Origin of the sequence: Kitasatospora sp. NPDC053057 (assembly GCF_044546945.1) — a bacterium.
GTDB lineage: Bacteria > Actinomycetota > Actinomycetes > Streptomycetales > Streptomycetaceae > Kitasatospora.
The window spans coordinates 111,285-158,214 of the sequence record NZ_JBITZP010000016.1; the positions used below are offsets into that span (position 1 = coordinate 111,285).

30 protein-coding genes and 1 pseudogene (1 of these 31 running past the window's edge) are annotated in these 46,930 nt (G+C 72.0%); 13 read left to right on the forward strand and 18 right to left on the reverse strand.

What is annotated here, in order from left to right; genetic code table 11:
- From dnaE to ACIG5E_RS18905, 5 genes are all read left to right on the forward strand, one after another.
- On the forward strand, positions 1–121 hold the 3' portion of the coding sequence (gene dnaE, locus ACIG5E_RS18885) for a DNA polymerase III subunit alpha (RefSeq protein ID WP_396534587.1). 3,470 nt of this gene lie to the left of the window's left edge; only the last 121 of its 3,591 coding nucleotides appear in the window; its start codon lies off the left edge, out of view; the stop codon is at positions 119–121.
- 223 nt (positions 122–344) lie between these two features.
- A complete protein-coding gene (locus ACIG5E_RS18890) occupies positions 345–1,130 on the forward strand; it encodes a class I SAM-dependent methyltransferase (protein ID WP_396534589.1) in 786 nt (261 codons plus the stop codon).
- Between the two features lie 267 nt (positions 1,131–1,397).
- On the forward strand, positions 1,398–2,960 hold the full coding sequence (locus ACIG5E_RS18895) for a Y4yA family PLP-dependent enzyme (RefSeq protein WP_396534591.1): 1,563 nt from the start codon (positions 1,398–1,400) through the stop codon (positions 2,958–2,960).
- A complete protein-coding gene (locus ACIG5E_RS18900; protein WP_396534593.1) occupies positions 2,957–4,312 on the forward strand; it encodes a pyridoxal-phosphate dependent enzyme in 1,356 nt (451 codons plus the stop codon). The genes ACIG5E_RS18895 and ACIG5E_RS18900 overlap by 4 nt, the downstream gene beginning before the upstream one ends.
- 12 nt (positions 4,313–4,324) lie before the next feature.
- Positions 4,325–5,557, forward strand: a complete 1,233-nt coding sequence (locus tag ACIG5E_RS18905) for an aminotransferase class V-fold PLP-dependent enzyme (RefSeq protein WP_396534595.1) — start codon at positions 4,325–4,327, stop codon at positions 5,555–5,557.
- Between the two features lie 146 nt (positions 5,558–5,703).
- On the opposite strand, the gene ACIG5E_RS18910 is transcribed toward ACIG5E_RS18905, so the two are convergent.
- On the reverse strand, positions 5,704–6,216 hold the full coding sequence (locus ACIG5E_RS18910) for a hypothetical protein (RefSeq protein WP_396534597.1): 513 nt from the start codon (positions 6,214–6,216) through the stop codon (positions 5,704–5,706).
- Between the two features lie 160 nt (positions 6,217–6,376).
- Between ACIG5E_RS18910 and ACIG5E_RS18915 the strand changes: the two genes are divergently transcribed.
- Positions 6,377–7,360, forward strand: coding sequence for an aldo/keto reductase (locus tag ACIG5E_RS18915; protein WP_396534599.1), 984 nt, complete (start codon positions 6,377–6,379; stop codon positions 7,358–7,360).
- A 10-nt stretch (positions 7,361–7,370) separates the two neighbouring features.
- Here ACIG5E_RS18915 and ACIG5E_RS18920 read toward each other — a convergent pair.
- The 4 genes and pseudogenes from ACIG5E_RS18920 to ACIG5E_RS18935 all read right to left on the reverse strand — a co-directional run.
- Positions 7,371–7,523, reverse strand: a pseudogene (locus tag ACIG5E_RS18920) (helix-turn-helix domain-containing protein); the annotation flags it as partial.
- 21 nt (positions 7,524–7,544) lie between these two features.
- On the reverse strand, positions 7,545–10,298 hold the full coding sequence (locus ACIG5E_RS18925) for an alkaline phosphatase family protein (RefSeq protein ID WP_396534601.1): 2,754 nt from the start codon (positions 10,296–10,298) through the stop codon (positions 7,545–7,547).
- A gap of 69 nt (positions 10,299–10,367) precedes the next feature.
- A complete protein-coding gene (locus ACIG5E_RS18930; protein WP_396534603.1) occupies positions 10,368–11,747 on the reverse strand; it encodes an ABC transporter permease in 1,380 nt (459 codons plus the stop codon).
- Positions 11,744–12,736, reverse strand: a complete 993-nt coding sequence (locus tag ACIG5E_RS18935; RefSeq protein WP_396534605.1) for an ABC transporter ATP-binding protein — start codon at positions 12,734–12,736, stop codon at positions 11,744–11,746. Before ACIG5E_RS18935 ends, ACIG5E_RS18930 begins: the two co-directional genes overlap by 4 nt.
- A 132-nt stretch (positions 12,737–12,868) precedes the next feature.
- On the opposite strand from ACIG5E_RS18935, the gene ACIG5E_RS18940 reads away from it, so the two are divergent.
- Positions 12,869–13,054, forward strand: coding sequence for a hypothetical protein (locus ACIG5E_RS18940; RefSeq protein ID WP_396534607.1), 186 nt, complete (start codon positions 12,869–12,871; stop codon positions 13,052–13,054).
- A gap of 16 nt (positions 13,055–13,070) precedes the next feature.
- Here the strand turns inward: ACIG5E_RS18940 and ACIG5E_RS18945 are convergent, their stop codons facing one another.
- From ACIG5E_RS18945 to ACIG5E_RS18975, 7 genes are all read right to left on the reverse strand, one after another.
- A complete protein-coding gene (locus ACIG5E_RS18945; RefSeq protein ID WP_396534609.1) occupies positions 13,071–13,856 on the reverse strand; it encodes a MerR family transcriptional regulator in 786 nt (261 codons plus the stop codon).
- A gap of 338 nt (positions 13,857–14,194) precedes the next feature.
- Entirely contained in the window at positions 14,195–14,653 is a 459-nt protein-coding gene (locus ACIG5E_RS18950; RefSeq protein ID WP_396534611.1) for a hypothetical protein, read from the reverse strand.
- Between the two features lie 134 nt (positions 14,654–14,787).
- Positions 14,788–16,671 (reverse strand): putative Ig domain-containing protein, encoded by a 1,884-nt coding sequence (locus tag ACIG5E_RS18955; protein ID WP_396534613.1) that lies wholly within the window; start codon positions 16,669–16,671, stop codon positions 14,788–14,790.
- Between the two features lie 519 nt (positions 16,672–17,190).
- Complete coding sequence (locus ACIG5E_RS18960; RefSeq protein ID WP_396534615.1) at positions 17,191–18,003, reverse strand: ABC transporter permease; 813 nt, start codon at positions 18,001–18,003, stop codon at positions 17,191–17,193.
- A gap of 62 nt (positions 18,004–18,065) precedes the next feature.
- Complete coding sequence (locus ACIG5E_RS18965; protein ID WP_396534617.1) at positions 18,066–18,965, reverse strand: ABC transporter permease; 900 nt, start codon at positions 18,963–18,965, stop codon at positions 18,066–18,068.
- On the reverse strand, positions 18,965–20,167 hold the full coding sequence (locus tag ACIG5E_RS18970) for an ABC transporter substrate-binding protein (RefSeq protein ID WP_396534619.1): 1,203 nt from the start codon (positions 20,165–20,167) through the stop codon (positions 18,965–18,967). Before ACIG5E_RS18970 ends, ACIG5E_RS18965 begins: the two co-directional genes overlap by 1 nt.
- A 37-nt stretch (positions 20,168–20,204) precedes the next feature.
- Positions 20,205–21,275 (reverse strand): ABC transporter ATP-binding protein, encoded by a 1,071-nt coding sequence (locus tag ACIG5E_RS18975; RefSeq protein WP_396534621.1) that lies wholly within the window; start codon positions 21,273–21,275, stop codon positions 20,205–20,207.
- A 442-nt stretch (positions 21,276–21,717) separates the two neighbouring features.
- Between ACIG5E_RS18975 and ACIG5E_RS18980 the strand changes: the two genes are divergently transcribed.
- Together ACIG5E_RS18980 and ACIG5E_RS18985 are read left to right on the forward strand one after the other, a co-directional pair.
- Complete coding sequence (locus tag ACIG5E_RS18980; protein WP_396534623.1) at positions 21,718–22,440, forward strand: ABC transporter ATP-binding protein; 723 nt, start codon at positions 21,718–21,720, stop codon at positions 22,438–22,440.
- Positions 22,434–24,890, forward strand: coding sequence for an FtsX-like permease family protein (locus tag ACIG5E_RS18985; RefSeq protein WP_396534625.1), 2,457 nt, complete (start codon positions 22,434–22,436; stop codon positions 24,888–24,890). The genes ACIG5E_RS18980 and ACIG5E_RS18985 overlap by 7 nt, the downstream gene beginning before the upstream one ends.
- A gap of 47 nt (positions 24,891–24,937) precedes the next feature.
- Here ACIG5E_RS18985 and ACIG5E_RS18990 read toward each other — a convergent pair whose 3' ends face one another.
- Entirely contained in the window at positions 24,938–26,560 is a 1,623-nt protein-coding gene (locus tag ACIG5E_RS18990; RefSeq protein WP_396534627.1) for a carbohydrate binding domain-containing protein, read from the reverse strand.
- Between the two features lie 309 nt (positions 26,561–26,869).
- On the opposite strand from ACIG5E_RS18990, the gene ACIG5E_RS18995 reads away from it, so the two are divergent.
- Positions 26,870–27,556: a hypothetical protein gene (locus ACIG5E_RS18995; RefSeq protein WP_396534629.1), complete on the forward strand. Its 687-nt coding sequence runs from the start codon at positions 26,870–26,872 to the stop codon at positions 27,554–27,556.
- Between the two features lie 129 nt (positions 27,557–27,685).
- Here the strand turns inward: ACIG5E_RS18995 and ACIG5E_RS19000 are convergent, their stop codons facing one another.
- Positions 27,686–28,837: a citrate synthase/methylcitrate synthase gene (locus ACIG5E_RS19000; RefSeq protein ID WP_396534631.1), complete on the reverse strand. Its 1,152-nt coding sequence runs from the start codon at positions 28,835–28,837 to the stop codon at positions 27,686–27,688.
- 143 nt (positions 28,838–28,980) lie between these two features.
- On the opposite strand from ACIG5E_RS19000, the gene ACIG5E_RS19005 reads away from it, so the two are divergent.
- Both ACIG5E_RS19005 and ACIG5E_RS19010 read left to right on the forward strand, forming a co-directional pair.
- Positions 28,981–30,261 (forward strand): citrate synthase, encoded by a 1,281-nt coding sequence (locus tag ACIG5E_RS19005; protein WP_396534633.1) that lies wholly within the window; start codon positions 28,981–28,983, stop codon positions 30,259–30,261.
- 193 nt (positions 30,262–30,454) lie between these two features.
- A complete protein-coding gene (locus ACIG5E_RS19010; RefSeq protein ID WP_396534674.1) occupies positions 30,455–31,465 on the forward strand; it encodes a zinc-binding alcohol dehydrogenase family protein in 1,011 nt (336 codons plus the stop codon).
- A gap of 20 nt (positions 31,466–31,485) precedes the next feature.
- On the opposite strand, the gene ACIG5E_RS19015 is transcribed toward ACIG5E_RS19010, so the two are convergent.
- The 4 genes from ACIG5E_RS19015 to ACIG5E_RS19030 form a co-directional block, all read right to left on the reverse strand.
- Positions 31,486–32,211 carry a hypothetical protein gene (locus ACIG5E_RS19015; RefSeq protein ID WP_396534635.1) on the reverse strand — a complete coding sequence of 242 codons (726 nt, stop codon included), beginning with the start codon at positions 32,209–32,211 and terminating at the stop codon, positions 31,486–31,488.
- Between the two features lie 85 nt (positions 32,212–32,296).
- Positions 32,297–34,054 (reverse strand): serine/threonine-protein kinase, encoded by a 1,758-nt coding sequence (locus ACIG5E_RS19020; protein WP_396534637.1) that lies wholly within the window; start codon positions 34,052–34,054, stop codon positions 32,297–32,299.
- A gap of 182 nt (positions 34,055–34,236) precedes the next feature.
- The gene (locus ACIG5E_RS19025) at positions 34,237–34,563 is read right to left on the reverse strand and encodes a hypothetical protein (RefSeq protein ID WP_396534639.1); all 327 of its coding nucleotides are present in this window, start codon (positions 34,561–34,563) and stop codon (positions 34,237–34,239) included.
- Positions 34,564–34,628: 65 nt separating this feature from the next.
- Positions 34,629–42,245: a polymorphic toxin-type HINT domain-containing protein gene (locus ACIG5E_RS19030; RefSeq protein WP_396534641.1), complete on the reverse strand. Its 7,617-nt coding sequence runs from the start codon at positions 42,243–42,245 to the stop codon at positions 34,629–34,631.
- A 429-nt stretch (positions 42,246–42,674) separates the two neighbouring features.
- On the opposite strand from ACIG5E_RS19030, the gene ACIG5E_RS19035 reads away from it, so the two are divergent.
- Complete coding sequence (locus ACIG5E_RS19035; RefSeq protein WP_396534643.1) at positions 42,675–46,808, forward strand: LamG-like jellyroll fold domain-containing protein; 4,134 nt, start codon at positions 42,675–42,677, stop codon at positions 46,806–46,808.
- Positions 46,809–46,930 lie beyond the last annotated feature (122 nt).

The following is a 46,930-nucleotide window of genomic DNA, read 5'->3' on the forward strand; positions in this document are numbered from 1 at the left end:
GCTCGGCTTCCTGGTGAACCCCGACAACGGCCTCGCCTCGGACGTCAAGACCCTCCTCGGCAACCGCGCCTGGACGGGCGCGGCCGTGCGCGCGGCCGCCGACCAGTCCGCCGGCAGGTAGGCCAGCAGATAGGCCGACGGGGCGGGGCGCACCAGCGCCCCGCCCCGGTCCTTTCCGGCGCCTCACGGATCCCCACCCCGGCCCTTTCGGGGACCTCACGGCCCCTCCTCACTCACTAGATGAAAACGGATATCATTACGTCACGGGCAGTGAATCGCGCCAGTCGGTTCCGTTGCCAATCCATACGGACATGACACACATTGGCTCCGAACGGGGACTTCGAATGCGCACGGACACAGCGGGAGTCGGCATGCCGGTGGACGCGACCCTGGCCGGAGCCTGGGTGGAGCGCTGGGAGCGCCAGCAGGAGCGGTACGCGGTGGAGCGCGAGGAGCGGTTCACCGTCATCGTCGACGTGGTGGAACAGGTCGTCGGCCACCGCGAGTGCCCGCTGATCGCGGACCTCGGCAGCGGCCCCGGCTCGCTGTCCGCGCGCGTCGCCGACCGGCTGCCGCACGCCGAGGTCATCGCCGTCGACATCGACCCCCTGCTGCTCGCCCTCGGCCAAGCCGGACACCCCCGGATCACCCGCTGGGTGGAGACCCTGATCGGCCGCCCGGGCTGGATCACGGACCTCGGGCTCGACCGCCCGCTGGACGCCGTACTGTCCTCCACCGCGCTGCACTACCCGCCGCCGGAGGCGCTGCTCGGGATCTACCGCGACCTCGCGGGCGTGCTGCGGCCCGGCGCCGTGCTCGTCAACGGCGACCACCTCATCCCCGAGGAGCCGTCCCTCGCGGAACTCGCGCTGGCGATCGGCCGGCGGCGCTCCCAGCGCCAGGGCGTCGGCACCGCCGAGGACTGGTCGCAGTGGTGGGCCGCCGCCCGCCGGATCCCCGAGTTCGCCGAGCTGCTGGCGGCCCGGGAGCGGCAACTGCCCCCCAGCGAGGGCGACGGCAACGGCCTGTCCGCCGCCCAGCACGCCGAACTGCTGCGCATGGCGGGCTTCCGCCAGGCCGGGTCGGTGTGGCAGTACGGCACCAGCTCCGTCCTGGTGGCCCTGCGCTGACCCCCGCCCGCCGCTCGGGCCGCGTCCGGCATTTCGGCCAACTCGCTTCTGTCACAAGTGGATTGTTTCCTTTCGCATAGGCACAGTCTTTGCGATGGCGTGACAGAAAGTCCTGTTGCTTCAACATGGAAACAGTTAGCGTTTCCCTCGGTCGCCGACGCCCAGCGCGGTGGGATCCGCACCAGGCGTCCGACCGCACGCGCGCCGGACCGGCGCGCGGACGAACGGCGACGCGGGGCCGACACGGGGCAGCCTGTCGGCGGCTGCGTGCCCCTCAAGCCGACCTCCGACGGGAAGCAGAACACCGTGCGGCCCTCACCGCTGTATCTGGAACCACGGCTGGAGCCCCTGCTCCGGTCCCTCCTGGAGACAACCGACTTCCTGCACACGCTCGTCGACGCGCTCGGGTCTCCGCTCAACCTGCTCCTGCCCGAACAGATCGCCGACAACCTGGCCCGGTTCCGGTCCGTCTACCGCAAGCACCACCTCACCGGCCGGATCTACTTCGCCCACAAGGCCAACCGCTCCAGCGCCCTCGTCCGACGGCTCGCCGCCACCGACGCCGGACTCGACGTCGCCTCCCTCGGTGAACTCCAGCACGCCCTCGGAGCCGGCTGCACACCCGACCGGATCATGGCCACCGGCCCCAAGAGCCGCGAGTTCCTCTGGCTGGCCGCCCGCACCGGCGCCACCGTCCACCTCGACTCCCGGGGCGAACTCGACGACCTGGCCGACCTGGTGCGCAAGCACTCCCTCCCCCGCGTGCCCGTCATGCCGCGACTGTCGGGCTTCCCCTCGCCGGGCACCACCGTCCTCACCCGGCCCAGCCGCTTCGGCTCCCCGGTGAGCGAACTCGACGACCTGCTCGACACGCTCGAACGCCACCAGGACGCCGTCGAACTCACCGGCGTCGCCTACCACTTGGACACCACCGGAATGGCGGAGAAGGCCGTCGCCCTGGAGGCCTGCATCCGGGTCATGGACGACTGCCACCGCCGGGGCCTGCGCCCCCGCACCATCGACATCGGTGGCGGCTTCGGCGTCAACTACCTCGCCGACGCCGCCCAGTGGGAGCAGTACACCACCGAACTGACCAACGCCGTGCTGGGCCGGCGGCCCGCACTCACCTGGCAGGGCCACGGCTACGGGCTGCGCAACGAATCCGGCACCCTGCGCGGCGCCCTGGGCCTGTACCCCGCACACCGCCCGGTGGCCGCCGAGGCGTACCTGGACGAACTGCTCTCCCACCGGGCACCCACCCTCGGACGGCCGCTCGCCACCCTGCTGCTGGAGAACCTGTACGAGCTGGCCGTCGAACCCGGCCGGGCCCTGGTCGACCAGTGCGGGGCCACCCTCGCCCGCGTCCTGGAGGTCCGGCACACCCCGGACGGCACCTGCCTGGTACGGCTGGAGATGAACGCCCGGGACGCCAGCCTGGAGGACCACGGGGTGCTGATGGACCCGGTGCTGATCCCCCGCTCCGGCGCCCCGGCCGCCTCGGCGCCGGCCACCACGGCGCCGTCGGCCTCGGCCCTGCCGGACGGCCCGGTGGGCGTCCACCTGCTCGGCAACCTGTGCCTGGAGGCGGACCTGATCACCCGCCGGCTGGTCCACCTGCCCCGGCTCCCCGCCCCCGGCGACCTGCTCGCCTTCGCGAACACCGCGGGCTACCTGATGGACTTCAACGCCGGCCGGCCGCTCCAGCAGCCCGTCGCGCGCAAGGTCGCCGCCTACCGGCAGGACGGCGCCTGGCACTGGCGCCTCGACGAGCAGTACTGGCCCCTCGACACCACGGGGGCCGCGACTCACCAGGGGGACGGACGGGCATGAGGTACGACAGCATCACCGACGCGATCGGCGACACCCCGCTGGTCCGGATCGACCCGGAGGTGACCGGCCTGCGCAACATCGACCTGTACGCCAAGCTGGAGCTGCTCAACCCCTTCGGCTCGGTCAAGGACCGCGCCGCCTGGAACATGACCCGCGAGGCGCTCCCGGCCGCCGTCGAACGCGGCGACACCATCGTGGAACTGTCCAGCGGCAACACGGCCAAGGCGCTCGCGCTGATCGCGGGCATGCACGGGCTGCCGTTCAAGAGCGTCACCAACCGGATGAAGGTCCCCGAGATCAAGGACCTCCTGCTGCTGCTCGGCGCGCAGATCGAGGAACTGCCCGGCCGCGCCGAGTGCCTCGACCCGACCGACACCGACGACCCGCTCACCCGCATCCACCGGATGCTCTCCGAGGCGGACTCGGGCTATCTCCACACCGACCAGTACTTCAGCCGGCTCAACCTCGACGCCCACCTCACCGGCACCGGGCCGGAGATCGTCCGCGACCTCGACGGCCGCGCCCCGGACGTCTTCATCGCCTGCGTCGGCACCGCCGGCTCCTCCACCGGCGTGGCGACCGTGCTGCGCGGCCACAACCCGGCGGTCGAGGTGGTCGGACTGGTCGCCCACAAGTCCGACTTCATCCCCGGCATCCGCACCATCGACGAGGTCCACGAGGTCGGGCTGTTCGACCCCGGCACCTACGACACCATCCAGTCGGTGACCGCCGACCAGGCCATCGACGGCATGCTCACCCTGATCCGCCGCTGCGGCCTGCTGGCCGGCCCGACCGGCGGCGGCGCCTACTACGGCGCGCTGCGCCACCTCCGCGCCCTGGACGCCGAACTGACCGGGCTGAACGAACTGAACGAACCCGGAGAGCCGGCCGAGCGGCGGACGGCCGTCTTCATCGTCTGCGACCGGGTGGAGAGCTACCTCGGCTACCTCCGCGACCGCCGCCCGGAGCTGTTCAACCAGCCCCCGCGGCCGAACTCGGTGGCGACCCTGACCGAAGCCGAACTCGCCGCCGCCCGGGTCGTCGACGTGGACACGGCCCGCAAGTGGATCACCGAGGACCGCCCGCTGGTGATCGACCTGCGCGGCCCGTTCGCCTACGCGGCCCTGCACATCGAGGGCTCGGTCAACATCGTCGACGAACTGTTCGACGAACTCCTGCACGGCGGCCTGCCGTTCGGCACCCGGCAGCCCGTCCTGCTGACCTGTCCGGTCGGCGAGAAGTCGGCGCGGTACGCGGCACTGCTCACCCGGATGGGACACCAGGACGCCCGCAGCCTGGCGGGCGGCATCATCGGCTGGCGCGACGCGGGCGCACCGCTGGTCCGGGACTGAGCGGAGGCCGCCATGAGCACTCACGAAGAACTCGAAGGAACCGAAGAACTCGCGGATCTCGCGGAACTCTCAGAACTCGACGGCTGGCACCGAGAGTTGCGGGCCCAGTTCCCGATCGTCACCGGCGCCCCCGAGCAGGCCTACCTGGACAGCGCGGCCACCTCGCAGAAGCCGCAAGCGGTGCTCGACACCGTCCACCGCTACCTGACCACCGCCAACGCCAACGCCGGACGCGGCACGTACACCTGGGCCAACGCCACCACCGCGCTGGTCGAGCGCACCCGCACCCGGGTCGCCGAATTCCTCGGCGACCCGGCACCCGGACACCCCTCCGGCGTCCACTTCGTCAGCGGCACCACCGAGGGCCTGCGCACGGTGGCCCGGGACTGGCTCCCCCGGCACCTACGAGACGGCGACGAGATCATCGTGCCCTTCGCCGACCACCAGGCGAACGCCCTGCCCTGGCTGGAGGCGCAGCAGCTGCTCGCCGAGCGTGGCGTGCGCATCCGGGTGCGCGAACTCCCGTACGACCCGGCCTCGCACGACTACGACCACCGGGCGCTGCCCGAACTCGTCACCGAGCGCACGGCGTTCGTCGCCGCCACCCACGTCCACCACGTGTACGGCGGGAACATGAACGTCCACCGGATCCGGGCCGCCGTCGGCCCTGCCGTCCCGATCTGCCTGGACGCGGCGCAGAGCGTCGGCCACCTGCCGGTGGACGTCGGCGCCCTCGACGTCGACTTCGTGGTCTTCTCCGGCCACAAGGCACTCGCCCTGCCCGGCACCGGCGCGGTCTGGGCCCGCAACACCCGCGGCCCCGAGTTCCGCCCCGGCGGCTGGAGCGGCACCCCCAACACCTGCGGGATCGCCAGCCTGGAAGCCGCCCTGGACTGGCTCGACGCCGCCGGCACGGACCGCGTCCAACGCTGGACCACCGCCCTGGCCGCCCGCCTCACCGAAGGCCTGCGCACCTCCGACACCTACCACGTCCTCGGCTGCCAACAGAGCCTGGCCGCCGACTCCCCGGTGCAACGGCGCGAGGGGATCGTCACCTTCCGGCACCGCGGGATCTCCTCCAACGACCTCGGCTTCATCCTCGCCAGCCACGGCCTGATGGTCCGCGCCGACGGCCACTGCCAGGGCCGCGCCGGCGAGACCGAGACCTCGGTCCGGGTCAGCCTGCACGCCTACAACTCCCCCGACGAGATCGACCGCCTGCTCGCTGTCCTGGCCACGCTGTAGGGCCCGCCCACCGACACGGCGGTGGTGGCAGCGGGCCGTGATCCGGGAAGCTGACGGCATGCCGAACGATCACGCTGACGCCGACCCGGACGGGACCGGGGATGCCTGCCACCGCCGCCCGGCCATAGCCGGCAGCGCATCCTCGATCAGTGGCTCAGCCTGTGTCGGAGGTAGCCGGGATGGGCCGCGTCGATCTCGATGTGGTTCTCGTCGAGACCGTTGGAGATCCGCAGGCAATCGCCATCGAAGACGAACTCCACCGCCACCGTTCCGGCCGCCATGTCGGGGCCCGGCGGCCGCCACTCCAGGAGCTGAACCTCACGCAGCTGCCGACCGACGAACGGCTCCAGGCGCTCGTCGTCGCGGGACCACTCCGGCGAGCGCTCGTACCACTCCCAACCGGCGATGGTCGCCCCGGTGTCGATCGTGCTCCAGCCGATCGACAGCTCGTCGAGCTTCGAATGGCAGACCTCGACCCGGAGACCGTCGAAGTCCAGCACCACCGGACAGTCCGCGAACCACTCCCCGTCCTCGGCGAAGCGCACCACGGCGAACCCCGTCAGCCGCCTGTCGGCGAGTGCCGCGAGGCGCGAGCCGTGCGCCTGCCGAACCGCCTCGATCCCAACCAGGAAGGACGGCTCGAAACCAGAGATCCCCATGTCCACGGCACCAGAGTCTCCTCTGCCGCAGCCCGAAGACCAAACGCTTAAAGCTGCTGGGCATGAAGATGAACGGTTTCCTGCCCGTCGCTGCCGGGCCCGCTTCATGGTGAGCATGCCGGTGCGGGCGTCGGTCGGTGCGTCATGAGAGGCTCGCGCCATGGAACAGCGTGTACTCGGCCGCACCGGCCGTCCCGTCTCGATCGTCGGACTCGGCACCTGGCAGCTCGGTGCTGACTGGGGAGACGTCCGGGAGGAGGACGCCCTGGCCGTGCTGGAGGCCTCCGTGGAGGCGGGTGTCACGCTCTTCGACACCGCCGACGTCTACGGCGACGGCCGCAGCGAGCGGCTGATCGGCCGCTTCCTGAAGGAGCGCCCGGACGCGGAGGTGTTCGTCGCCACCAAGTTCGGCCGCCGGGTCGAGCAGCGGCCGGAGCACTACCACCTCGCCAACTTCCGCGCCTGGGCGGACCGTTCACGGGCGAACCTGGGCGTGGAGCGGCTGGACCTGGTGCAGCTGCACTGCCCGCCGACGCCGGTCTACTCCTCGGACGAGGTGTTCGACGCCCTGGACACCCTGGTGGCGGAGGAGCGGATCGCCGCCTACGGGGTGAGCGTGGAGTCCTGCGCGCAGGCGCTGACCGCGATCGCACGCCCGGGCGTCGCGAGCGTGCAGATCATCCTGAACGCGTTCCGGCTCAAGCCGCTGGAGCGCGTGCTGCCCGCCGCCGAGGCGGCCGGGGTCGCGATCCTGGCGCGGGTACCGCTCGCCTCGGGCCTGCTCTCGGGCCGTTACAGCGAGCAGACCGTCTTCGCCCCGGACGACCACCGCACCTACAACCGTCACGGCGAGGCCTTCGACCAGGGCGAGACCTTCTCCGGCGTGGACTTCGCGACGGGCGTCGAGGCGGCACGGGAGTTCGCCGCGCTCGCACCCGAGGGCGCGACCCCGGCGCAGACCGCGCTGCGGTGGGTCGTCCAGCAGCCGGGGGTGACGACGGTGATCCCCGGTGCCCGCAACGTGGCGCAGGCACGGTCCAATGCCGCGGCTGCCGCACTGGCGCCGCTGCCGCCGGCTGTGCTCGACGCCGTCCGGGAGCTGTACGACCGCCGCATCCGGCCGCAGGTGCACGACCGCTGGTAGCCAAAGCCCGGACCGTGGTGACGGCGACGTCGGCCTCGGCGGCCACCTCGCGGATGCCCACCGCGTCGTAGCCGCGGTCCAGGAAGAGCCGCAGGGCGGTGTCGGCGGAAGCGGAGGGAGCGGGCCCCGGACCGGCCTGGGCGGCGGTCCGGGGACCGTTCACGGGTCCTCAGGAAGGGGAGGGTCAGCCGTCGTTCTCGGCGGAGGGGATGTAGGCGCCGGGGACGTCGTTCGGGGCGTGGATCTCGTCCTCGCCCGGGTAGGGGGTGGTCCAGTTGTGGGTCTGGTACCAGGTCAGGTGGTTCATCTGGGCCGGGTTCGCGCGGTCCGGGGCGGCGTTGGGGCCGGTCAGGTGCTGCTTGGACTTCCAGGCGTCCCACTGGGCCGCCACGCCCTGCTCGGCCGCCGGCGGGGCGGCGGTCACCGGCGCCGCCGCCGCGGTGCGGTCCTGGGCACCGCCGGGCACGTCGACGCCGCAGGAGGGCGGGGTCTTCAGGCCGTCGGTCAGCGAGGTCCGGTTGGGCACCGCGGTGAACGGCGTGTAGTCCGGCTTGTCGGTGAAGGCCGTGGCCATCGGGCTGGCCGCGCTGTCCTTCTGGTTCATCGGGTGGATCCCGAGGATCTGCTCGATGGTGCGGACCATGGTGATCTGCGAGTAGTAGCGGCTGTCGACGGCGCCGTGCTGCGCCCAGGGGCTGATGATCTGGATCGGGGCTCGGTGGCCGTCGACGTGGTCCAGGCCGGCCTGGGAGTCGTCCTCGACCACGAAGATCGCGGAGTCCTTCCAGTACTCGCTGTGCGAGATCTCCTGGACGATCTTGCCGACCGCCAGGTCGTTGTCGGCGACCTGCGCGGCCGGGCCGGCCGGGCCGCCGGTGTGGTCGCTGGACAGCCACAGCATGTTGAGGGCCGCCGGGCCGTTCTGCTCGAAGTCCTGCTTCCAGATCTGGTAGCGGTACTGGTCCGGCACGTCGAGGTCGAACTTGGGGAAGCCGGGCACCGACACGTCGTTGAGCGACGGGATCGGCGAGGAGGAGTTGAGCGGGTAGGCGGTGTCGTCGCCGGTCGCGTCCATGTTCTTGGCGTCGCAGTACAGGTTCTGCCAGTTCGCACCGTCGGGCTTGGTCAGGAACTGGTGGAACTCGCCGAAGTCGCGCACGTCCTGGCCGGCCGCCTGCGCGCCCGTCCAGAGGAAGCCCGAGCGCTGGTGGCCGAGGGCGTCGTCCTCGGTGTCGTAGCTGCGCTCGTACTCGCCCGCCGAGGACTCGGTGTACTCCGGGTTGTCCGCCTGCATCAGCCAGTTGTGGCCCTCGGCGGAGTTGGTGCCGATGTCGTAGGTGTTGTCGTAGAGCCCGAACTGCCGGGCCAGCGCCTGCTGGTTGGGTGTCACGTTGGCGCCGAACTGGGCCAGCTTCGGGTCGCCGTTGCCCTTGCCGATGTCGCCGAAGACCTGGTCGTAGGTCCGGTTCTCCTTGACGATCATGAAGACGTGCTTGATCGTCGACGGGTCGCCGATCCGGGCCGGCACCGCGACGGGCTTCGCCTTGCGCCGGTCGGCCGTCTGGACCGCGTTCTTGGTCCAGCCGTTCTGCTTGAAGACCTTGTCGGTCTGGGAGCGGATCTCCTTGTCGCCCGGCAGGGTGAACTGGGTCAGGCTGGAGGTGGTGTCGTGGGTGTTGTGGGCGCCGGTGGAGTTGGGGCGCCGGGCGTCGATGCCGCGGGTGTTGGAGACGACCACCTTCGAGCCGACGGTGGTGACCTCGGCCGGCAAGTAGTCGGTGGGCAGCAGGCCGACGTAGCTCACCGGCTCCTGGGCGCTGGTGAAGCGGTAGACGGCCACCGCGTTGGCGCGGCCGAGGGTGACCAGCAGGCGGCCGTCGTCGGTGAGCGTCACCGCCGTCGGCTCGTAGCCCACCGAGGCCTCCGGCCACGGCTTGGTGGAGATCCGCTGCACGACCTTGTCGTGCTTGGTGTCGATGACCGACACCTGGTCGGAGGAGGTGTCGGCGACGAAGACCGTCCCGTTCTTGGCGTACACCGCGGTCGGGTGCAGGCCGACGTCGATCGAGCCGACGGCGGCGGCCGGGTCGGAGAGGTCGATCACGCTGATGGTGCCCGAGGTCGCGGCGCCGGTGTCCGGGTCGGCCGGGACCTGGGTGCCGTAGGAGTTGAGGGTGTCGTCGTCGGAGGTGGCGGGGCGCCCGCCCTCGTTGCTGACGTACAGCTTCTGCCCGACCTGCACGATGCCGCGCGGCGCGTTGCCCACCGTCCAGCTCTGCCCGAGCGCACCGGTGGCCGTGTTGATCGCGACCACCCGGTTCTGCCCGTTGACCGCGGCGTACAGCGTCGAGCCGTCGGCGGAGAACACCGCGCCGGAGGCCAGCGCGTGCTTGTCGCCGTCGGCCGGGATCGCCACCTTCACCGGGTCGGCCAGGGAGCCGTCGGCCTTGACGGTGAACCGGGTGTAGCCGTCGAGCTGGCCCAGCCACAGCTGCTTGCCGTCCGGCGAGTAGACCGGGGCCTCCTGGCCGACCGAGCCGTCGGTCAGGTGCAGGTCGGCCGTCTTGGCCTTGCCGGCGCGCTGCTGCACCTGGCCGGTCTTCAGGTCCACCACGACCAGCGAGGCGTCGCCGTCGGCGAGCGAGGCGGCCAGGTGGGTGCCGTCCGGGCTGACCCGGGAGCCCATGATCTTGCCGTTGTTGATGACCAGCCGGTCGCCGTACGGGGCTAGGTACTGGTCGCTCGATATCACCTGGCCGTCGGCGGTGACCTGGCCGACCTGGTCGGTGCCGAACTGGTGGGTGGCCGCGAAAGCGGTGCCCGTGGCCACGGCCACCGCCGTGATGCACGCCGTGGCCAGGGTGGCCCGGCGACCCGCACGCCGGCCGGGGAGCACGGAGTACTCCTTCTGGACACGTCGACGACGCGTTACCTGCATGGCGTCAGCCCTTCGTTGTGAGTGCGTGGAAATGCGTTGGTGCGTCGGGAGGTTCAGTGCCGGGCCCGGTCACCCCGTCGCGGCGGCGAGCAGGTCGATCTGGCCGTCGAACTGCCACAGCGGGTTCGGCGCGTCGCCGGTCGCGGTGTGCACCAGGAAGTAGCCGTTCACTTCCTTCGGGCCGTCACCGTCCGCCATCACCCGCCCGTCCGAGGCGACGTCCAGCTGGTAGATCGCCGTGCCCGGCGCGGCCGTACCGGGCAGGTGCCAGGTGACCGTGCAGCGCCAGTCGTTGCCCGGGCCCTCCGGGTCGACCTGGCCGTCGCCCCGGCCGCAGTCCGCCGTGACCCGCAGGTCGGCCTCGGTGACGGCGGGGCGGTGCAGCTGCTCGGTCTGCAGCCGGTACAGGTGCGCGAACACGGTGGCGACCGTGCGCTGCACCTTCGCCTGGGTGATCCCCGACCCGGTCGAGGGCGTGGCCACGGCGACCGCCCCGCAGGTCAGCGCGAGCAGCCCGGCCAGCGGGGCCACCCCGAGGACGAGCGCCCGGCGTCCGCCGCCGTCCTCGCTGCCGTTGGTGAAGTCCCGCCGGAGGAACAGCAGATAGGCCGCGGTGGTCGCCACCACCGCCCAGACCAGGCTCACCGCGACGGCGATCAGCGGCTCCTCAAGGCGCACCGGGTCGGCGAACAGCCCGTTCCAGGAGACGAAGGCGTAGCCAGGCAGTGCGAGGCGCAGTGCCACCGGCAGCGGCAGTATCTGGGCCAGCTGCATCGCGACCGCGGACAGCGCGGGGACGAGCAGTCCCATCGGGGAGCGGCCCAGGATGACGGATCCGAGCAGTCCGAGCGCCGCCAGCGCCAGGGTGGGCGCCAGCGCGCAGGCCCAGGCCAGCAGGACGCTCGCGGCCGCGTCGGACGGTGCCAGCTGGTGCCCGTCGACGCCGACCAGCGGCTGGTTGCCGACCGCCGCCAGCCCGCCCACCGTGCCGGAGGCCACCAGCCCGGCCACCAGCAGCGCGAGCACGGTCGCGCTCGCCAGGGTCTTCGCCAGGAAGATCCGCCGCGGCGAGCGGACCGCCATCAGCAGGTGCCGCCACGTTCCGAGCCGGTCCTCGGCGGCGAACACGTCGCCCGCGACCACGGAGGTCAGCAGCGGCAGCGCCCACGAGCCGGCGAAGCCCAGCACCACCAGCGGGCCGGCCCAGCCGGTGGCGTGCATCCAGCGGCCGAACAGGGTGTCGGAGGGCAGTGTCCCCTGCTGGGCCACCGCCGCCACGAACAGCCCGGGCAGCGCCCAACAGGCCAGCACCAGCAGCCGGATCCGCCACTGCGAGACGAGCTTGACCAGCTCGAAGCGGTACACCCGGCCCACCGGCACCCGGCGCGCCCCGACTGCGGCGGCGGGGCCGGCTCCGGCCACCGCCTTTCCGGCCGTGACCGTGCTCATCGCCCGCCCTCCTGCTGTTCCTCGGTGAGGTGCTTCCCGGTGAGGTGCTCCTCGGGCCGGTGCTCCTCGGTGAGGGCGAGGTACGCGGCCTCCAGCGGCGACACCACGGGCGCGACCTCGCGCACCCATACGCCCTCCTGCACCAACGCGGCCACCAACTGCTCGACGGCGGGCCCGGAGGCGCGCACCACCAGCGCCTCCGCGCCTCGCCACGCCCCGGCCCCGTCCACGACCCGCACCCCCGCGGCCTCGGCGGCCACCCGGTGGGCGGCCTGGGGGTCGGAGGTGAGCAGGCGGTGGTCGAGCTCGCGGGTCTCGGCCGCCAGGCCGCCCAGCGGGCCGGAGAAGCGCACCCGCCCGGTCGCGAGGATCGTCACCTCGGAGCAGAGCGCCTCCAGGTCGTCCATCCGGTGGCTGGACAGCACGATCGTCACGCCGTCGTCGGCGAGCCGCCGCAGCGCCCCGTGGACGTGCTGCTTGCCCGCCGGGTCCAGGCCGTTGGAGGGCTCGTCGAGCACCAGCAGCCGCGGCTCGGTGAGCAGCGCGGCGGCCAGTCCGAGGCGCTGGCGCATGCCCAGCGAGAAGCCCCGCACCCGGTCGTCGGCGACGTCGGTCAGCCCGACCTCGGCCAGCACCTCGTCGATCCGCCGGGCCCCGGTGTCCTGCCCGCGCAGCGCCGCCAGCGCGGCCAGGTTCTTGCGCGCGGTCAGCGACGGGTACAGGCCGGGGCCGTCGACGAATCCGGCCACCCCGTCCGGCGCCGCGAGCGCCCGTCCGACCGGTCTGCCCAGCACCTCCAGCTCGCCGCCGTCGGCGACGGCCAGCCCGAGAAGCAGCCCGAGCAGCGTGGTCTTCCCGGCGCCGTTCGGCCCGGCCAGCCCGTGGATCCTCCCGGGCACCAGCTCCAGCCCGACCTCGTCGAGCGCCACGACGTCACCGAAGCACTTCGTCAATCCACGTGCCCGTACGGCAGGTTGCGTGTCTTCCATGGCTCCTTCTCGCAGTCCCCCAGGGAACGTAGGGGGTTGACGGGACGGAGTCAGGATCGCCCGGTTGAACACCGATGAAACAGCTGACGGTCGGCTTCTCCTGGGGCCGGGCGGGCGGGGGCAGACACAGCCATGGCAGTCAGCTACACCGGAATGGTCCTCGTCGCGGGCGAGGGCCATGACGGCGGGCACGTCGCCTCCAGCGACGGCAACCTCACCGGCAGCGCCGTCCTCAATGCGGACTGCTACGCCGGCGAACGCCCCCCGCCTTCCACCAACTCGCCGTCCGCCAGCGGCAGCCAGCGGCCGGCCGTGTGAGGCCCGAGGCTCCGGTTCAGCGGCGTGGCAGGCGTGGGCCCGGCACACCGGAGGAGCGGAGGCGGGCCTCGGTCAGCGCGGTCAGCCGGGCCGAGACCGGCGCCTGCTCCTCCCGGTGCCGGTCGATCAGCCGGTACTGGGTGGCGGCCCTGCTCCAGGCCTCCAGGCTGCCGGGATCCCCCAGCAGCCCGGGGTTGGCGAGGTAGCGGTCGGCCATGGCGGTGGCGAGTTCCTCGATCCTCGGGTCGTCCGGATCCCAGTTCTCGGCCTCCCAGCCGCGCTTGGCCAGGGCGATGAACTCGGGGTCGTCGAGCTGGTGTTCCAGCTGGCTCAGGAAGCCGTCGAAGCCGTCCGGCACCAGCACCCGGGCCAGCACCAGCGCCTCGCGCTGCGCGGCGACGTAGTCCGGGTCGAAGCCGAGGACGGGCATCCGGTCGAGGATCGCGCAGGCGCGGTCGGGCAACAGGGCCCGGTCGCCCTCGGCGAGCCGGTGCAGCGTGTCGCGGCGCGCGGCCAGCTCTGCGATCCGTTCGGCCAGCCGCCGCTCGACGTCGGCGAGGGCGGCGGCGAACTGCTCGGCGTCGGCGTCGAGCAGGGGCCCGATCTCGGCGAGCGGCACCCCGGCGGTGGCCAGGGTCCGGACCTGCACCAGCCGCAGCAGCTCGTCCGAGCCGTACCGCCGGTAGCCGGAGCCGTCGCGCCGTGGTTCGTCGACCAAACCGTGCTCGTGGTAGTGCCGCACCGTCTTCACCGAGACGCCGAGGAATGCCGCCGCCTGGCCGATCGTGACTCCGCTCATCATCCGCTCAGCCTCTCGCAAGTTCTGGCCAGGCGGCCACCCGCTCCACGGCCGGGAGCCGCCCGGCCGTGCCGCCGACGGCGCCGGATCGGCCTACCCGCCGCAGAACACCTCGGCGCCGAGCCGCCGTTGGGCGTCGAACACCCCGAGGCCGTAGCCGACCCGGGCCTCCGGCGTGCATCTCGGTGTTGGAGTGGCTCCAGGACAGGGTGGTGGACATGGCGCTCCTGGAGTCCGTCGGGCCCGGATCGGCGTCCGGCTGCTGCGACGAACCTCCACCCTGTCCCAGGGGCGGGCTCAAGCGTGTTCCGGCTCACAGTCCGGAGCACCGCGGGTTGCTCTCAGCCCGTGACCTCGATCGTGACGTCGTAACTGCGCTGGTCCGGCGAGCAGTTGACGGCCTCGCCGCAGGAGGTGCGGGAGGCGGTGAGGTGCGCCGTGCCCGCCGTCCTGGCGGCGAAGGAGGTGGTGACGGTGCCGCAGCCGCCACCCGGGCGGCAGGAGGGGGACGGCGCGGTGGTCGGGGCGCCCGCCGGGGCGAGGACGTCGGTGGCTGAGCTGGTGGCGGCGGACCAGTACGTGCCGTGGAGCTGGACCGAGACGGTCGCGCCGACGGCGACCTTCAGGGTGGTGTGGTTGGCGTGTTCGTCGGCGGTCACGGCGGCCGGGGTGGTCACGGCCGTGGTGGTGGGCACCGGGGCGGACGCGGCCGTCGAGGCCCCCTTCGAGCCGCAGCCGGCCAGGGCCAGCAGGGCGGCGGCGCAGGTCAGGGCGAGGGCGGCAGGTCTTCTCAGATTCACGGTGGTTCCTTAGTGCAGGGGTGAAAGCGGTACCGGTTGGACGCACCGGAGGCCGGATCGGATCCCCCCGAAATCGAAGAAACACACCGGGGTGGGCGCGAGGCCCACCCCGGTGCGTCAAGGCGAGGCGATCGTCAGGAGACGGTCACGTCGTCGTAGTAGGTGTAGGTCGGGTCACCCGCGTAGTCGTCATCGTGGTTGCTCAGGGTGAGCGTGTACGAGTGACCGGGGGTGACGGTCGCGCTCTGGTTGGTCCAGGTCGCGGCGGAGGAGCAGGTCTTGGCGAGGACCGTCTTGGTCGTGCCGGTGGTGTTGTCCTTCAGGGTCGCGGTGGCCCAGTCGTAGGTCACGGTGTCCGGGCAGGTGTTGCTGTACCAGAAGGACAGCGTGCTGGAGCCGGTCGGCGCGGTGAAGGTCTGGGCGGCGGAGGAGTCGGTGCTCGGGCTGGTCGAGCCGAGCTGCAGGCCGTAGCTGCCGCTGTGGGCGGCCGCACCGAGGACGGAGGCGCCGCCGGTGGTGGTCCAGCCGGTCGCGTTGCCGTTCTCGAAGCCCCCGTTGGTGACGGCGTTGCCGCCGCCCGAGGTGGACGACTCGTTCCAGGTGAAGGTGGTGTTGCCCGCGGCGCCGGTGGAGTCGGTCGCGGTGACCGTCACGCTGGAGGTGCCGGCGGCGGTCGGCGTGCCGGAGATCAGACCGGTCGAGGAGTTGATCGACAGGCCGGCGGGCAGGCCGGTGGCCGAGTAGCTCAGGGTCTGGCCGGAGGCCGAGTCACTGGCGTGGATCTGCAGGCTGGCCGCGGTGCCGACGGTGCCGGACTGGTTGCCCGGGTTGGTGACGGTGACCGTGTTGCCGTGGGTCAGGATGGCGTGCGAGATCGCGCAGGAGTTGGTGTCGTTCGACCAGCTGGCCTGCTCGGCGAAGGTGCCGTAGGAGCCGAAGGAGATGTTCGCGGCGCCACCGGGCGAGCCCGGCTGGATCCAGGCGCACTCGTCGGAGTTCTCCTGGTTGAGGTACGAGCTGCCGGCCACGTGGTTGGTCCAGCCGCCCGCCGGGTTCTGGTCGGACATCATCTCGTGCCACTCGTGGCCGAGGGTCATCGTGTAACCGTCCAGCGTGCCGGGCGAGTTGACGAAGCCGACGCCGCAGGTGCTGCCCTGGTCGATGTTGTACGGCTGGTTGGAGAAGGCGATGTCGCCGTAGGGCGAGCTGGCCGCGCCGCCGTTGAGGGTGGTGTCGCCGTTCCAGTCGTGCCAGGCGCAGTACCCGGTGGTGGGGTTCTGGTAGTCGTCCGGGTTGGTGCCGTGCGGCGACATGATGATGTAGTACGCGTCGCGGTTCGCGGCGGCCGTGGTGTTGCCGAAGTGGCCGGCGGCCTTGACGGCCTCCTGGGCCAGCTGGTTGCCGGAGGCCTGGGCGGGCGAGGCGGCCCCGTTGTCGTACCAGACGCCGGACAGGACGCCGCCGCTCTGGTACGGGATGAAGTTGGCGTTGGACGGGCAGCTGACCGCGCCGGAGGCGACGTTGGGGCCATCACACCACTGGGTCAGGTCGGCCGACCAGGTCTCCCCGTTGGTGCCGATGCCCTTGAACATCTGCTGGGTGGCACCGGCGGCGCCGGCCGAGTCACCGGAGAACTTCGCGTTCCCGTTGGCGTCGGTGCTCTGGGTGCCCCACTGGGTGCCGTAGAAGACCAGGTAGACCTTGGAGTGGCCGCTCTGCACGCCGATGCCGTCGACGCCGCCGCCGTAGGACAGCGTCTCCTGGCCGGTGGCCGCCGCCTGGTTCTTGGCGGCGAGCCACTTCTTGTACTTCTCCTGCTGCTGCTTGCCCGGGACCGCGCCGTGGCGGTACGGGTGGCCGTTCTGCGGGCTCCAGGGGTTGAACTCGTTGCCGATGCTGCTGCCCGAGGAGCTGGAGATGTCCTGCGCGGCGGCCGGGCCGGCCGCGCCGGCCAGGCCGGCGGCGGCGAGGGCGAGGGACGCCATGCCGGTGAGCGCTGCGTACTTCGCGCGCCGCATTCTGCGGGAGTGACCCATGAGGTGAGGGGTGCCTCTCTCGTACCGATCGCCCGTTCGGCTGGGGGGCCGCGAACGATCCCTTTGTGGGGAAGGAGCAGACGGCGGATTCCGACCGAAGCCAAATCCGGTCGTTTCTTCCGGACAACCGGAATTGACTGTCTTTCGGTGGGGGCTGCCTGCTGGGCTGAAGGAAAGCAGAGTTGACGAACGCAGGTCAACGGTCAAGGGTAAGGAAACATTAAGAACGGCATCCGGGCAGGTGAAGCGCCTGATCCAGAGCCCCTCGGAAGGCCCCGGCATTCACTGAATACCGGTCAGAAGACTGTTTCCGCATTCAGTGAAACGTCGCAGTTTCAACATTTCTTCATGGGTGGAAACCGGTCGGTTCGACCACGACCCGGGCGGTGGACGGCCGTTGGCGCCGACGAGCTCTTCGGCCTGCTCCGCGCCGACCAGGCCCGGCGCATGCGGGCCCTGTTCCGCCGGCCTGCCGCAGCCCTCCGCTACAGCCGCCCGCTACTACAGCCGCCCGCCGGGGCTGTCCGCGGACAGCCGCTGGGCCAGGTACACCGGGACGACCGAGAGCAGCACCAGCACCGCGGCCACCACGTTGACCACCGGGGCCTGGTTGGGCCGCGCCAGGTTGGCGTAGATCCAGACCGGGAGGGTCTGGACGCCGGGACCGGCCGTGAAGGTGGTCACCACGATCTCGTCGAAGGACAGCGCGAAGGCCAGCAGACCGCCCGCCAGCAGCGCCGACCGGACGGCCGGGAAGGTGACGTACCGGAAGGTCTGGAAGGTGTGGGCGCCGAGGTCGGCCGAGGCCTCCTCGGCCGAGGGGGACATCCGGCGCAGCCTGGCGACGACGTTGTTGAAGACCACCACGATGCAGAAGGTGGCGTGCCCGATGACCACGGTGAGCAGGCCGAACCCGATGCCCGCCGGGCCGAGTACGGTCCGGAACGCGGCGTTCAGCGCGATGCCGGTGACGATGCCGGGCAGCGCGATCGGCAGGATCACCAGGAACGACACCGTCTGCCGCCCGAAGAAGCGGTAGCGCTGGACGGCGAAGGCGGTCATGGTGCCCAGCACCAGGGCCACCAGGGTGGCCCCCGCCCCGGCCCGCAGCGAGGTGACGACGGCGCTGCGGGCGCCCTCGGACTGCCAGGCCCGTACCCACCACTCGGTGGTCAGCCCGGTCGGCGGCCAGGCGAAGGAGCGGTCCCGGTTCAGCGAGTTGAGCAGGACCAGCAGCAGCGGCAGGTAGACCACGGCGAGGCCCGCGATCATGGCGGCGCGCAGCGCGATCCGGGTGCGGCGGGAGAGGATCACGGTGCCTCCTGGGCGTGTCTTGTGGGTTTTGTCGGATCAGGCAAGGACCCGCAAGACACGCCCTACAGGGACTCCAGGGCGCCGGTGCGGCGCACGGCGAGCAGGTAGCCGACGATCATCACCACCGGTACGCAGGACAGCGCGGCGGCCAGCGGCAGGTTGAGCGTCACGTTGTCGGCGATCGCGGTGCCCAGCACCTGGGTCTTCCCGCCGACGATCCGCACGGTGATGTAGTCGCCCAGGCTGAGCGAGAAGGTGAACACCGACCCGGCGAACACCGAGGGCAGGACCTGCGGGAGGACCACCGAGCGGAAGGTCCGGCCGGCGGAGGCGCCCAGGTCGGCCGAGGCGTCGAGCAGACTGGCCGGCAGGTTCTCCAGCCCCGCGTAGACCGGCAGGATCATGTAGGGCAGCCACAGGTAGGCGAGCACCACGATCACCGCCGTCGTGCCGTACCCGGGGCTGGAGAGCCCCAACGGGCCGGCCAGCCAGTCGAGTACGCCGCCCTGGCTGAAGATGACCCGCCAGGCGTAGGCCTTCACCAGGTAGCTGGCCCACAGCGGGGTCAGCACCGCGACCACCAGCAGCCTGCGGGTGCGCGGCCGGGCGACCCTGGCCATGTAGAAGGCCATCGGGAACGCCACCACGGCGTCGATCACCGTGACCGCGACGGCGATGCCCAGGGTGCGCAGGGCGATCGCCCGGTAGACCGGCTCGGTGAGGACGGTGGTGAAGTTGGCGGTGTTCCAGACCCGTTCGACGTCGTAGGTGAAGTCGTCGACCGCCCAGAAGGCCGACAGCAGCAGGACGGCGAGCGAGCCCAGGTAGGCGAGCACCAGCCAGGCCATCGGCGCCGACAGCAGCAGCGCCAGCCTCAGTCCGGCGTGCCGGTGCAGCACGGAGGCCGCCCGCCGTACGCCGCCCCGCCGAAGCGGCGGGGCGGCGGCGGTGTCGGTCGGCATCAGCCCTTGATCTCGGTCCAGGCCGCCGTCCAGGCGGCGTAGTCGGTGCAAGCCACCGTACGGCCGTCCAGGCAGCTCTTGACCGGGGTGGTCCAGTAGTGGACGTCCTTCCAGTAGGCCTCGTCGGCGGCGTGGAAGGTGTCGCAGAAGTTCTTGTCCGAGGTCTGGTCGCAGGCCTTGGCGTTGGCCGGGGCCTCGCCGAACCACTGGGCGACCTGGGCGTTGGCGGTCGGTGAGACGATCCAGTTCATCCACTGGTAGGCGCAGTTGGGGTGCGCGGCCTTCGCCGACACCATCCAGGTGTCCGACCAGCCGGTGGCGCCCTCCTTCGGCAGCACCGCCTTGACCGGCGCGTGGTCGGCCTGCGCCATGTTGGCGATCACCTGCCAGGTGGTGCCGACCACGGTGTCGCCGGTCTTGAAGGAGTTCTCCGACTTCTGGAAGTCGCTCCAGTACTCGCCGATCGCCTTGTGCTGGGTCTTCAACAGGTCGACTGCGGCCTTGAGTTGGGACTGGTCCAGGGCGTACGGGTTCTTGATGCCCAGCTCCGGCCTGGTCTTCATCAGGTACAGCGCGGCGTCGGCGATGTAGATCGGGGAGTCGTAGGCGGTGACGTGGCCGCTGTAGGGCGAGGCGCCGTCGAAGACCACGCTCCAGGAGTCCGGTGCCGGGGTGACCTTGTCGGTGCGGTACATCAGCAGGTTGGCGCCGCGGCCGTGCGGGATGCCGTACATCTGGCCGTTCACCGAGTTCCACGGCTGGTTCTTCAGGCCGTCGAAGACGTCGGCGTAGTTCTGGACCAGGGCGGTGTTGACAGGGGCGACGTCGCCGGCCGAGATCAGCCGCAGGGTCGCGTCGCCGGAGGCCGAGACGGCGTCGTACTGGCCGGTCTTCATCAGCGAGACCATCTCGTCCGAGGTGCCGGCGATCTTCGTGTTGACCTTGCAGCCGGTCTGCTGCTCGAAGGGGTGGACCCAGTCGACGGTCTTGTCGTCCGAGCCGTCCTCGGCGTAGCCGGCCCACGCGACCAGGTTCACCTGGCCCTCGCCGGGGCCCAGGGACTGGAGCATCGGTAGTTTCGGCGGGTTCAGGCCGCCGTGGCCGCTGGTCGTTCCGGCCGTGCCGCCGCTGCCGCACCCTGCGGCGAGCAGGACGGCGGCGGTGGCGGCGGCCGCGGTGCGGGCGATCCGGGAGATGCGCATGCGAGGTGTTCCGATCTTCGGGGAGAGGGTTTTCGGGCTACGAGCCGACGCGGACGGTGTGCTTGCGCTGCCAGGCCAGTACGACGTCCGTACCGCGATGGCGCAGGACGTCGGCCGAGTCCTCGTCGAGGTTCTGCCGGACGGCGGTCAGTCGCCCGCCGGCCTCCAGGTCCACCAGGAACCGGGTGTGGCCGCCCGCGTAGACGACCTCGGCGACCCGCCCGGTGGCCGACAGCTCGTCCGGCCCGGCGGGATCGTCCGGGTGCGCTATCCGGATCTTCTCCGGCCGGACGCTGAACAGCCCGGCCTCGCCCACGACCTGCTCGGCCGCCGCGCCGTCCAGCAGGTTGGAGGTGCCGACGAAACCGGCGACGAAGGCGGTGGCCGGGTGCTCGTACACCTCGGCGGGCGAGCCGACCTGCTCGATCCGGCCCGCGTTGAACACCGCCACCCGGTCGCTCATCGTCAGGGCCTCATCCTGGTCGTGGGTGACGAACACGAAGGTGATCCCGACCTCGCGCTGGATCCGCTTGAGCTCCGCCTGCATCTCGTGCCGCAGCTTCAGGTCGAGCGCGCCGAGCGGCTCGTCGAGCAGCAGCACCTTCGGCCGGTTCACCAGTGCCCGGGCCAGCGCCACCCGCTGGCGCTGGCCGCCGGAGAGCTGCGCCGGTCGGCGCCGCTCGAAGCCCTCCAGGCGGACCATGGCGAGCGCCGCACGCACCCGCTCCGCCCGTTCGGCCTTCGGCACCCGGCGGACCATCAGGCCGTAGCCGACGTTCTGTTCGATCGTCATGTGCGGGAACAGCGCGTAGTCCTGGAACACCGTGTTGACGTCCCGGTCGAAGGGCGGGAGGCCGGTGACATCGGCTCCGCCCAGCAGGATCCGGCCGGCGGTCGGCCGCTCGAAGCCCGCGATCATGCGCAGCACCGTGGTCTTCCCGGAGCCGGACGGCCCGAGCATCGCGAAGAACTCGCCCTCGCCGATCTCCAGGTCGACACCGTCGACCGCGCGGACCTGGCCGTCGAAGGTCTTCGCCAGCCCTTCGAGCCGGACGGCGCCGGAGGCCGGGTCCGGGCGGGGTGGGCGGTCGTCGCTCGTCAACTCCATTGGGCCCTTCTGCTCGGTGTCGGACGGGACGTACGGCTCGGTCGTCCCGGTCGGGTCGCTGGGAACCCTAGGGAGAAATCCGTTCCTTGAGAGATCGGTAAACCTCAGGGGATTCGCCCAGCCCTCTGGCCGCCTTTCCGGACCGGGAAACGGCTGTCCCGCAACACGATTGACCGCTCTTCCCCGAATCGCCTCAGGGGTCCATCAGGGTCAAGCTCAGGGTCGGCTCCGGAGGCGCCGACCGGGTGCCGGGCCCTAACTTCGGTGCGGCGGGTGACGAACGTCCCCGACCAGCGTCCGACCGGCGTCCCCCGACCGACTCCCCCAGCGAAAAGGCGTGCGCGTGTTCCGCAACAAGGCTCTACCGGCACGGGCTCCGCGCCCGGCCTCCATCGGCACGGCGAGCGGGGGCGGGCGGGGCGACGTCGTCCGCCTGACCGGTGTGCGCAAGACATACCGCCGCGGCGAGCACCGGGTGCGGGCGCTCGACGGGATCGATGCCGCCTTCGCCGCGGGCACCTTCACCGCCATCATGGGCCCCTCGGGTTCGGGCAAGTCGACGCTGCTGCAGTGCGCGGCCGGGCTGGACCGGATCGACGCGGGCGAGATCCTGCTCGACGGCGCGCCGCTGCACGGGCTGTCCGAGCGCGCGCTGACCGAGCTGCGCCGCGAGCAGATGGGCTTCGTCTTCCAGTCCTTCAACCTGATCCCGGCGCTGACGGCCCGCCAGAACGTCGAGCTGCCGCTGCGGCTGGCCGGGCGGCCCCTCGACCCGGCGGCGATCGACCGGGGGCTGGCCGAGGTCGGCCTCGCCGAGCGCGGCGAGCACCGGCCCGCCGAGCTCTCCGGCGGGCAGCAGCAGCGGGTCGCCCTCGCGCGGGCACTGGCCACCGGGCCCACGGTGCTGTTCGCGGACGAGCCGACCGGCGCTCTGGACTCGACCACCGCCCGGGAGGTCCTGGCACTGCTGCGCGGGATCGTCGAGCAGCACGGGCAGACGGTGATCATGGTGACCCACGACCCGATGGCGGCCTCCTACGCGCAGCGGGTGGTGTTCCTCGCCGACGGCAGGGTCACCGGCGAGCTGGTCGGGCCGACGGCCGAGACCGTGGCGCTGCGGATGGCCGCGCTGGAGCCCGGAGCGAACAGGACGGCGCCGTGCTGAGGATCGCCGTCGCCACCCTGCGCCACCGCCTGACCGGCTTCCTGGGCGCCTTCCTCGCCCTCGCGCTCGGCACCACGATGGTCGGCATGATGGCGCTGACCCTGGCGGCCACCTTCGGCACGCCGCACCCGGGGCCGCAGCGGTTCGGGGCGGCCCGGGTGGTGGTCGCGCCGCTGGGCTTCGAGGGGAGCCCGATGAAGGCCCCGGCGGTGCTGCCGTCCGAGGTCGTGTCGAAGGTGACCGCGGCCGGGAACGCCACTGCCGACCGCAGCTTCCCGGTCCGGCTGAGCCCCGGATCCCCGGGGACGACCGGCCACCCCTGGTCCTCGGCCGCCTTCGCCGGCTACCGCCTGACCGCCGGACGGGCACCGCAGGCCGCGGACGAGATCGCCGTCGGCGGTGGTGACCGCTCGCTGATCGGGCGCCAGGCCGAGGCCGTCACCGCCGACGGCGCCGCCCGCTACCGGGTGGTGGGGGTGACCGACGCGCGCTGGTTCGAGGACGCGGTGTTCTTCAGCGATACCGAGGCGCAGCGCCTCTCCCCCGGCGTCAACGCCCTGGTCACGGACCGGAATCCGGGAGAGCTGGCCGCCCTCGTGGCCGGCCGGGCCGCCGTCCTCACCGGCCAGGACCTCACCCGGATCGACCCCGACTCCACCGGCGGCGCCCAGGCCCTGGCCAACGCCCAGGCGATGGCGGGCAGTACGACCGGGCTCGCGGTGGGCGTGGCGGTGTTCGTCGTCATCGCGACCTTCGCCTTCGCGACCGAGCAGCGCCGCCGCGAACTGGCGCTGCTGCGGCTGGTGGGCGCGGCCCCCGGGCAGGTGCGGCGGATGGTGCTCGGCGAGGCGCTGCTGATCGGCCTGGCGGCCGCGGTCGTCGGCTGCCTGCTCGCCCCGCTGGGCACCCTGCCGCTGCACTCCTGGATGCTCCGGCACCACGTGGCCCCCGCCTGGTTCGGCATCCCGCTCAACCCGCTGCCGCTGCTGGTCGCCTTCGTCGTCGGCGTGGCCGCGGCGCTGGCCGGCTCGGCCGCCACCCTGGTCCGGGTCTCGCTGATCCGGCCGGTGGAGGTGCTGCGGGAGAGCGCGGTGGAGCGCCGCGGGATGACGCCGGTCCGCTGGCTGCTGGGCGCCGGGATGCTGATCGGCGCGGTCGTCGCGGGGGTCGTCATCGCCCGGACCGAGCCGTACCTGGCGGCCAGCGCCCGCAAGTACGAGGCCGTCCCGCTCCTCTACGTCGGCGCGGTCGCCCTGCTGGCGCCGATCCTGCTGCGGCCGGTCACCCGGCTGCTGACCCGCCCGCTGCGCGGCTCGGCCAAGGCGGGCCCTCTGCTGGTGCGGGAGAACATCCTCACCTCCCGGCGGCGCACGGCCGCCACGGTGGCGCCGATCGTGGTGGCGGTCGGGCTGGTCGGCACCCTGCTGACGATGCAGGAGTCCGGTGACGCCTCGGTGCTCGCCCGTCAGCGGCTGGAGGTGCACGCGGCGGGCGTGGTCGTCCCCGGCGGCCCGGGGATCGACGCCCGGACGATGCAGCGGCTGGCGGCGGTACCCGGGGTCGCGGTCACGCCGGTCACCACGATGAACATCCGGATCGGCACCGCGGCCGGCGAGCAGATCGACTCGCTGACCACCAACGCGGTGCCCGCGGCGGCGCTGGGCGGCACCGTCACACCGCCGGTGGTCTCCGGCTCGCTCGTCTCCCCGCCGGAGAACTTCCTGGTCATCGACGAGCACGCGGCGCAGTCCGACGGTCTCTCGGCCGGGGACCGGGTGGTCGCCCTGCTGCCGACCGGCGCCCGGGTCCCCACCGTCATCGCGGCGGTGGTCGCCCGCGGCCTGAACGGCGACGACACCTACCTGTCCGCGGCGCTGACCGGCGCGCTGATGCCCACCCGGGTCTACCTCGACTCCCGGACGGCGCCGGGCCGGCCGCTCGACGCCGACCAGACGGCCGCGGTGACCAGGGCCCTGGACGGCTCCGGCGCGCACGTGCTGACCTACGACGCCTACCTGGAGGGCCAACGCGCCCACGCCGCCGAGCAGACGGACAGCGCCGCGGTGGTCATCCTGGGGATCGCCCTGGCGTACTCGCTGATCGCGGTCGCCAACACCCTGGTCATGGCGATGGCAGGCCGGCGACGGGAGTTCGCCCTGCTCGGTCTGGCCGGCGCGGTGCGCGGCCAGATCGTGAAGGTGGCCGCGGCCGAGTCCGCCGTGGCGATGGTCGTCGGCACCGTCCTCGCCGCCCTCGCGACCGGACTCGCCGCGCTGACCCAACACGCCTCCCTGGACCGGCTGGTGGCAGGCGCACCGACGGTGGTCCCCTGGCCGCAGATCCTGGCGACCGTCGCCCTCTGCGCCCTCGTCACCATGGCCACCGCCTCCGGCGCGACCGGCCGGGAGACCCGCCACCGCGCGATCGAGACCGCGGGCGTCCGCGAATAGGAGGGCACGGGCGCGGGCCGCCTGCACGGCATCCGCGCCCGGCGGGCTCAACGACCTTGCAGGGACTTGACGTTGTCGCCGAAGGTCCAGCCCTTCGAGCCGTCCCAGTTGAGCGACCAGGTCATCAGTCCCTTCAGCGCACCGCCGAAGGCGCTCCACGACTGGCCGACCGGTCCCGGGTCCAGGTAGCCGCCGCCCGCGCCGGGTTGAGCCGGCAGGCCGGGCACCTGCTTGTCGTAGGGCACGGTGATGGTGGTGCCCTGGATAGTCAGGCCGTTGTTCAGGCAGGTGGTCTGCGCGGTGAAGCCCTGCACGGTGCCGGCCTGGTACGAGTCGCCGGAGCAGCCGTACATGCTGCCGTTGTAGTACTGCATGTTCAGCCACCACAGCTGCCCGTTGTCGACGTACTTCTTGATGATCGGCAGGTAGGCACCCCAGATCGAGCCGTAGGTGACGCTCCCGCCGGTGACGTACGCGGTCTCGGGGGCCATGGTCAGACCGAAGCCCGCGGGCATCTGGGCCAGCACGCCGTCGATGATGCGGATCAGGTTGGCCTGGGAGGCGGACAGCGAGTTGATGCTGCCGCTCCCGGACAGGCCGGTCTCGATGTCGATGTCGATCCCGTCGAAGTTGTACTTCTTGAGGATCGGGACGACGGTCGCCACGAACCTGTCGGCGACGGTGCTGGAGCTCAGGTCGATGCCCGCGGCGGCGCCGCCGATCGACATCAGGATCGTCGCGCCGGCGGCCTTGGCCTGGCACATCTCGGCGGGGGTCGACACCTTGACGTTGGTGTCCATGCCGTCCTGCCACTGGACGGTGCCGTCCGAGAGGATCACCGGGAAGGCCGCGTTGATGACGTTGTAGCCGTGCGCGGCGATCCGACTGTCCGTGATGGGGACCCAGCCCATGCCCGGGTGGACGCCGTTCGCGGCGCCGTCCCAGTTCTCCCAGTAGCCCTGGAGGACCTTGCCGGACGGCTTGGGCTTGGTGGGGCAGGTGTCACCACCCGGCGGGGTGGTGGGCGGGGGCGTGGTCGGCGTGGTGGTGGGCGGAGTGGTCGGCAGAGTGGAGCTGCTGCCGCTTGGGCCGGTGAGCGACACGTCGTCCGCGTAGTACGCGGGCTGCCCGTACCAGCCGTGCAGGTAGACGGTCACCGAGGTGGTGGCGGGGCCGGTGGTGAAGCCGACGCTGAGCTGCCCGTACGAGGAGTTGCTCGCCGTCCAGGTGGACGGGTCGCTGCCGGCCCCGGTACCGGTGGCGCCCAGGTAGACATAGCTGCCCTGGACGTAGGCGCTCAGCGTGTACTGGGAGTTGGGCTGCACGCTGACGGTCTGGCTGCACTGGGCGGTGTCCTGGCCGCTCGGCGTGGCCTGGAGCGCGGCGACGTCGGAGTGGACCGGGCTGCCGACGACCGCTCCGGCGCCGCTGGAGCAGGTCCAGCCGGAGAGTCCGTTCTCGAAGCCGGGGTTGACCACCAGGTTGGTGGTGGCGGCCCCGGCGGTGACGGAGCCGACCGCGGCGATGCCGGCACCGATGACGGCGGCGGCGCTCACCCCGGCGAGGGAGCGCATCAGGACGCTCGCCCCCTGCTCGGGGCGGCCCGGATCCGGACAGCGGTGGAAACCACCCGACGACGCGCCCGGGGTACGCGACCTCCGACGGAACATGCTGTGCTCCCTTCCCGCCGGGCGCCATGGGGATGACCGGCGCGTGGGGGCGTGCCGCGCCCGGCTGTGGGTGAGGTGGGGACATGTGGGGCTGTGCCGGACCGGATCGTAGGAGGGGAGGCGGAGCCGGTCAATAGGTCTGGACCAATTAGGTCTGGACCAATTTTGCCAATGGCGACGCACTCGGATCTCGCTGGCCGGCGGCCGGGGCGTCACCACCGCGCGCCGGGTCCGCTGACTCCCTGCGAACGCCCTCCGTACGATGGCGCGGCCGGGATACCCGCGGACACGTCATGGCCCCTACTGCCGGTGCTGCAGGTGTACGCGCGTGACGTGCCCTGGTACGACGGGTTCCCGGCGGGCACGGACATCCTCCAGATCCTGTGGTGCCCGTTCCAGCACTCCTACGACAGCCCGACCGCGCCCTACAACGGCATCGCCGGCCCGTGGGTCCAGGTCCGCCACCGCCGCAGCGGCGACCTCGGAGAGCGTCACCTCACCCCGCCGGAGCCACTCGCCATCGGCGCGCCCGGCTACCTGCCCACCCCGTGCCTGCTGCGGCCCGAACCGGTGACCGAGTACCCGCACCCGGGCGCCCTGGGTGAGGAGTTCGAAGCCGGGGTCGAGGAGTGGGAGATGGCGACCTTCCCCGACCCCGACTACCCCGACGAGTGGGAGCCCCGCTACTCCTGGGACCTCTCGACCGCCCCGGGCTGGAAACTCGGGGGCCATGAACCCTGGAACTACCAGGGCTACCACGGCCCGGTCCGGTGCGGCACCTGCGGCAGCGCAATGCACTTCCTGGCCGCGATCGCCAGCACCGAATGGGGCGGCGGCACGGAGAGCTGGGCGCCCGTCGACTCCCCCGACGGGGGCCCGGGCGATCGGCGACGGCACCAGGAACCGACCGACGTCGCCCTCGGCCGACGGGAGACCCTGCGCATCTTCACCTGCCCCTGGTCCCCGGACCACCCGGTCATCAGCGACCTGATCTAGAGCAAGCCGGTAGCGGGCCAGCGCCCGAGAAGTCGGCCCACCCGACTTCTCGGGCACCCGCTGCATGCGGACGCCCGGTCAGTCGCGGCTCTTCAGCTGGCCACCGTGCGTGCCGCGCGGGCGGGTTGCTCAGGGCATCGGCAGCGGCGCCGGGGCCGATGGGCCGGTGTAGCGGGCCGACGGGCGGATGATCTTGGAGTCGGCGGCCTGTTCCAGGATGTTGGCGCTCCAGCCGATCGCCCGGCCCGCGGCGAAGGTGGGGGTGAACATCTCCCGGGGCAGGCCGCACAGGTGCATCACCACGCCCGCGTAGAACTCCACGTTGGTGTGGAGTTCGCGCCCCGGCTTCAGCTCCGCCAGGATCGCCTCGACCTTGGCCTCGACCTGGACGGCGAGGTCGACCAGCTCGCCGCCGAAGGACCGCGCGACCCCGCGCAGCATCCGGGAGCGCGGGTCCTCGGTGCGGTAGACGGCGTGACCGAAGCCCATGATCCGGTCGCCCGCCAGCACGTGCTCGCGGATCCAGCCGTCGATCCGCTCCGGGGTGCCGATCGCGTCCAGGGTGTCCAGCGCCCGGCTGGGCGCGCCGCCGTGCAGCGGTCCGGAGAGCGCGCCGAGTCCGCCGACCAGGCAGGCCACCAGGTCGGCCCCGGTGGAGGCGATCACCCGGGCGGTGAAGGTGGAGGCGTTGAAGCCGTGGTCGACGGTGGAGATCAGGTACTGCTCGATCGCCCGGGCCTTGGCCGGCTCGGGCTCCTCGCCGGTCAGCATGTAGAGGTAGTTGGCGGCGTAGCCGAGGTCCTCGCGCGGCTCTATCGGCTGCTCGCCGTTCTGCAGCCGGTGCAGCGCGGTGAGGATGGTGGGCACCAGCGCGGTGGCGAACAGGGCGTCCTCGACGCGCTGTTCGGGCGCGGTGTCGTAGAGCGGCCGGATGCCACGGTCGGCGGCGGCGATCGAGAGCGCGGCGCCCAGGGCGGCGAGCGGGCCGCCGTGCGCAGTGCTCGCCGCGAGGGCGGGCAGCAGCGGGCGCAGCGCGTCGGGCAGTCGGCGCAGCGGTGCGGTACGGGCCAGGAAGGCGGCGCGGCGGGCCGGGTCGGGGAGCTCGCCGAGCAGCATCAGGTGCCAGACGTCCTCCAGGGTGCGCTGTTCGGCGAGGTCGATCGCCGAGTACTGGCGGTAGTGGTAGAAGCCCTCCAGCCCGCGGACGTCGCTGAGTTCGGTCTCGGTGACCACGACGCCCTTGAGGCCGCGCGGAACCTCGATCTCGGTGGTGTTCGGCATGGCGGCAGTCCTCCTGAGGGGTTCTTGTTCCCGTTGACGTTCTGTACTCTCCGATCATTGATCCATGTTGTCAATGTTGATTGAAATCAATGTGGAATACTGTCGATCACCATCAAGACGCGGCACGAGGACGAGGGCAGACCATGGCCGAACGCTTGACCACCCAGCAGGTCGCCGAGCAGCTCGGGGTCAAGGTGGAGACGGTGTACGCCTACGCCAGCCGCGGCCAGCTCAGCAGCGAGCGGGCCCCGGGCGGCAAGGGCAGCACCTTCGACGCCCGCGAGGTGGCCGAACTGGCCGCCCGCGGCCGCCGCGCCCCGCTGCGCCCACCGGCCGGCGAACCGTCGGCCGCCGAACCATGGCCCGGCGGACCGGTCACGGTGCGGACCGAGCTGACCCTGATCGAGAACGGCCGGCTCTACTACCGCGGCCGGGACGCCGTCCGGCTCGCCGCCGAGCACGGCTTCGAGGCCGCGGTCGCTTGGCTCTGGGGGCTGGGCACCGACGCCCCCGTCGCGCTGCGGGTGCCGCCCGCCACCGCCGAAGCCCTCACCCGGGCCGCCGCCGCACTGCCCGAAGGGATCCGGCTGCCCGACCGACTGCGGATCTCCGCCACCGTCGCCGCCGCGCTCGACCCGCTCCGCTTCGACCTGCGCGAACAGACCGTACTGGCGGCCGGGGCGGCACTGATCGCCGGAATGGTCGAGGCCCTGCCCCGCACCGCACCCGACCCCGGGCCCGAGGCCACACTCGCGGCGCGGCTGTGGAGCCGGCTCGCCACCACCGCGCCCACGCCCGAGGCACTGGCCTGCCTGGACCGCGCCCTGGTGCTGCTCATCGACCACGAGCTGGCGGTCTCCACGGTGGCGGCCCGGGTCGCGGCCTCGGCGCGGGCCCATCCGTACGCGGTGGTCTCCGCCGGGCTCGGCGCCACCGACGGCCCGCTGCACGGCGCGGCCAGCCCGCTGGCGCACCGGATGCTCGCGGAGGTGCTGGCCGACGGCGCCGTACCGGTGGTCTCCGACTACCTGCGCACCGGCCGGGCGATCCCCGGCCTCGGCCACCGGCTCTACCCGGAGGGCGACCCCCGGGCCGTCGCACTGCTCGACACGGTCGGGCGGCTCGACGGCGGCGCGGCCGTGGTGACGGCGGTCGCCGAGGTCGAAACGGCGGCAGGCCCGGCCGGGCGAGCGGCCCTGCGGGCCAACATCGACCTGGCCCTGGCCGCCATGGCCCTGGCCGCCGGACTGCCGGCCGAGGCCGGCGAGGTGGTCTTCGCAGTGGCCCGCACCCCGGGGTGGCTGGCCCACGCCGTGGAGGAGTACCGCGAGGAGCCGCTGCGGATGCGGGCCCGCGGCAGCTACACCGGGCCGCGCCCGCAAGAGCGCCCGACGGATCCGCGATCCGGCCCGGAGCAGATCTGACGCGGCGTCACCGCGAGCCGCGCGGGCGGCGTAACGCCCACGGCGGGGCTGTCCGCCCGCCCGGCCCGCTCACCCCGAGCGGGCCGGGCACCCGCGCTTCCGGCCGGGCCGGAGCCGCGTAACTGCTACAGAGCGTCAGAATGGTTAGTGGATTAGGCTGGTAGCCATGACCCACGAGATCCACACGGCCACGATGCCCGCCGTCGCCTACCGCAGGAGCCTGCCGATCGACGACCCCGAGAGCCTGGTCGACATCGAGCTCCCGATCCCCGAACCCGGCCCGCGGGACCTGCTGGTGCAGGTGGAGGCCGTGGCCGTCAACCCGATCGACTGCAAGGTCCGGCGCACCACCGACCCGGGTGGCACGCCCAAGGTGCTGGGCTGGGACGCGGCCGGCACCGTCGTCGCCGTCGGCGCCGACGTGGAGCTCTTCCGGGTCGGGGACGAGGTCTACTACGCCGGCGCCATCGACCGCCCCGGCGCCGACTCCCGCTACCACGCCGTCGACGAGAGCCTGGTCGGACGCAAGCCCGCCTCGCTCTCCTTCACCGAGGCGGCCGCGATGCCGCTGACCTCGCTCACCGCCTGGGAGGGCCTGTTCGACCGGCTCGGGCTGCGCACCGGCACCCCTGAGCAGACCGGCACGCTGCTGGTGACGGCCGCCGCGGGCGGCGTCGGCGCGATGGTCGCCCAGCTGGCCCGCGCCCTCACCGGCCTCACCGTGATCGGCACCGCCTCCCGCCCGCAGACCGCCGCCTTCGCCCGCCGCATGGGCGCCGACCACGTGGTCGACCACACCGAGCCCCTCGCCCCGCAGCTCGCCGAGCTCGCCCCCGGCGGCATCGACCACGTCTTCAGCACGACCGGGACGCAACGCAACCTCCCCGTCTACGCGGAGGTGCTCAACCCCTTCGGCCGGATCGTCGCCATCGACGACGTCGACACCCTGCCGATGGGCCTGCTCAAGGCGAAGAGCATCGCGTTCCACTGGGAGTCGATGTACACGCGCTCCCGCTTCGCGACCGCCGACCGGGCCATGCAGCACCACATCCTCACCCGGGTGGCGCACCTGGTGGACGCCGGAGTCCTGCGCACCACCGCCACCCGGGATCTCGGGCCCGTCAACGCCGCCAACCTCCGCGCGGCGCACCGGCTCCAGGAATCCGGTACCGCCATCGGGAAGACGACCCTCACCGGGTTCTGACCAGGCGCCCGCCCGTTCCGTCAGCTGCCCGGCGGGTTCTGACCCAGGTAGCGAAGGCCCTGTTTGAGGTAGGCCCGCGGATTGGTGGCCAGATGGCGGGCCCAGCTGGGCTTGGTCTCGCCGCGCCGGTGGGCGTAGCAGGCCAGTGCGTAGCCGAACATCCGCTCGTTCAGGTAGCCGAGCCGCGTGTACGACCAACCCCGGTTGTTCTGAGTGAAGTTGAAGGCGGAGTTGGCCGCGAAGATGCCGAGTCCGAAGTGGACCGTCAGCAGGTCGGTGAGCGGTTCGTGGTCGCGCCGGTCGGCGGAGATGCGCTGCTCGTCGAGGAGGCGGACGTGCCCCAGCTCGTGGGCGATGGTGGCGACCAGGGCGACCGGACGGGCGGCCTGGCGCTGGTCGATGGCGATCACCGGCCGCCCGTTCACGCGCCGGTAGTGCCCGGCGGCGTAGCGGGACTTCCGTTCGAGCCTGAGGTCCGCGACCATGGCGTCCTCGCCGTCGTCCGGCTCGATCTCGATCGTCAGCCGGTTGGGCGCCACGTCCAGGTATCCGCACAGCTGGGCGATGACGCTCCGGATGTCCTCCTCGGAGCCCTCGTACGGCCCCGGGAAGAACTCGGCGGTCGGCAGGACCGGCGCGCGGTCCAGCACGCCACGGCCGAACTCGGCCGCCAGCCAGGCCATCGACTCCTCTATCCACGCCCGCTCGTCCGGCCCGACCGGGCACTTCGGTGAGAACAGCGCCATGACACCCCCCAAATGATCACGGACATCATGCACCACCAGCGGAGACGGGCACCGGTGCTCCCTGCGTTCCGTCTTCGGAACGTCCCTAGCCGGCGGGCTTCCAGAGAGTGAGCAGGAAGCTGTACGCCGGAGGGTCGAACGGCTGCCCGGTCGGCTTCACGTCGGTGATCCTGAGCATTGCGAGGTTCCCCTTGTCGGTGACCGTGCAGAGCACGTCGCCCTTCTTCAGAACCTTCTGGTCGATCAGCGCCGTGTTGCTGAGCTCCGCGGGCAGTGGGGCGGTGTCCACCGACTGACGGCACTGCTCCGGTGACGTCCCCGGGCTCTTGGCCATGGGGGTGCGGAAGGTCATCAACTGGAGGATGTAGTAGAAGTCGACCTCGTGGTCGCTGAAATCCCCGTTCGGTACGACCTTGGGCGTGTCCAGATCGACGGTGATCGCCGCGCCGATCACCGGCGGGCCGACGAGCAGCGGGCGGTCGACGAAGATCGGCTCGTAGCCGCGCTTGGGAGCCGCGGTGGCGGACGCGGTGGCGGACGCCGTGGCCTGCGGGGCGTCGGCAGGCTGCTTGCTCGGGGTCGCGGCCCCGGCCGCAGGGGCGGGTGTGTTCGTCGCCGACGTGCCGGTGGCCACGGTGGTACCGGTCTTGTCGTCGCCGGACAGGACCCAGGCCGTGCCGGCGGCGATCACGGCCAGGGCCGCCACGAGGGCGACGGCCAGCGGCGTCCGTCGACGCGGCGGCCGCCCGGCCGCCGTGGCCGCCGTGGCCGCCTCCGTTGTCGCCGCCGGGGACGGGGGTGCGGTCCGGGTGGGCGCGCCGTGCACGTCACCGCCTGGATGCCCCGACACCTGGGTGGGCACGTACCCGACCGCACTCGGGCCGGCCCCGGCCTCCGGTGCGGGCCCCGCCGCCAGCAACCGCTCCGTCTCACGCTCGCGCTCGGCGACGGCCGCGGCGATCGGGGCCGGCAGCCAGCCGTCACCAGGCTTCAGGGAAAGGCCCGACGCGCGCTCGCACAGCTCCGCCAGCTCGGTCGGCGTCGCCCTGGCCGTCGGGTCGGCGGTGAGCGTACGCTCCAGCAGCGGCCGCAACTGCTCCGGATACCCGGTCAGATCCGGCGGGCGCAGCTCGGTGTTGGCGATCTGGGTGGCCACGGTCAGCGCGCCGCCCGAGCCGTACGGGTGCCGGCCGGTGGCCGCGACGGCGGCGATCAGGCCGAGCGAGAAGACGTCGGCGGCCGCCGTGATCTCGGCCCCCGTGCCGTGCTCGGGCGACATGAACTGCGGGGTGCCGATGAAGCCGCCGCTCCGGGTGAGCTGGGTGGCCTCGGTGGCGCGCGCGATCCCGAAGTCGATCACCCAGGGGCCGTTCGCTCCGAGCAGGATGTTGGCGGGCTTGAGGTCACGGTGGACGACCCCGGCCGCGTGCACGGACGCCAGCCCGCTTGCCACGCACCCGACCAACTGCAGCGCCACGGGCACCGGCAGCGGGCCGTACCTCGCCAGCGCCTCGTCCAGCGGCAGCCCCGGCACGTACGCGGTCGCCAGCCACGGCTGCTCCCCGCTCGCGTCGTGGTCCAGCACCGGCACCAGGTGGTAGCCCCGCACCTGCTGCGCCGCACGCACCTCGTGCTGGAAGCGGCGCAGGAACTCCGCGTCACCCGCGAACTCCCGGCGGATCACCTTCAGCGCGACCGGCCGGTTCCCCCGGGTACGTGAGAGGTACACCGACCCCATGCCGCCCTCGCCGATCCTGGCGAGCAGCCGGTACCCGGCGACCTCCCGCGGTTCATCCGCCCCGAGCGCGCTCAGCGCGCGGCCGTTCCCACTGATGGAACCCACCCCCGATCACATTGAAGATCAACAATAACCGACGGCCACCCCCGGTCGGGCCGCCCGGTCCCGACCTCCGGCCGCACTCCGGCGGGCGCGGCATCCATCGCCGCCAACGAACGGGCGCGCAAAACGCCCGGCCGGGAAACCCCGGCCGGGCGCCTGCATGACTCATCACAGCCTGAGTCGTACTACTTCCGCGTGGCGCGGGCCATCCAGTCCTCGAACCCCAGGACAACCCGCTCCAGAGCCGTTTCGAAATCCGCGCCGGAAATCGTCCCGGTCTCGAACGACTGCCAGGACTCGGCCAGTGCGTCAACCAGATCGCCTTGCTCGATGAGGAGATCGGACATGTCCTCCCCGCTCAGCGCGTGCTTCCCTTCGGACATCACCCAGCCGGCACTCGCCGCATCCGCCGAGATTCCCCGGCCGGCGAGTTCGACCGTGCGCCACGAGACTCGTGGGTCTGCGGCGACCCGCAGGAGGACATCGAGTGCCTCGGAGTTCCTTGCAGCCATGACATGTTCCTCGCAGTCGGGACACCGGGCTCGAAGCCACTGGTCAGCGCGTTGACGACCGGATCCTACGTACCGGCCATGAACTTCCTTGCCCAGGGGATGGCCGCCTTTCCCTCCGGGACGTCAGCTCCTCCCGCACGGAGGACATTTGCGCAATATGTCAGGCAGCTGTTCCCCAGCGGATGGTACGCACCCCAGCTGCCCTGGGTCTCCCCCTGGAACTGCAGGGCGGCCTTCGCGTTCGGAAGGTCGATGTCCCGGCTCATGATGCTCGGAGGTCCGGAGTACGGAGAGACGACCGCTTCACCGTCATGCGGCATGAGATGCGTATGCGTCACCGTCTCGCCGTCGGTCACCTCGATGCTGAAGTGGTTCCCGTCTCCGTGATAGTGCAGGGTCGCCACGCCTTCACCGCACGTGTTGTGCACGAGGACCGGCGTGGTGCCCGCGAGCACGTAGTACGTGTGGAGCTGGTCGACGGTCAGGTTGTGCATCGCCCGGGCGCCGGCCACGGCCCGGGTGCCGACGATGCGGACCAGGTGGCCATCGGCCGAGACGAGCGTGTCGCCGGGCCGGAGCTCCGCCGCCGGGGTCCACGTCCGGGTGGTGTCGTCCCAGAAGGGATGGTTGGCGGTGGTGTGGAGGTCGGTGCCCTGGCCGTCGTCGCCGACGACCGTGACGTCCAGCAGGTCCTCGTCGCCGTGCACCCAGGTCGCGGTCACGGTGCGGGCGCCCTGGTCGACGGCCGTGTCCTGGTCCGCGGACTGGACGCGGTCTCCGACGGTGACGTCACCGATGGCCTTGGTAGCGCCGTCGGCCATCAGCACCCGGGTGTCCGGGGTGAAGCTGCAGTAGGTCCCCGGCGACGAGTCGGAGCCCCCGCCCGGGGAGTCCTCGCCACTCGGTGCGTTGCCGCTGGTCGTCGTGTCGTCACCGGCCTTGCCCGCACCGCCCGGCTCGCTGTTCGGCTCCTTGCTGCTGCCGCTCTTCGGGCTGGACGGCTCGTCACTCTTGGGCGTGGTCGGCGCGGGGTCGGGATCGGAGGGGACCGACTCGTCGTCGCTGAGGAGCTGCTTGAGTGCGCTGGCTCCCTCCTCGATCTCGTCCGCGGCCTTGTACGCCTTGACGCCCTCCTCGACGGCCTTGACCAGTCCGTAGCCGTCGATCGCGATCGAGGCGACCGTGCCGGTCACCTGCCCCGCGATGTAGGCGTCGGAGTCGGTGTCGATGCCGAACAGGTCCGCGACCGGGGTGTCGTCGACGTAGTCCATGTGCCCGGCCTCGGGCATGTACCAGGCGTTTTCCTCGTAGATGTAGTCGTTGTAGAGGTCGGCGCAGCTGTTCCAGACGTCGGCGGTGCCGTCGACGACCCACTCGTAGGGGTCACCGACGATCGAGTCGGCCGCGCCGGCGAGGAAGTCACCGGTGTCGTCCACGGCCTCGTCGAACCAGTCCTCGCCCCACCACAGGCCCTTGGGGTCGCTGCCGGTCGTCGGGTTGTCGGCGGCGTACGCGTAGCCGCCCATCTGGTTGGCATCGCCAGTCTCGAGGACCGGGTCGACGCTGAGGAACCGGCCGGTCACCGGGTCGTAGTGGCGGGCTCCCAGCAGACTCAGGCCGGTTGTGGCGTCGACCGGCTGGCCGAGGAAGCCGTGGTTGTCCGCCCAGTTGGCCGGGTTGGCACCACGGAGGTTGCCGTAGGGGTCGAGCGCCCGCCGGGTGATGCCCAAGCTGGTGCCGTCGACCTGGAGTTGGGCCGTTCCCTGGCGGCCGGCCGGCTGGTAGCAGACGCCTCCCTTGCTGGAGCGCACGATCGTCGTGCCGTCCGGCGCGTTGTAGTAGCGCAGGCCGGTGACCGTCTTGCCCACCGCGTCGAGGCTGAGCTGCTCCACGCCGCCGAAGAGGTAGAGCGTGGTGTTGCCGGGGCCGCGCTGGAGCAGCAGGTTGCCGTCGGCGTCGTAGAGGTAGCCACTCTGCTTCCCGTCCGTGGTGGCGGTCTGCGTGCGGCCTTCGGCGTCGTACGCGAAGCTCTGGTTGCTCGCCTTTGCGCCCGTGGTGACCCGGCCGAGGGTGTTGCCGGCCTTGTCGTACGCGGGCTTCAGCGTGGTGGTGCCGGTGGTCGGGTTGCTGATGGTGACGGTGGCCGCCGCGTTGGGCTGGTAGGCGGTCGCCGTGCCGGCACCCGGGTAGGTGATGGTCTGGGTGGTGTCCTTCGCCGCGTTGCCGGTGACGTCGTGGCTGACCTGCTGGGTGCGGTCGCCGAGTTGGTTGAACTGCCAGTCCTGCCAGTACGGGTTGGGCCCGCCGATCGTGGCCGGGCTCGGCTTGGCGGTGTTGCACCGGGCGAGCTGGCCGGCGGTGGCGCCGGTGATGCCCTTGGTGTCCGTCCAGGCGGTGACCAGCCGGTCCTGTGCGTCGTAGGTGAAGCACTGGGTGTCCGTGGTCCGGTCCGTCCCGCCGCCCGACTGGACGTCGGAGGCGGTGGTCAGGTTGCCGGACTCGTCGTAGCCCAGGGTGAGGTTGCTGATCGGGTTGGCCGTGTTGTTCTGCAGGGTGACCCGGTTGGTGGCCAGTCGGCCGGTCGCCTGGTCGTAGGTCTGTGCGGTGCGCAGCTGTTTGGTGGGCGAGCCAATGGTGGTCTGCCACACCTGGCCGGTCGGGCTGTAGTTGGTGGTGGCGACGTACGGCGTGCTGGGCGAGCCCATGCTGGAGAGCAGGCCCTGGAGGTTGTAGCCGAACCCGACGGTCTCGCTCGGCAGACCGCCCTCGCTGCCGAAGGTGGTGGAGGCGAGCAGGTTGACGTTGGCGGTGTAGGCGGCCCCGATGCTGTAGGTGCCGGCCAGCTTGCCTTCGGCGGCCGGGATGACGAAGGTGGCCCCGGTGGGCTGACCGACCGTGGTGTACCCGTCGATCCGCGAGACGTAGGCGCTGCCGTTCTTCCCGCCGACGTAGCGGGTCGAGGCGGTCGGCGACCCCTTGCTGAGGCTGTCGTAGGTCCAGTCGGCGAGCAGCTTCGCGGGGTCGCTCGTGTCGCTGCCCATGTACTCGCCGGTCTTCCGGCCCAGCGGGTCGTAGGTGTAGGAGAGCGTCTGGCCGCGCGCGTCCGTGGTGGAGGTGACCCGGCCCATCGCGTCGTAGCTCGTGGAGCTGGTTCCGCTGTCCGGGTCGGTCTGCGTGAGCTTCCGGCCCTGGAGGTCGTACGTGTAGGACCAGGTGTTGCCGACGGTGTCCTTGATCGTGGCCGGCTTGCCGGCGGCCGTGTAGGTGTAGTGGGTGGTGATGTCCGCGGTGGCTGCCGAGTTCGCCGTGCCGCTGGACCAGAGCAGGGTGCTGACCGCGTCGTAGACGCCGAGGTTGCCGTCGCCCTGGACCTTCACGACCGCACCGGGGTGGCCGGCCGTGTTGCTGGACCAGAGCTGGACGCCCTTGGGGTCCTTGACCACGAAGTTGCCGTCGGCCTGCACGGTCGCGTAGGCGCCCGGGTGTCCCGAGGTGCCCGCGGACCAGAGCGTCCTGCCGTCGGTCAGTGCCGTGAGGACGAGGTTGCCGTCCGCCTGCGCGGCCAGCCGGACGCTGCCGGAGACCTCGGAACTACCGGACTGGATCGCCGAGTTCGCGGCCAGCGTCTTGTCGCCCGTGGTGTCGCGCGACACCGTCGCGGTGGTGCGGCCCTGGGCGTCGGTGTAGGTCGTGGTGGCCTTGCCGCCGCCCGGCGGGGTGGTGTCGACCCGGTCGACGCCGCGATAGGCGGTGGAGGAGCGCCAGACCGTGGTGGCGAAGGAGTCCAGCTCCGAGCTGACGGCGCGGCCCTGGCCGTCATAGCGGGTACGGGTCACCGACGGGCCGGTGTTGTTCGTCTCCGCCCACATCGCGGTGCCCGGGGCGTTCGCCGGGTCCGAATACGGGGCGATGGCGCCGACGGTCCAGCCGTGCGAGTCGTAGAACGTCGATTTGACCAGCCGGCCCGCCGAGTTGTCGGCCGTGGTCGCCTGTTCCTGGCGGAGTTGCAGCAGGCCGTCGTAGATGCTCGCGCTGAAGCCGTACGACCCGTCCTCGCGCAGCGACTGCGTGGTGACGCTGTTCGGGTCCGGGTTGTCCCCGGCGCCGTGGACGGCGTACGAGTAGATCTTGTCGGGGCTCTGCGTGGCCTTGTTCCGGCCCGGGAACCAGACCCTGGTCCGGCGGCCGAGCGCGTCGAACAGGACGTCGGTGACCCGGCCGTTGGAGTCGACGGCGTGGGTGACCGCCGCGCGGGTGGGCGCGACGGTGCTGCTGGAGGTCCAGCCGAGCGGGTTGGTGGTGGATATGGAGGTGGGCAGGGTGCCGCTGTCCGGGCTGTAGCTGGTCGTGGTGGCGGCGCCCGCGCCGTCCCGGCTCCGGATCACGCGCCCGTACTTGTCGTAGCTCAGCGCGCCGATCGTCTGGAAGACCGGCCTGCCCTGGGCGTCGTAGGAGGTGACCGCCTGGGTGGCGGTGACCAGGCCGAGGGTGGAGCCGTTCTGGCCGAGGGTGCCGAGGGTTCCGGGGTTGGTGACGCTGCCGTCGCCGTCGTAGAACATCCGCTTGTGCGAGAGCGTCGTGGCGGCGCTCTCGGGGGTTCCGCAGGGGCCCGAGACGGTGATGGTCTCGTCCGGGACGGTCAGCAGCAGCGGGCTGGCGGCCGGTGCGTCCGCGTACTTGGTGGTGGTGCAGCTCTCCTGGGAGGGGTCGGCGAGGTCGCCCTTGTCGTCCACCTGGGAGAGGCGTCCGAGCGCGTCGTTGACCTGCTTCGTCTGCGTGGTGCGCCAGGTGCCGTCGGAGAGCAGGCCCATCGACCGGGTGCCGGTGGACTGAACCCGGCGGGCCGTCTGGTCCGGCAGGGTGGAGAGCTTGGCGGGCGCCGGGTCTTCCGAGGTCCAGGCCGTCCGGGCCGCGGTCGCGGTGACGGTGGTGCCGGGGGCGTCGGTGAGCACCTTGCGGTTGATGCTGCCGCCGGCCTGGGTGTAGCTGTCGGTCTCCTGGGCGGTGCCGGCCAGCCAGGGGCTGTCGGTGGTCTGCTCGCCGAGCGAGTTGGCGAGCTTGACGCTGCGCTGGGTGCCGTCGGCCTTGTAGTCGCCGTCCATGCCCTGGAGGTAGGAGACGGTGGTCTGGGTGATCGGGTCGGGCGCGGCGCCGGTGGTCGTGGTGACGGTCCGGTAGCCGCGGAACTCGTTCCAGGTGCGATGCTTGTCGTCGGTCAGTTCGGAGTCGTCCCGGTGCCAGGCCGCGCCGCCGCCATAGGCGTAGTTGGTGACCTTCGCCGGGGAGCCCGCCTTGGTCCGGTCGCTCTCGGCGACCTGCGCGACCATGGTCTTGTTGAACCAGTCGGCGATCGGATCCTTGCCGCCGGGCGTGTTCCAGAACACCGGGTAGCAGCCCATGGTGTTGCTGTCGGCCGAGGACGGCATGTGGTTGTTGTCGCGCGAGCACTCCGGCGCCCGGTAGGAGACGGCGATCGACTCGCCGGTCTCGGTCTGGATGCTGGAGACGCGCGGGTGGTACAGCGGCGGCGCCGCCGGGCTCAGCCCGTCCACCCGGTTGTCCAGTTCGACGCCGACGAAGCTCACCGGGTCGAGGGCGAGGCTGCCGGTGCCGCCCGCCGAGGTGTCCTTGCCGGTGTGGACGATCTGCGAGAGCCACATCACGGACTGGAGGGCGCCGGTGGTCTTCGGGTCCTGGGTCTTGCCGGTGACCGGGTCCATGGTGCCGCCGGCGTCGGAGAACACCTGGTTCAGGTCGTAGGTGTCCACGTCCTGCCAGGCGTTGCCGACCTTCACCTTGGTGTCGATCGACTTGAGCCGGTAGGTGGACCAGAAGCTCGGGCCGCCCATCAGACAGACGCCGTCGGTGTTGTCGCCGTCCGCCTTGGTCTTGTCGTCGGCCTTGCACGTGAGGTCGTACGGGGTGTCGGGCCAGTTGGCGGCGGTGTCCTTGGACAGGTTGGACGCCTGGCAGACGCTGTCCGAAGTGGTGCAGCGCTGCGCCGCGTTGAAGACGACCTTCGCCGAGGGCTCGTGGCCCGCCTGGGCGTCGGCCAGCTGGTAGCCGTAGGAGACCTGGGTCAGGTGGCCGCCGCGGGTGTACTGGGTCATCGTGCCGCCGTCGCCGTTCTTGGCGACCTGGCCGTAGCCCATGTTGTAGTAGTTCGACTCGGTCGCCCAGTCGTAGCGCTGGGTGTTGCCGTGCGCGTCGACCACGAAGTCGAGGTTGAAGCGGTAGCCGACCGGCTTGTCACAGCGCGAGTCGTTGCCCTTGCCGGAGTCGTGGCAGGGATCGTCCGACTTCGGGTGGTAGACCGGCACGCCCCAGGCGCTGTTGGTGGCGGCGTCCGTGGTGGTGCCGGGGGCGTGGTCGAGGCCCAGGTAGTACGAGGTGCCGTCGGTCGTGGTGACCTTGAAGTACTCGCCGTCCCACAGGCCGTTGGAGGCGCCGGTGAGGCGCTCGATCCGCGTGCCGTCGTCGTTCGGCAGGCGGTAGACGCCGTCGGAGTCGCGGATGAGCTTGCCGTTGTGCGAGCCGAGCGAGATGGTCGCGTTCCAGCCGGCCCAGCACTCGTCGCCGGAGTCGTCGATGCCGTCGTTCCTGCAGGGCTTGTAGGAGCGCTCGATGAAGCCCGGGCTGTACGCCCAGCCGTCGCCGATCCACGAGGACTGCGAGTTGCGCGCGGAGGTCTCACCGTCGACCGACTGCGAGTCGTAGGAGAGCGCGACCAGTGGCGAGACCCCGCCGAGCGCGGGCGGGAGGGTGATCGGGTAGCGGTAGGTGAACGCGCCGGAGGACGACGTCGACCAGGCGCCCGAGGCGGACAGCGAGGTCGCGCCGTAGTCGCCCTGCGATCCGCCGCTGCCCGCCACCGCGGCCACCGCCATGCCGGGCGCGGCCTGCGCGGCGAGCGCCGAGCGCGAGGCGAACGGGCTCGCCGACTTCGCGGCCGGGGCCGCCGGGGGCAGCGCCACGGTGGCGGTCAGCTTCTTCGCCGCCGGGTCGTTGACCGACTCGATCGGCTTCTGCACCCGGCACGAGGGCAGTTGGGGGCTGGTCAGCGCGCAGCCGGGCAGGGCTACCAGGTGCAGCCTGGAGGCCCAACCGCCGCCGTACGCCTGCTCGACGGCGCCGTAGTCCAGTGAGACGGAGACCCCGCCGACGCCGGCGCCCTTGTCGGCGCGCTCCAGGCCGACCAGCAGTCCGTCCACGCCGGCGCCCCTGGTCTGCTCGTGGTCGGCCGTACGCACCTGCACCGAGGAGACCGGGGCGAGCGGCGCCAGCGGGCTCACCAGGGCGCGGGCCCGGGTGCCGACCGCGGAGGGCTCTGCGGCGGCCATCGACACCGGGGACGACCCGGCCCCGGCATCGGTCCTGACGTCGGACGCCCGCACCGCAGCGGGTGCGGCGCTCGTCCGCTCGGCTCCCCCGGCCGCCGCCCCGAGGTCGACCGTGACGGTCGAAGCGGTCGGCCACACCGGGGCGACCGGCTTGTGCGCCGTCAGTTCCCGTGCTCCCGCGGTCAGTACCGGGACGGGCTTCGCCCCGGTGCCACCCACCGGGTGGCCCGGGACCTTGGCCGGTTGGGGCAGCGGGTCGGCCGCCCATTCCTTGTCGGTGTAGTGGTAGCCGCCGACGACCGACTCGGCCACCGCCATCGGTGTCAGCAGCGAAAGGGTCACCGCTGTCGCGACGGCGACCGTCCCACGTCGTGCCAGTGCACGCGCGCGGGGACCGTGAATCCGGCGCAGCTTTGATCGCATGCCGAACTATCCCCCTGTCGAACATTTCCTTTCAGATACCCGCCGAGTGCGAACATCTGACGATACGTATGATCGTTCCGCACCGTATTGCCACAGATGTTTCACCAGCAAAGGGCAACCGGGAACCACGCCGTCGAGGGTTCTCCCGGCGGTTCCGGCTGGGCTGCCACAGCTGGATGAACACGATCAAATGCGGTGCGAATCCGACATTCGGCGGACCTGACGGGGCATCCGGCTGTGAAGAACATCACGGCAACCCGCCGCCGTCTCCAGCTGTCCTGAAAGGGCGACCTCATGGGGGAAATCACCCGCGCCCGGAACCATCCGGCACGAACACTGATACGTGCCGTGGTGATTCCGGCCACACTCACCGGCCTGTTCCTGGGCGGCGCCGGCCCGGCCCTGGCGGACGGTCAGCCGTCCCCCGCCGCCCCGATGCCGACGACCGTCGCGACGCCGCTCGCGGCCGCCTCGGCGTCGGCCCGCGAGTCCGGCCGCCCCGTCCCGGTGGACGAACTGACCACCGAGACCGCCGACACGACGGCGAACGCCGACGGCACCTTCACCCTCACCACCCACCTCCAGCCGGTGCGGGTCAAGCGGGACGGCATCTGGAAGCCGCTCGACCCGACCCTGGGCCGCAACGACGACGGCAGCCTCTCCCCGAAGGCCACCCCCGCCGGGCTCTCCCTCTCCGGCGGCGGCACCGGCCCACTGGCCACCCTCACCGACCCGAAGGGCCGCCGCCTCGCCCTGACCTTCCCGACCGCGCTCCCGACCCCCCGGGTCAGCGGCGACAGCGCCCGCTACAACGGCGTCCTGCCCGGCGTGGACCTCGACGTCACCGCCACCGAACAGGGCGGCCTGCGCGAGGTCCTGGTCGTCCACGACGCCGCCGCGGCCGCCAACCCGGCGCTCAAGTCACTCAGGTTGGCCACCCGCACCACCGACGGCCTCTCCCTCTCCGCCGGCCCCGACGGCTCCCTCACGGCCCGCGACGGCGACGGCACCGCCGCATTCACCGCCCCGACCCCGGTGATGTGGGACTCGGCCGGCCGGTCCGCCGGCTCCCCGGCCCAGACGGCCCCCACCCGGACCCCCACCGAGCACCAGCCGGGCGGCGACGCCCAGGTCCGCCCGGTCGAGGCGAAGGCCGCGGCGGACGCGCTGGTGCTCACCCCCGACGCGGCCCTGCTGTCCGGCTCGAACACCGTCTGGCCGCTCTACATCGACCCCGCGGTCAGCCCGGTCACCAGCACCACCAACCACTACACGATCGTCCAGGAGGGCTGCCCGGGTTACACGTACTACGACACCGCCCAGGACAACGGCCAAGGCGTCGGCTACCAGCACTGGAAGGACTGCTACGGCCTCCAGCGCTCGTTCTACGAGGTCGGCCTCGGCAACCTCAGCGGCGACATGGTGATCTCCAAGTCGGTGCTGCACCTCACCGAGACCTACGCCGCGTCCTGGGACTGCACCAAGAAATCCCAGGTGCGCCTCGCCACCGTCGGCCGGATCTCCTCCTCCACCAGCTGGGACAACCAGCCCTCGGTGACCGGCGACGGCTGGCTCGGCACGCAGAACCCGACCAGCGCCAACGGCGGTGGCGGCTGCGGCAACCAGGAGGTCAACTTCGACGTCACCGGCCAGATCAAGAAGCTCGCCGGGCACGCCGACAGCTGGACCTTCGGCCTCTACGGCAACGAGTCCAAGTCCGACGACAACGACGACTACCTGCGGTTCAACCGCAACCCGTACCTGACCACGGTCTTCGACATCGCCCCCAACCAGCCCGACGCGCTCGGCACCACCCCCGCCGCCCACAACCCGGACGGCAACGGCTGCGACAGCCAGCCCGGCTGGATCGGCAACTCCGGCACCGCCGGCAGCGCGTCCGACATCGCACTGAACGCCCACCTCACCACCCGGATGAGCGGCGTCAACCTGCGCGGCCGGTTCAAGGTGTGGGACACCCAGGCGGGCGGGGCGGCCAAGAGCCAGCCGACCAGCGACTGGGTCTCCCCCGGCGGCACCGTCCGCACCAACCTCGGATTCACCGTCAGCGACGGCCACCAGTACGGCTGGTCGGTCCAGGCCGAGGACGGCACCCTCACCGGCCCCGTCTCAACGGCCTGCTCCTTCAAGGTCGACCTCACCCCGCCCACCGTCCCGGCCATCGCCGACTCCCCGGTCTTCCCGCCCCTCGGCAGCTCCGCCACGCCCACCGGGCACGCCGGTGACGGCGGCGTGAGCGTCAAGGTCACCGCCACCGACCCGACCCCGGCCGGCTGCCCCGGCGGTTGCCTGAGCAGCGGCGTCAAGCGCTTCGAGTACGCGCTGGACACCGACATCAACGGCGCGAACTGGGTGCCCGCCGCCGCCTCCGGGGGCGGCACCGCGAGCGCCGACGTGCCCATCACGCTCAGCGCCGCCCAGTGGGGCGCCCACACCCTCTACGTCCGGGCCGTCGACGCGGCCGGCAACACCCAGGCCACTGCCGCCCAGTACAGCTTCTTCGCACCGTGGAACCCGGCCGCCAAGGTCGTCCAGGGCGACCTCGACGGGGACGGCGTCCCGGACCTCGCCGCTCCGACCACCGACGGCGACCTGATGCTCGTCCGCGGCGACAGCAACCCGGCCGCCACCCCGCAGGTGATCTCCACCAGGGACAAGAGCCCGGACGGCACCGGCTGGGACAACTACCTGATCGCCCACCGCGGCACCGCCACCGGCAGCAACACCGACGACCTGTTCGCCTTCAACAAGGCGACCCACCAGCTCTACCTCTACCCGAACGACGCCACCACCGCCGGGGGCACCGCGGGCCGCTTCACGCTGACCCAGAACGTGCTCGCGATCAAGAACTCGGACAGCTGCCCGGCCAAGGGCAGCGACGGCACCTGGAACAACGTCAGCCAGATCCTGGCCCCCGGCAAGCTCGCCCAACTCGCCGACGCCCCCGACCTGATCACCGTCGACAAGGGCGAACTCCGGTACTACCCCGGCAGCTTCCAGGCCGGCTGCAACCTCGCGGCCGGCGTGCGGATCGGCACCGGCGACTGGTCCCACACCACCCTGATCGCCCCGGGCAAGGTCGGTGGCGTGCCCACCCTGTGGGCCCGCGACAACACCACCGGCGCGGTCCTCAGCTATCCGCTGACCTTCACCAACGGCACGCCCACCGCGTCGTTCCCGGCACCGGCCGGAGCCGCGCTCACCTCCGCCGTCCTGAACGACGCGGGCAAGAACCTGTGCCTGGACATCGACTACGCGAAGACCGCCGACGGCACCGCCGCCCAGGTCTGGGGCTGCAACGGCACCAACGCCCAGACCGTCCTGCGGGGCACCGACAACACGCTGCACGTCCTCGGCAAGTGCCTGGACGTCACCGGCGGCCGCACCGCCAACCTCACCCCCGTCCAGCTCTGGACCTGCAACAACACCGACGCACAGCAGTGGGTCCCGGGCCCGAACCCCGGCTCCCTCAAGAACCCGGCCTCCGGCCGCTGCCTCGCCGACCCGTCCGGCAACAGGAACCCGGGCACCCGGCTGGTGATCCAGGACTGCGCCGCCTCCCCCGCCCAGAACTGGGCCGCCACCACCACCGGCAACGCACTGCCCGACGCCCAGCAGGTGCTCCCGCTCGGCGTCGGCGGCGGCGACTACCCGACCGTCGGCTCACCCGGCGACGCCCAGAGCACCGGCAACCCGGCCCTCTACGCGGCCACCACGAGCGGCCGGATCGTCGAGTACCCGGGCGTCGCGCCGGCCGGCGGCACCGCCCGCTTCGACAGCCCGGTGACCATCGGCTACCTGCACCAGCCCGTCGACTGGTGGAAGCTCGCCGGCACCACCGACAGCATCCGCCCGGCGAACGGCCTCACACCGGGCGGCGGCGCGGCCATCACGACCGATCCCGCCCAGGGCAACGCACTCGCCCTCAACGGCTCGTCGGCGTACGCCGCCACGGCCGGCCCGGTGCTCAACACCGGTGGCAGCTACACCGTCTCGGCCTGGGTCAACCTGTCCGACCTGACGAACAACTCCACCTTCGTCTCCCAGTCCGGCACCAACGCCAACGGCCTCCAGCTCTACTACTCCAACTGGGCGCACGGCTTCGCCGTCGGGCGGGCCCACGCGGACGACGCCGCCGGCACCTTCTCCAGCGCCTACGGGCCGGGCGACGGGCCGCTGAGCCCGAAGGTGAACACCTGGTACCACCTGGTCGGGGTCTACGACGCCGACCGGCAGCAACTGCGGCTGTACGTCAACGGCCAGGCCGCCGGCACCGCCGACTACACCGGCACCGTCTGGAACGCCAACGGCCCGTTCCAACTCGGCCGCCGCCTCTACCAGGGCAGCTACGGCGAGTACGCGGCCGGCCGGATCAGCGACGTCCAGGTCTTCGACCAGGCGCTGTCCCCCGCCGGGGTGGCCTCGCTCGGCACGTCCCAGCCGGTGCCGACCCAGCTCAGCTGACCGCTGACGTGGGGCGGGGGGGGGGGGGGGGGGGGGGGGGGGGGGGGGGGGGGGGCGGGGCCGCGGGGGGGGGGGGGGGGGCGGGGGCGGGGGGGGGGGGCGGGGGCGGCCGCGCCGCGCGG

Bases quoted from the DNA above. Each gene is read 5' to 3' on its own strand.
- ACIG5E_RS18890 (WP_396534589.1), top strand. From the start codon at position 345: ATGCGCACGGACACAGCGGGAGTCGGCATGCCGGTGGACGCGACCCTG.
- ACIG5E_RS18900 (WP_396534593.1), top strand. From the start codon at position 2,957: ATGAGGTACGACAGCATCACCGACGCGATCGGCGACACCCCGCTGGTC.
- ACIG5E_RS18905 (WP_396534595.1), top strand. From the start codon at position 4,325: ATGAGCACTCACGAAGAACTCGAAGGAACCGAAGAACTCGCGGATCTC.
- ACIG5E_RS18910 (WP_396534597.1), bottom strand. From the start codon at position 6,216: ATGGGGATCTCTGGTTTCGAGCCGTCCTTCCTGGTTGGGATCGAGGCG.
- ACIG5E_RS18915 (WP_396534599.1), top strand. From the start codon at position 6,377: ATGGAACAGCGTGTACTCGGCCGCACCGGCCGTCCCGTCTCGATCGTC.
- ACIG5E_RS18925 (WP_396534601.1), bottom strand. From the start codon at position 10,298: ATGCAGGTAACGCGTCGTCGACGTGTCCAGAAGGAGTACTCCGTGCTC.
- ACIG5E_RS18930 (WP_396534603.1), bottom strand. From the start codon at position 11,747: ATGAGCACGGTCACGGCCGGAAAGGCGGTGGCCGGAGCCGGCCCCGCC.
- ACIG5E_RS18935 (WP_396534605.1), bottom strand. From the start codon at position 12,736: ATGGAAGACACGCAACCTGCCGTACGGGCACGTGGATTGACGAAGTGC.
- ACIG5E_RS18940 (WP_396534607.1), top strand. From the start codon at position 12,869: ATGGCAGTCAGCTACACCGGAATGGTCCTCGTCGCGGGCGAGGGCCAT.
- ACIG5E_RS18945 (WP_396534609.1), bottom strand. From the start codon at position 13,856: ATGATGAGCGGAGTCACGATCGGCCAGGCGGCGGCATTCCTCGGCGTC.
- ACIG5E_RS18955 (WP_396534613.1), bottom strand. From the start codon at position 16,671: ATGCGGCGCGCGAAGTACGCAGCGCTCACCGGCATGGCGTCCCTCGCC.
- ACIG5E_RS18965 (WP_396534617.1), bottom strand. From the start codon at position 18,965: ATGCCGACCGACACCGCCGCCGCCCCGCCGCTTCGGCGGGGCGGCGTA.
- ACIG5E_RS18970 (WP_396534619.1), bottom strand. From the start codon at position 20,167: ATGCGCATCTCCCGGATCGCCCGCACCGCGGCCGCCGCCACCGCCGCC.
- ACIG5E_RS18975 (WP_396534621.1), bottom strand. From the start codon at position 21,275: ATGGAGTTGACGAGCGACGACCGCCCACCCCGCCCGGACCCGGCCTCC.
- ACIG5E_RS18990 (WP_396534627.1), bottom strand. From the start codon at position 26,560: ATGTTCCGTCGGAGGTCGCGTACCCCGGGCGCGTCGTCGGGTGGTTTC.
- ACIG5E_RS19000 (WP_396534631.1), bottom strand. From the start codon at position 28,837: ATGCCGAACACCACCGAGATCGAGGTTCCGCGCGGCCTCAAGGGCGTC.
- ACIG5E_RS19005 (WP_396534633.1), top strand. From the start codon at position 28,981: ATGGCCGAACGCTTGACCACCCAGCAGGTCGCCGAGCAGCTCGGGGTC.
- ACIG5E_RS19010 (WP_396534674.1), top strand. From the start codon at position 30,455: ATGCCCGCCGTCGCCTACCGCAGGAGCCTGCCGATCGACGACCCCGAG.
- ACIG5E_RS19015 (WP_396534635.1), bottom strand. From the start codon at position 32,211: ATGGCGCTGTTCTCACCGAAGTGCCCGGTCGGGCCGGACGAGCGGGCG.
- ACIG5E_RS19025 (WP_396534639.1), bottom strand. From the start codon at position 34,563: ATGGCTGCAAGGAACTCCGAGGCACTCGATGTCCTCCTGCGGGTCGCC.